This window comes from Bifidobacterium sp. (assembly GCF_022647885.1).
Classification (GTDB): domain Bacteria; phylum Actinomycetota; class Actinomycetes; order Actinomycetales; family Bifidobacteriaceae; genus Bombiscardovia.
The window spans coordinates 519044-576714 of sequence record NZ_JALCLM010000001.1 but is presented as its reverse complement, the minus strand read 5'-3'; the positions used below and the strand labels follow the sequence as shown (position 1 = coordinate 576714).

General features: G+C 49.7%; 50 protein-coding genes, 1 tRNA gene, 1 other RNA gene and 2 pseudogenes (1 of these 54 cut by a window edge). 11 read left to right on the top strand and 43 right to left on the bottom strand.

Translation table 11 applies throughout. The annotated features are described in order from the left end of the window. Window positions 1–41: 41 nt before the first annotated feature. Complete coding sequence (locus tag LKI20_RS02325) at window positions 42–1058, bottom strand: phosphatase PAP2 family protein (RefSeq protein ID WP_291769316.1); 1017 nt, start codon at window positions 1056–1058, stop codon at window positions 42–44. A 163-nt stretch (window positions 1059–1221) separates the two neighbouring features. Further along, an RNA gene (gene ffs / locus LKI20_RS02320) (signal recognition particle sRNA small type) lies at window positions 1222–1312 on the bottom strand. Window positions 1313–1486: 174 nt separating this feature from the next. Between ffs and glf the strand changes: the two genes are divergently transcribed. Continuing rightward, a complete protein-coding gene (gene glf, locus LKI20_RS02315) occupies window positions 1487–2641 on the top strand; it encodes a UDP-galactopyranose mutase (protein ID WP_291769313.1) in 1155 nt (384 codons plus the stop codon). Window positions 2642–2849: 208 nt separating this feature from the next. Here the strand turns inward: glf and LKI20_RS02310 are convergent, their stop codons facing one another. Beyond that, entirely contained in the window at window positions 2850–3992 is a 1143-nt protein-coding gene (locus LKI20_RS02310) for an inositol-3-phosphate synthase (protein WP_291769311.1), read from the bottom strand. 165 nt (window positions 3993–4157) lie between these two features. On the opposite strand from LKI20_RS02310, the gene LKI20_RS02305 reads away from it, so the two are divergent. Then, the gene (locus tag LKI20_RS02305) at window positions 4158–6500 is read left to right on the top strand and encodes a transglycosylase domain-containing protein (RefSeq protein ID WP_291769308.1); all 2343 of its coding nucleotides are present in this window, start codon (window positions 4158–4160) and stop codon (window positions 6498–6500) included. 216 nt (window positions 6501–6716) lie between these two features. On the opposite strand, the gene leuA is transcribed toward LKI20_RS02305, so the two are convergent. From leuA to LKI20_RS02235, 14 genes are all read right to left on the bottom strand, one after another. Continuing rightward, entirely contained in the window at window positions 6717–8624 is a 1908-nt protein-coding gene (gene leuA / locus LKI20_RS02300; protein WP_291769305.1) for a 2-isopropylmalate synthase, read from the bottom strand. Window positions 8625–8815: 191 nt separating this feature from the next. Then, on the bottom strand, window positions 8816–9436 hold the full coding sequence (locus tag LKI20_RS02295; RefSeq protein WP_291769301.1) for a DUF5701 family protein: 621 nt from the start codon (window positions 9434–9436) through the stop codon (window positions 8816–8818). A 174-nt stretch (window positions 9437–9610) separates the two neighbouring features. Beyond that, window positions 9611–10681, bottom strand: a complete 1071-nt coding sequence (locus LKI20_RS02290) for an aspartate-semialdehyde dehydrogenase (RefSeq protein WP_291769298.1) — start codon at window positions 10679–10681, stop codon at window positions 9611–9613. A gap of 1 nt (window position 10682) precedes the next feature. Next, entirely contained in the window at window positions 10683–11255 is a 573-nt protein-coding gene (locus LKI20_RS02285; protein WP_291769295.1) for an ACT domain-containing protein, read from the bottom strand. 71 nt (window positions 11256–11326) lie between these two features. After that, complete coding sequence (locus tag LKI20_RS02280) at window positions 11327–12091, bottom strand: aspartate kinase (protein WP_291769292.1); 765 nt, start codon at window positions 12089–12091, stop codon at window positions 11327–11329. 139 nt (window positions 12092–12230) lie between these two features. After that, window positions 12231–12833, bottom strand: coding sequence for a recombination mediator RecR (gene recR / locus LKI20_RS02275; RefSeq protein WP_291769289.1), 603 nt, complete (start codon window positions 12831–12833; stop codon window positions 12231–12233). Continuing rightward, window positions 12833–15595 carry a DNA polymerase III subunit gamma/tau gene (gene dnaX, locus LKI20_RS02270; RefSeq protein ID WP_291769286.1) on the bottom strand — a complete coding sequence of 921 codons (2763 nt, stop codon included), beginning with the start codon at window positions 15593–15595 and terminating at the stop codon, window positions 12833–12835. Before dnaX ends, recR begins: the two co-directional genes overlap by 1 nt. Before the next feature lie 159 nt (window positions 15596–15754). Next, entirely contained in the window at window positions 15755–16174 is a 420-nt protein-coding gene (locus LKI20_RS02265; protein WP_291769283.1) for an Rv3654c family TadE-like protein, read from the bottom strand. Next, window positions 16167–16532: a TadE family type IV pilus minor pilin gene (locus tag LKI20_RS02260; protein ID WP_291769280.1), complete on the bottom strand. Its 366-nt coding sequence runs from the start codon at window positions 16530–16532 to the stop codon at window positions 16167–16169. The genes LKI20_RS02265 and LKI20_RS02260 overlap by 8 nt, the downstream gene beginning before the upstream one ends. A gap of 12 nt (window positions 16533–16544) precedes the next feature. Continuing rightward, on the bottom strand, window positions 16545–16853 hold the full coding sequence (locus LKI20_RS02255; protein ID WP_291769276.1) for a DUF4244 domain-containing protein: 309 nt from the start codon (window positions 16851–16853) through the stop codon (window positions 16545–16547). A gap of 281 nt (window positions 16854–17134) precedes the next feature. Continuing rightward, window positions 17135–17554: a pilus assembly protein gene (locus LKI20_RS02250; protein WP_366936178.1), complete on the bottom strand. Its 420-nt coding sequence runs from the start codon at window positions 17552–17554 to the stop codon at window positions 17135–17137. Window positions 17555–17687: 133 nt separating this feature from the next. Then, complete coding sequence (locus LKI20_RS02245) at window positions 17688–18257, bottom strand: hypothetical protein (RefSeq protein ID WP_291769271.1); 570 nt, start codon at window positions 18255–18257, stop codon at window positions 17688–17690. Window positions 18258–18367: 110 nt separating this feature from the next. Beyond that, complete coding sequence (locus tag LKI20_RS02240) at window positions 18368–19435, bottom strand: CpaF family protein (RefSeq protein WP_291769267.1); 1068 nt, start codon at window positions 19433–19435, stop codon at window positions 18368–18370. Next, window positions 19435–20280 carry a hypothetical protein gene (locus LKI20_RS02235; RefSeq protein ID WP_291769265.1) on the bottom strand — a complete coding sequence of 282 codons (846 nt, stop codon included), beginning with the start codon at window positions 20278–20280 and terminating at the stop codon, window positions 19435–19437. The genes LKI20_RS02240 and LKI20_RS02235 overlap by 1 nt, the downstream gene beginning before the upstream one ends. Before the next feature lie 780 nt (window positions 20281–21060). Between LKI20_RS02235 and LKI20_RS02230 the strand changes: the two genes are divergently transcribed. The 4 genes from LKI20_RS02230 to upp all read left to right on the top strand — a co-directional run bounded on the left by LKI20_RS02230 (window position 21061) and on the right by upp (window position 26164). Beyond that, window positions 21061–23304, top strand: coding sequence for an RNA degradosome polyphosphate kinase (locus LKI20_RS02230; RefSeq protein WP_291769262.1), 2244 nt, complete (start codon window positions 21061–21063; stop codon window positions 23302–23304). A gap of 24 nt (window positions 23305–23328) precedes the next feature. Continuing rightward, on the top strand, window positions 23329–24411 hold the full coding sequence (locus LKI20_RS02225) for an NUDIX hydrolase (RefSeq protein WP_291769259.1): 1083 nt from the start codon (window positions 23329–23331) through the stop codon (window positions 24409–24411). Beyond that, a complete protein-coding gene (locus LKI20_RS02220; protein WP_434734900.1) occupies window positions 24401–25129 on the top strand; it encodes a thymidine phosphorylase in 729 nt (242 codons plus the stop codon). Before LKI20_RS02225 ends, LKI20_RS02220 begins: the two co-directional genes overlap by 11 nt. A 396-nt stretch (window positions 25130–25525) precedes the next feature. Then, window positions 25526–26164 carry a uracil phosphoribosyltransferase gene (gene upp / locus LKI20_RS02215; protein WP_291769256.1) on the top strand — a complete coding sequence of 213 codons (639 nt, stop codon included), beginning with the start codon at window positions 25526–25528 and terminating at the stop codon, window positions 26162–26164. A gap of 97 nt (window positions 26165–26261) precedes the next feature. Here the strand turns inward: upp and LKI20_RS02210 are convergent, their stop codons facing one another. From LKI20_RS02210 to dnaB, 9 genes are all read right to left on the bottom strand, one after another. Next, window positions 26262–27326 (bottom strand): glycerophosphodiester phosphodiesterase family protein, encoded by a 1065-nt coding sequence (locus LKI20_RS02210; RefSeq protein WP_291769252.1) that lies wholly within the window; start codon window positions 27324–27326, stop codon window positions 26262–26264. Between the two features lie 214 nt (window positions 27327–27540). Beyond that, window positions 27541–28359 carry an amino acid ABC transporter permease gene (locus LKI20_RS02205; RefSeq protein WP_291769249.1) on the bottom strand — a complete coding sequence of 273 codons (819 nt, stop codon included), beginning with the start codon at window positions 28357–28359 and terminating at the stop codon, window positions 27541–27543. Beyond that, the gene (locus LKI20_RS02200) at window positions 28350–29015 is read right to left on the bottom strand and encodes an amino acid ABC transporter permease (protein ID WP_291769248.1); all 666 of its coding nucleotides are present in this window, start codon (window positions 29013–29015) and stop codon (window positions 28350–28352) included. Before LKI20_RS02200 ends, LKI20_RS02205 begins: the two co-directional genes overlap by 10 nt. A gap of 94 nt (window positions 29016–29109) precedes the next feature. Further along, window positions 29110–30081 carry a glutamate ABC transporter substrate-binding protein gene (locus tag LKI20_RS02195; protein ID WP_291769245.1) on the bottom strand — a complete coding sequence of 324 codons (972 nt, stop codon included), beginning with the start codon at window positions 30079–30081 and terminating at the stop codon, window positions 29110–29112. Window positions 30082–30292: 211 nt separating this feature from the next. Next, the gene (locus LKI20_RS02190) at window positions 30293–31951 is read right to left on the bottom strand and encodes an ABC1 kinase family protein (protein WP_291773318.1); all 1659 of its coding nucleotides are present in this window, start codon (window positions 31949–31951) and stop codon (window positions 30293–30295) included. Between the two features lie 138 nt (window positions 31952–32089). Continuing rightward, window positions 32090–32317 carry a phasin family protein gene (locus tag LKI20_RS02185; RefSeq protein ID WP_291769243.1) on the bottom strand — a complete coding sequence of 76 codons (228 nt, stop codon included), beginning with the start codon at window positions 32315–32317 and terminating at the stop codon, window positions 32090–32092. A 185-nt stretch (window positions 32318–32502) separates the two neighbouring features. Further along, window positions 32503–33252, bottom strand: a complete 750-nt coding sequence (locus LKI20_RS02180) for a type 1 glutamine amidotransferase (protein WP_291769240.1) — start codon at window positions 33250–33252, stop codon at window positions 32503–32505. A 122-nt stretch (window positions 33253–33374) separates the two neighbouring features. Further along, window positions 33375–34880: a Mur ligase family protein gene (locus tag LKI20_RS02175; protein WP_291769237.1), complete on the bottom strand. Its 1506-nt coding sequence runs from the start codon at window positions 34878–34880 to the stop codon at window positions 33375–33377. Window positions 34881–34887: 7 nt separating this feature from the next. Next, the gene (dnaB, locus tag LKI20_RS02170) at window positions 34888–36339 is read right to left on the bottom strand and encodes a replicative DNA helicase (RefSeq protein ID WP_291769234.1); all 1452 of its coding nucleotides are present in this window, start codon (window positions 36337–36339) and stop codon (window positions 34888–34890) included. 398 nt (window positions 36340–36737) lie between these two features. Here dnaB and LKI20_RS02165 point away from each other — a divergent pair, with 398 nt between their 5' ends. After that, window positions 36738–38072 carry an MATE family efflux transporter gene (locus LKI20_RS02165; protein ID WP_291769231.1) on the top strand — a complete coding sequence of 445 codons (1335 nt, stop codon included), beginning with the start codon at window positions 36738–36740 and terminating at the stop codon, window positions 38070–38072. A 25-nt stretch (window positions 38073–38097) separates the two neighbouring features. On the opposite strand, the gene LKI20_RS02160 is transcribed toward LKI20_RS02165, so the two are convergent. The 5 genes from LKI20_RS02160 to LKI20_RS02140 all read right to left on the bottom strand — a co-directional run bounded on the left by LKI20_RS02160 (window position 38098) and on the right by LKI20_RS02140 (window position 43792). Then, on the bottom strand, window positions 38098–39912 hold the full coding sequence (locus tag LKI20_RS02160) for a nucleotidyltransferase domain-containing protein (protein WP_291769228.1): 1815 nt from the start codon (window positions 39910–39912) through the stop codon (window positions 38098–38100). Between the two features lie 183 nt (window positions 39913–40095). Beyond that, window positions 40096–40434 carry a P-II family nitrogen regulator gene (locus LKI20_RS02155; RefSeq protein ID WP_034250804.1) on the bottom strand — a complete coding sequence of 113 codons (339 nt, stop codon included), beginning with the start codon at window positions 40432–40434 and terminating at the stop codon, window positions 40096–40098. A 1-nt stretch (window position 40435) separates the two neighbouring features. Then, window positions 40436–41722, bottom strand: coding sequence for an ammonium transporter (locus tag LKI20_RS02150; RefSeq protein WP_291769224.1), 1287 nt, complete (start codon window positions 41720–41722; stop codon window positions 40436–40438). Between the two features lie 349 nt (window positions 41723–42071). Then, window positions 42072–43340, bottom strand: a complete 1269-nt coding sequence (gene ftsY / locus LKI20_RS02145; RefSeq protein ID WP_291769221.1) for a signal recognition particle-docking protein FtsY — start codon at window positions 43338–43340, stop codon at window positions 42072–42074. Between the two features lie 53 nt (window positions 43341–43393). Beyond that, window positions 43394–43792, bottom strand: a complete 399-nt coding sequence (locus LKI20_RS02140) for a hypothetical protein (protein ID WP_291769217.1) — start codon at window positions 43790–43792, stop codon at window positions 43394–43396. A gap of 252 nt (window positions 43793–44044) precedes the next feature. On the opposite strand from LKI20_RS02140, the gene LKI20_RS02135 reads away from it, so the two are divergent. Continuing rightward, window positions 44045–44848 carry a TetR/AcrR family transcriptional regulator gene (locus tag LKI20_RS02135; RefSeq protein WP_291773316.1) on the top strand — a complete coding sequence of 268 codons (804 nt, stop codon included), beginning with the start codon at window positions 44045–44047 and terminating at the stop codon, window positions 44846–44848. A 156-nt stretch (window positions 44849–45004) separates the two neighbouring features. Here LKI20_RS02135 and LKI20_RS02130 read toward each other — a convergent pair whose 3' ends face one another. The 6 genes and pseudogenes from LKI20_RS02130 to LKI20_RS02110 form a co-directional block, all read right to left on the bottom strand. Further along, window positions 45005–46270, bottom strand: coding sequence for a cysteine desulfurase family protein (locus LKI20_RS02130; RefSeq protein ID WP_291769214.1), 1266 nt, complete (start codon window positions 46268–46270; stop codon window positions 45005–45007). Window position 46271: 1 nt separating this feature from the next. Then, window positions 46272–47120 (bottom strand): carboxylating nicotinate-nucleotide diphosphorylase, encoded by an 849-nt coding sequence (gene nadC / locus LKI20_RS02125; protein ID WP_291769210.1) that lies wholly within the window; start codon window positions 47118–47120, stop codon window positions 46272–46274. A gap of 55 nt (window positions 47121–47175) precedes the next feature. Further along, entirely contained in the window at window positions 47176–47586 is a 411-nt protein-coding gene (locus LKI20_RS09865; RefSeq protein WP_434734930.1) for a hypothetical protein, read from the bottom strand. Window positions 47587–47670: 84 nt separating this feature from the next. Continuing rightward, window positions 47671–49008 (bottom strand): annotated as a pseudogene (locus tag LKI20_RS02120) (L-aspartate oxidase); the annotation flags it as partial. Next, window positions 49005–50270, bottom strand: a complete 1266-nt coding sequence (gene nadA, locus LKI20_RS02115; RefSeq protein WP_291769204.1) for a quinolinate synthase NadA — start codon at window positions 50268–50270, stop codon at window positions 49005–49007. The pseudogene LKI20_RS02120 and the gene nadA, both read right to left, overlap by 4 nt. A 4-nt stretch (window positions 50271–50274) precedes the next feature. Beyond that, entirely contained in the window at window positions 50275–51117 is an 843-nt protein-coding gene (locus LKI20_RS02110; protein WP_291769200.1) for an NUDIX hydrolase, read from the bottom strand. Between the two features lie 410 nt (window positions 51118–51527). Between LKI20_RS02110 and LKI20_RS02105 the strand changes: the two genes are divergently transcribed. The 3 genes and pseudogenes from LKI20_RS02105 to LKI20_RS02095 form a co-directional block, all read left to right on the top strand. Further along, on the top strand, window positions 51528–51806 hold the full coding sequence (locus tag LKI20_RS02105) for an Lrp/AsnC ligand binding domain-containing protein (RefSeq protein ID WP_291769197.1): 279 nt from the start codon (window positions 51528–51530) through the stop codon (window positions 51804–51806). A 233-nt stretch (window positions 51807–52039) separates the two neighbouring features. Then, window positions 52040–52115 (top strand) — tRNA-Lys (locus tag LKI20_RS02100). Window positions 52116–52480: 365 nt separating this feature from the next. Beyond that, window positions 52481–52642: pseudogene (locus tag LKI20_RS02095) on the top strand (IS256 family transposase); the annotation flags it as partial. Between the two features lie 59 nt (window positions 52643–52701). On the opposite strand, the gene LKI20_RS02090 reads toward LKI20_RS02095, so the two are convergent. From LKI20_RS02090 to LKI20_RS02065, 6 genes are all read right to left on the bottom strand, one after another. Then, window positions 52702–53394 carry an L-ribulose-5-phosphate 4-epimerase gene (locus tag LKI20_RS02090; RefSeq protein ID WP_291769194.1) on the bottom strand — a complete coding sequence of 231 codons (693 nt, stop codon included), beginning with the start codon at window positions 53392–53394 and terminating at the stop codon, window positions 52702–52704. 61 nt (window positions 53395–53455) lie between these two features. After that, the gene (locus tag LKI20_RS02085; protein ID WP_291769191.1) at window positions 53456–54082 is read right to left on the bottom strand and encodes an orotidine 5'-phosphate decarboxylase / HUMPS family protein; all 627 of its coding nucleotides are present in this window, start codon (window positions 54080–54082) and stop codon (window positions 53456–53458) included. A gap of 50 nt (window positions 54083–54132) precedes the next feature. Then, complete coding sequence (locus LKI20_RS02080; RefSeq protein ID WP_291769189.1) at window positions 54133–55002, bottom strand: L-ribulose-5-phosphate 3-epimerase; 870 nt, start codon at window positions 55000–55002, stop codon at window positions 54133–54135. Between the two features lie 2 nt (window positions 55003–55004). Continuing rightward, on the bottom strand, window positions 55005–56564 hold the full coding sequence (locus LKI20_RS02075; protein ID WP_291769187.1) for an FGGY-family carbohydrate kinase: 1560 nt from the start codon (window positions 56562–56564) through the stop codon (window positions 55005–55007). 3 nt (window positions 56565–56567) lie between these two features. After that, a complete protein-coding gene (locus LKI20_RS02070; RefSeq protein ID WP_291769184.1) occupies window positions 56568–57599 on the bottom strand; it encodes a hypothetical protein in 1032 nt (343 codons plus the stop codon). 60 nt (window positions 57600–57659) lie between these two features. After that, window positions 57660–57671, bottom strand: partial view of an NAD(P)-dependent oxidoreductase gene (locus LKI20_RS02065; protein ID WP_291769181.1) — the end only. 945 nt of this gene lie beyond the right edge of the window; 12 of the gene's 957 nt are visible here — the last part of the coding sequence; its start codon lies off the right edge, out of view — the gene reads right to left on this strand; its stop codon occupies window positions 57660–57662.

Here is a 57671-nt window from a genome sequence, read left to right as displayed (position 1 = left end):
AGACAGTACACATCGGTGTTCCGAACGCTGGATTACCAATCTTAGGCTGCTGTCTTCGGAGGTGCTGGAGGTGCTCCAACAAGACCGATTTTGCTCAGCGGCGACGCGGTCAGGTGACGCATTGCCAACAACAAACCGAACGTGAAGGACGTAAGGCCAAGTTGCACCACCATGAAAGAAATGTGAGCACCAGAACGTGCCCATTGTGCGCTGAACTGCAGACCAGGTTGTATCTGCCATGCCACATATGCACCATAAATGAGAGCCACTACACCAGCCGTAATCATCACGCTTGAAACTATTTGCACACTGGCGGATGAAGCCCGCGTCCCCGCAGCATCCATACCGGATTTTCGCGTGAATGCCAACATAATAAAGGCCACTCCTAATGCAATCAGCAGTGCCATAATGGTGTCAGTTGGCCGATGCCACTGCCCGTCTACCACGGAAAGCGCCACGAGAAATGACAACGCTGCCGCAAGTATCGCTGCAGCTGCACGCCAGACACGCGGTACTGAACACAGCAGTACGACACCAGCAGCACAGGCAATCATCGTGTGGCCTGAAGGCGCCGAATTACTCTGGCTAGCAAGCGAGTTGATGAGAACAGGTCTCGGCAATGTTGACTTCAGTACACCGGGCAGCACTGCGCATAAGGCAACCACAACCACCATCTGCCCAATAAGCCACCACCTTTTGCGCACCACCGCCACCACAAGAGCAATAATCGCGAGTACACCGACCACAACAGGTACGGCATACGTTGAAGTGAACAAGCTCATCGCTGGAGCCAACCATGCAGGAACTGCACTGTGGAAATGAGTCCAGACTAAATCGTCGTATTCCTGGCCGGTAACCGTACGAACGCCGAGCCACCAGACTAGTACCGCACAGCATAACAACAGCACACCAATCACAGCGCAAAGAATTCTCGACGATTGCCGCGGACGAATTGTCAATGGATCTGTCCGAGCCAGCTGCGAACCCAGATCCTCTACGGATTCCGCAGTTTCATCCTTCTGCTGCCCTGATACTGGTATTTGTGAAAAGTTGCTCATAGTTATGACTGTAAGGCTCTCGACCCCCAACTTGTTACACGACTACCAAATCCTGCACATCGTTCACAGGATTCAGCGCTGCATACCAGACTCCTAAGCGTTGCTGTACATCACACCAGAGCACGACCGGTACCAGCAGCTAAGAACAGCATCACTAGAAAATAGAAAACTCCTACGCACCCGTCAGAGGCCACTTACCCTTGCTGCATTCCTGCCCTGGGGGGATTGGGTGACATAACGCCACGTAGGAGCAACGACCATATTACCCGAAGACCTGACTATCGCAAATCTACATTCACAGCATTCACATACCGTAGCGCCGACCGACACGGTAGTTCGTGGAATGTACTATGAAAGTACTTCGCGTGGATGCGAACGATGGACAGATGAAGTAATACCGGCACAGTCGATATGAGCAAAGGGTATACATGAACGCTGATTTAGTCATTGTAGGCGCAGGATTATTTGGACTCACTATCGCGCAACAAGCAGTGGAACACACTGGCGCCACAGTGGAAATAATTGATATTCGCGACCATATTGGCGGCAACGCCTACAGCTATTTCGATGAAGAAACTGGCGCAGAAATTCACCAATACGGCGCACATCTCTTTCATACTTCCAATCAGCGTGTTTGGGATTATGTCAATCGCTTCACCAGTTTCACCAACTATGTGCACAGGGTTTATGCGACTCACGAGGGTGAAGTGTTCCCCTTGCCTATCAACCTCGGTACAATCAACCAGTTCTTTCACGCTCATTACACGCCTGCTGAGGCCAAAGCTTTGCTGGATGAGCAAGCAGGTGAGTTGGCAGGTACCGATCCAGAAAACCTCAACGACCAAGGAATCAGCCTGATTGGCCGTCCTTTGTATGAGGCCTTCATCAAAAACTACACTGCCAAGCAATGGCAGACCGACCCGAGCCATCTACCGGCATCGATTATCAAACGTTTACCGGTCCGATTCAACTACAACAATCGCTATTTCAAAGACACTTGGGAAGGGCTTCCCACAGACGGGTACACCGCATGGTTCAAGCGCATGATTGACGACGAGCGCATCCATGTGCATCTCAACACCGACTTCTTTGACAACAGCCAAGCACTCAATAAGGACGCGCTGGTTGGAAAGGTTCCTGTGGTGTACACCGGCCCTGTCGACCGCTATTTCGACTACTCATTAGGCGAACTGAAATGGCGTACCGTCGAGTTTACTGAACGCCGGTACGACGAAGGCGATCATTTCGGCTGCCCAGTCATGAATTATCCTGATGCAGATGTGCCATTCACACGAGCTATCGAATTTAAAAATTTCAACCCCGAACGCCGCGAACAACAGAATGCCAACAAAACAGTAGTGTGGGAAGAATATTCGCGATTTGCACAACGTGGAGATGAACCTTACTACCCCGTTAATACCGCCGAGGACCGTAATCTATACAACGCTTACAAGCAGCAAGCTGCCGCAGAGTCCAAAGTTGTTTTTGGGGGCAGACTTGGCACCTATGCGTATTACGACATGCATCAGGTTATTAATAGCGCTTTGACGTGCTTTGAGAAACAGATTTTGCCGCTTATCTGAAAAAATCCCTACACCAACAAGACCGCTGCGCAGATTGTTCGGCTGCCCTCACAGCATCTTTCTTATGGGAGTAAGGCTGCTACAGAGTACATCGCAGCCTGGCAGAAGTGCTCTCTCGTTTGTGTAGGGATCACAAGCAATACATTGGCCCTTAAACCCAATATCTCAGCGGGTTCAAGGGCCAAATGCAGTTAATGGCAGCTATGCGCTATGCGCGCCATACATCTTTGCCGGCAGCCTTCGCTGCTTCGACATCGGCATCAAGCTGATCTTCAGTGGACTCTACGCGGCCCTCAATGAATTCCTCCACCAAGCGACGTGCTTCATTATCCTCGTGCTGCACAGCTGGAGACTTCATAAAGTATGAGCTCGGAGCCAGAATTGGACCGCCGAGATGACGATCCATGGCAATCTTCGCTGCACGCACTGCATCGATGACGATACCTGCCGAGTTCGGCGAATCCCACACCTCAAGCTTGTATTCCAAGTTCAGAGGAACATCGCCGAAAGTGGTTCCTTCCAAACGGACAAAAGCAAACTTGCGATCGTCAAGCCAAGCTACATAATCTGAAGGTCCAATATGGACGTTGCGCTCTTCCAGCTCGTGTGGGACGACTGAGGTCACTGCACGAGTCTTGGAAATCTTCTTGGATTCAAGACGTGAACGCTGCAGCATATTCATGAAGTCCATGTTGCCGCCAACATTCAACTGGTAGGTGCGATCGAGACGCACACCACGATCCTCGAACAAACGAGCCATCACGCGGTGAGTGATAGTGGCACCGACTTGGGACTTAATATCGTCTCCAACAATCGGGACACCAGCATCGCGGAATTTCTGTGCCCACTCTGGGTCGGAAGCGATAAACACCGGGAGGCAATTCACAAACCCGCATCCGGCTTCCATGGCTGCTGTAGCGTAAGCCTTATCAGCCTCTTCTGAACCAACAGGCAGGTAGCTGACGAGAATGTCGACTTTCTTGTCCTTCAGGACTTTCACCACGTCAACTGGCTCGGCCTCAGACTCAGTAATCATCTGGCGGTAATACTCCCCCAGACCATCATTAGTCGGTCCTCGCAGAACCTCAACGCCGAGATTCGGGACTTCAGCAAACTTGTAGGTATTGTTCTGAGAAGCGCCGATAGCTTCGCTCAGATCTTTTCCAACTTTGAGGGTGTCAACATCAAAAGCGGTGACAAATTCGATGTCGCGGACCCGATATCCACCGAAGTTGGCGTGCATGATGCCCGGGATTTTTGCGCCGTCTTCGGCATCCTTGTAATATTCGACTCCCTGCACCAACGACGAGGCACAATTGCCTACGCCAGCAATAGCAACGCGGATACTCATAAAAAACTCCTCTTACCTGAAGATGTGGTACTTCAACCCTTAATCATACATATCCAAGCCTGTAACATGCAGTCAGGGAGAGTTGTTGGCTTGAGTTAATCTCATTTCAAGCACTTTTATGATAGAGCATTCGTTCGCAAAGAACGAACAAAACGTACAAGAATCATGGATATTTCGCCACTCAAAGCCCACTTCTCAAGAGCGCAGGTTAGCGTGGTGGGCATGTCATCTCAGACCCGAAGTGTCAGCTCGAAGGCGGGACGCTCTAAAACGCAGAGTCCACAGGCAAGTAATTCGAATAAGAATAAGGCCTCGCGCAACTCTGCGCCCCGTCGTTCGTCCAAACACAGCAAAGCCAAGAAACCCCACAGAATACTCAAGTGGATACTTGGTATTTTCGCGTTCTTATTGGTGTCAGGTGTAGCCGCATTTGCCTACCTCTACATCACTACCGACGTACCCGAACCTGGGGCCATGGCTCTGGCACAAAAAACGACTGTGTATTATGCGGATGGTAAAACACCAATTGGCTCATATGCAGAGCAGAATCGTGAAATTATCGACTGCTCAACACTGCCAAAATACGTAGGAAATGCCATTGTGGCTTCAGAAAATCGCAGCTTCTACCAAGACAATGGCTTAGATCTCAAAGGCATTGGTAGAGCTTTATTTAACAATGTCACACAGGGAACTCGCCAAGGCGGTTCGACCATAACCCAGCAGTATGCAGAACGTTATTATTTAGGTGAAACCACCAGCTATACCGGTAAATTGAGAGAAGCACTACTCGCGCTCAAGATTACTCAGACACAAGATAAAGACGCCATTCTGTGCAACTACATGAATACGATTTATCTCGGTCGTGGCGCTTATGGCATACAAGCGGCAGCACAAAATTACTTTGGTAAAAGCGCCAAAGACCTCACTATGCCAGAAGCAGCAATGCTTGCCGGAATAATTCCAGCTCCAAGCACGTGGGACCCTGCTGTGAATGCTAAAGAAGCCGAAATTAGATTTAAACGCGTGCTCAATATCATGGAGGAAGATCAGTACATCAGCGCCAAAGATCGCGCAGCTGCCACCATGCCAAGTACTATCAAGTACACGCAGGAAAATGTATATTCCGGCCCCAAGGGTTACCTGCTCAACATGGTGAAAAGTGAGCTCGTATCAAATAAGGCATTTACTGAGGAAGAATTGGAAACAGGCGGCTACTCGATTGTTACCACCATTGACAAATCAAAACAGGACTTGATGTATCAGGTGGCCAGCCCAACTGCCGACGATAAATCTTTGCCTGACGGTGTGCAAGTTGGTGGCATCAGTATCAATCCTAAAGATGGGTCAATTATCTCGCTGTATGCGGGTGACGATTATCTCAAACATCAGCTCAACAATGTTTCACAAGCAACCTTCCAAGTAGGTTCCACTATGAAAGCTTTCACGTTGCTGGGCGCCATTCAGGATGATGTAAGTTTGAGCACCACTTTTAATGGCAATTCTCCGCGCACCTTCTCTAGCGTCGGAAAATCCGTAGCCAACTCGGGCTATGTGAGTTATGGAACAGTAAATCTCTATTCAGCAGTTGCTCACTCAGTCAACACTGTGTTCATGGATCTCAATCAACATGTCACAGCAAAGAAAACCGCTGAGATTGCGCACAGTGCCGGCATCACTGGAAAAATTGATGACACCACAACCTTTAATGCACTCGGTGTTGACGCATTGAGTGCACTAGACCTCACCAGAGGATACGCAACAATCGCCAATGACGGTAACAAACCCACCTTGCACATTGTTAATACGGTTAATAGCTCTGCCAACAAAGAGTTGTATAAAGCATCGACGAAAACCGAACAAGTTTTTGATACCAACGACGTGGCGTTATTACAAAAAGCACTCACCGGCACCATCCGTTACGGCACCGGAAAAGCTGCAAATTCTATTAGTAATACTCTGGCTGGCAAGTCTGGAACCGCTAATGATGACACAGCTGCTAGCTTTGTTGGTTTTACACCTTCAGTGCTTACCACTTTTGGCATCTGGTATCCAGGGTCAGACGGCAGCGCGCAAAAGGTACCCACATTTAGCGGTTATCCTCACGGATCGGGGTACCCAGCCCACCTCTTTGCTCAATACATGTCTCAGGCCCTATCTGGGGTTGCTGACGAGGAATTCCCAACTGCCACTGACAACGGCAAAGTTGGGGGCCCTGACGGCACGTGGGGATATGGAAGGGCGAGTTCATCCTCCTCCTCGAGTGGATCTCAAAGCAGCCGTCAGCCGTCAGCTAGCAGCAGTAGCTCGTCAAGCGCTACCAGCTCTGCTTCACCGTCACCATCGACGTCGTCAACTTCCAGCTCTGCATCATCCTCGTCCACAACGAGCACGCAAAGCAGCGGCGGCACAAATAATGACGGCACAACAAATGGTAATTCAAATAACGATTCTGGCAATAACAACTCAAATAACCAGGGACAAGACACAGGAGCCGGTAACGGAGGATAATAATCATCTCACGGTTTCATTATTTGGTGCCCCAATTCTTTTACAGAATTGGGGCACCAAATAATTTCTTACCGTTACTACACACTGCCTGTTTCGAGCGCTGGTCAAGGAGTACCGCTGCATATACGAAAGTGTGCATATCAGCACGCGACGCGCAGATTGTGCGTTCGCTCACGTGCCGATATGCACACTTTCCTTGTATTTGAGTACTAGTCCTTAGCGCTCGAAACGATTGACCGCGGAGATAATCGCCTTCAACGTGCTAGTAATCACTGAGGAATCGATGCCCACACCCCAAATCACACGCTCTTGAGCGGGTTCTCCTACTTTGCACTCCACGTAGGAAGCTGCGAGCGCATCTGAACCAGAGGTCATAGCATGCTCCACATAATCTTCGACTGAGATAGTCAAGTCAAGAGCACTCAGAGCATTGAGGAAGGCGTCAAGGGGACCATTGCCTTTACCCTCTATCTGACGCTCCACCGGCTCATCAACTCCACTCAGACCGCGATCCAGAACGCTCGCCTTCAGCTCAGTATCGGAACCATCCTCACCCGAGCTCACGCTGACTTTCAGCAGCTTGAGACGACCCCACTGGCTCAGACTTGAATCCTCACTGTCAGCGACTGCACCCGCCACAGCTGTACTTCCTGATTCTTCAACAGGAAGATACTCATCCTTGAAGAGTCTCCAGATATCTTCGTCACGTACCTCACGCTTCGTTTCATCGGCAAAATGCTGGACGATGCGATCGAATTCAACTTGTAGACGCTTGGGAAGGTCAACATGGTGATTGGTCTTCAACAGGTACGCCATGCCGCCCTTGCCAGACTGCGAGTTGACACGAATGATGGCTTCATAACTACCGCCAACATCCTTAGGGTCGATAGGCAAATATGGAACAAGCCACAGATAGTTATCGATATCTGCATTATCTCGTAGAGCAGCTTGCTGCCTTGCTTCAAGACCTTTTTTGATTGCATCTTGATGCGAACCAGAGAAAGCAGTGAACACAAAGCTGCCGACATAAGGATGACGCTCTGAAATCTTAATCTGATTACAGTACTCAACCGTTCTGCGGATTTCTGGCATATCAGATAGGTCAAGCTGTGGATCTACACCTTGCACCAAGAGGTTCAAAGCAACCGTACACACATCAACATTGCCGGTCCTCTCACCATTACCTAGCAGACACCCTTCAACACGGTCAGCCCCAGCGAGCACACCCAGCTCAGTAGCAGCTACTGCCATACCTTCGTCATTGTGTGGATGCAAGGAAAGCACCACAGAATCGCGTTCATTAAGGTTGTTGGACATGAACTCGATTTCGTCTGCAAATACGTTAGGCGTAGTCATTTCCACGGTATTCGGCAGATTGATGATGATTGGATGTTCAGGGGTAGGTTTGATGACATCGATTACAGCATTACAAACTTCCAAAGAATATTCAGGCTCAGCACCCGAGAATGATTCAGGAGAATATTCGTAGAAGAGCTCAGTTCCCTCAGCATCAGCCTCCAAAGATTTGCAGAGTGTAGCTGCATCGGTGGCTAGCTTCTTGATAGAAGCTTTGTCCTTACGAAACACCACCTCACGTTGGAGCACAGATACTGAATTATAAAAATGTACGACAGCGCGTTTTACCCCGCGCAAAGCTTCGTATGTTTTGCGAATCAGATGCTCACGAGCTTGTGTAAGCACCACAATGGTCACATCGTCAGGAATCAGCTCACGCTCAATCAACAGACGAATAAAGTCATAATCAGTTGACGATGCCGAGGGAAATCCAACCTCAACTTCTTTGAACCCCATGCTCATCAGAAGATTCCAGAACCGCAATTTACGTTCAGGATCCATCGGATCGACCAGAGCTTGATTGCCATCGCGAAGATCCACAGAGCACCAGCGAGGAGCTCTTTTCAAAATCTTTCCAGGCCAAGTCCGATCAGGATAGTCGAAAGGCACTTGCTTGTTGTAAGCAAGATACTTGGCATATGGCATGTTGCTAGGCCGTTGAGGGGCGCCCACGAATCGCGCTGGGGGCAGCAGTCGGTCATTATTCCCTCCGTTGGAGCCCGCCGCAACTGCGGCTAAATCAAACACGGATGATTGATTCCGATCCATACTTCCTCCTTTGCTTTCTGAGATGAATTCACACCACAAACGTGACACTCTGTCACGCCACAAATGACCATCCTACAATCTAGACAAATTCAGCAGGCGCGGACGTTCACATTTCATTAAGGAATTTGAGCAATTACAACGCTCGACGGCGCTGCAACTGCTTGGTGTAATGAGTAGAAGTGTCTACGTTGTCAGTGGAAGAGACTGATTCCGCGGCGTGCCTGACAATAGGCGTTCCCCAGCCAAGTATGTTTGGAATTTGGCCACACCGATCCCAGGCGAGGAGCGTTCTGACTCATCCAGATACTCGGCACACGTCCATCTGCACTACGAGAACCAAGCAGATTAAAACCATTTTTCTCACGTAACCACTCAGGGTGTTGTGTTGCAATTGCCAGACCCTCCTCAAGAGTCAGAGGCAAACGGTTGTCGGAGTCTATGAGCTTACGCGCCACATCTGGCTCGCGGTTGACGTAGGCCGTGCCAGTGTGTGGTTCTATGACTAAATAGAAAGGGCCCTCTGGCGGTTCAAAACCGTCTTGAGGCAGAAAGCTGATGATGTCTCGCGGTGGCATGGTGGTGAAACCTGCCATGCGGTTAATGCTGGTACGCGAAATCAACGATTCAGGCGACACCAATTCTCGAGTCGGCACCAACAAAATCGACTCCCCTAAATCATGGCGTTCCAAGGCTTGAATTAGAGGTTGAGCTAGGGCACGAAACGATGCAGCACCAATATCCGCCACATCTGGGTACCCTAGCGCCACAATACGATCCAATTGACGTTGTGCTTCCTGCGACGCTTTCGACATATCCCCAGTATCTCACCATCGTGATGCAAACTTCATCTATAGTTTCCCGCACGGATGATGTTAGTACAGAGCTAGCATTCTCTAGGGCATACACAGCAGGGACATAAATCGCACCATGTGTACGATTTATGTCCCTGTCAACTTAGAAAACTGCTCAATTCTGAAAAATGATATTTAGAGTTGATCGGCAAAATGCTTGCGCACCAATACTTCAGCGATTTCAATGGCGTTGAGTGCTGCTCCTTTGCGCAGATTGTCATTGGCAACAAAGAGCGCTAAACCTTTATTGTCGTCAACAGCCTGATCCTGACGAATACGCCCGACAAAACTATTATCTTTGCCTGCGGCCTGCAAAGGGGTAGGAATATCACTGAGTTCAACGCCAGGTGCATTGGCCAGCAGCTCACGCGCTTGATCGGGAGTTACTGCTGAAGCAAATTCAGCATTCATGCTCATACCGTGCGCTGTAAATACCCCTACACGCACACATGTGCAGGAAGCAGCAAGATGAGGCAGATGAAGAATCTTGCGACTTTCATTACGTAACTTCTGCTCTTCGTCAGTTTCCTCACTCCCATCATCTACAATCGCGCCGATAAATGGCACGGCATCAAAAGCGATGGTCCGAGCAACTTTAGTTGGTTCTGGAAAATCGATGGAAGAACCATCGAATACCAACTTGTCTGCGCCTTGATCAAGCGCGGCCTGCGCCTCATTCTTCAGCTGCAGCACACCGGCACGCCCAGCACCTGAAACTGCCTGATATGACGAAACGATGAGTCTGGTGAGACCAAAGGCATCAGCTAAAGGTTTCAGCACAGGCATACATGCCATGGTTGTGCAATTAGGGTTAGCAATGATACGTCCGGGAACGTCATTCAAATCATCCGGATTCACTTCCGCAACTACCAGCGGTACGTCATCATGCATACGCCATTGAGAGGAATTGTCTACCACGTAGCTGCCTTCAGCAGCGAAACGAGGAGCCCACAACTTTGAGGTACCGCCGCCTGCGGAGAAAATAGCGATATCAATATCTCGCAAATCAGCTTGCTCGACATCCTCAACCGTGATGTCGTGACCTTCCCATCGCAGATTCTGTCCCGCGGAGTGGGATGAAGCCATAAAACGCAATTCTTTCACTGGAAATGCACGCTCAGCTAGAATGCTGCGCATCACCATACCAACTTGGCCAGTGGCACCTAGTACCGCAACATTCACACCGCGATCATTAATCCTTGCCATTTCAGCGTCCCGTCCCTCCGTAAACAACAGCTTCTATTTGTTCAGCATCAAGATTAAACGCTGTGTGAATTGCTCGCACTGCGTCATCCAAATCTTCCAATGGCACCATCGCTGAGATACGAATTTCTGACGTGGAAATCATCAACACATTAATATTCTTTGCGCTGAGTGCTTTAAAGAAGGTCGCTGTGATCCCAGAGTGAGTTTTCATGCCAACACCCACTAAAGTAACTTTGCCAACTTGGGTATTAACTTCAAGACTGTCATACCCCAACAGTCTCGCCTGCGATTCCATCAAAGTCTCAACTGCATCGGTTTGAGCCTGAGGCATGGTGAAGGATATATCAGCAGTGCCAGTGGCAGCACCAGCCTGAACAATCATATCGATGTTGATACCACCCTCTGCGAGGATGGTGAAGAGCTGAGCTGCAACTCCGGGAAGGTCCGGTACTGCACGAAGTGTTACCTGAGCCTCACTACGATCGTGTGCCACACCAGAAATAACCGGAGACTCGGGGCCATTGAGGTCTGGGAACAGCTCGCCCATTGATTTGTTCTCATCGTTATTATTCATGAATCCGCCTCATGTTTGCTGTGTTGTTCTGTTCTAATCTTCGGTGTGACATGTTGCATCTACCCGTACTATCACGAATAGTTTGGCACGATTTGTGGGTTCATACCCTGCGGCACAATCAATGTTCCAGAGCGATGGGAAAACGAGCTGCGCACATGGATTGGCATGTGAAAACGCTGAGCATACTCTACGCATCGCAACGCTAGAATCTTTGACCCTGAAGCTGCCATTTCCATCATCTCTTCGTAAGAAATAACTGGAATTCTGCGAGCTGTGGGAACAATTCGAGGATCGGCAGTAAACACACCATCCACATCTGTATATATTTCGCACACATCAGCATGCAGAGCCACTGCCAACGCCACGGCAGAAGTATCAGAGCCGCCCCGCCCGAGAGTGGTGGCATCACCATCTGGGTTCACGCCTTGGAATCCTGCAACTATGCCGACCTCACCATTGCTGAGCGCTTCAGCTACACGATGAGGATGCACAGCGCGGATATGCGCTGCTCCATATCGTGCATCAGTCATAAAGCCTGCCTGTGAGCCAGTAAATGAATGAGCTTTATCACCTTGCGCATGGATTGACATGGCTAGCAGGCTCATTGAGATACGTTCACCTGCAGTCATCAACATATCCATCTCACGAGCAGGAGGGTTGGAATCCATATCCAGCGCCTGATCGATAAGGTCATCAGTGGTATCACCCATTGCAGAAACCACTACAGCAACATCATTACCAGCCTTCTTGGTCGCAATGATGCGTTTCGCAACGCGTTTGATGGAATCTGAATCCGCGACGGATGATCCGCCGTATTTCTGAACGATAAGGGCCACTTCTATCCAATCTCGCAGCTGGTGTTGCACCGCTTCGCGACATTTTATGCAATTGGGACGATTATAGATGTCAGGGTACCCTCACCAAGGTTAACTCCCAACATATGAGCACCGACACCGCATGAATGCCAGTGTGTCATCAGACGCTGCGACGTCCGGCAAGAGCGCGACCAAGTGTGATTTCATCAGCGTATTCCAAATCACTACCCACGGGCAGCCCACTTGCCAAACGAGTAACTGTTAATTCCAACGGTCCAAGAAGTCTATTGAGATAAGTAGTTGTGGCTTCACCTTCGATGTTGGGATCAAGGGCAAGGATTACCTCGCTCACCTCATCATCTTTGAGTCGATTCAGCAGTTGCGCAATTCGTAGATCTGCAGGACCAACATTCGCCATTGGATTAATAGCACCACCAAGAACGTGATACAAACCTCTAAATTCGCGCGTGCGTTCAATGCTCATCACATCTTTGGGCTCCTCGACCACACAAATAACACTTCGGTCACGGCGTGGATCCTCACAAATTGGGCAAGGACTGCTCTCACACACGTTTCCACACACTTCACAGAATCGAACTTTCATCTTTACTGTAACGATTGCATCAGCAAGATCCTGAGCCTCTTGCATATCAGTTCCCAGCAAGTAAAAGGCAATTCGTTGAGCACCTTTAGGACCTATCCCCGGCAGCTTCGCAAAATCATCGATCAAATCTTGGATTGCACCGTCATATGCCAAAGCCATTACTCGTGTCCTTGCTGCTTGTGGTGTTCAACATTGATTGGGTTAAGAGGATCATCAGCCTCATACGTCTCAACCTGTTTAACGTCGAAGAGCCGTTTAATCTCTTCAATATCCAACACATTGCCACTGTTTAGACTTTTGTCTTGCAAAGTGTAAGTATCATCATCTGCGTCGACCTGCGGAGCAGATGGCAGCGCATCAACGGGACTCCCCGCACTATTTGTCAGACTCGAAAGATCGTTTTGTGCAACGTCAGAGTGCGAAGCAACGACTGAATTCTGCGATGCCTGATTATCTCCATCGGATGTTCGGACTCCAAGGAAATGCTGTCCGGCTTGCAAGGTTGCCTTTGAAGAAGCTGACGTCTCATCTGATGCTGCTGGGGCGTGTACCGCGGATTCCTGATCTGTCTGTGGTGAAGGATCAGTAGGATTCAGCCAGGGGTCATCATCATTTGATAAATCCGGCACAGCAACGACTTTTTTTTCATGCGTTGCTTGATGCTGCCCACCATCTGCCCGACCGTGTGGAATCGGCTCCTGTTTAGCAGCGCCGACAGTCCTATTGCCTTGTGCAGCAGGTGCCGGAAGCGCCCAAGGGTCGTCCTCTACACCTGAGGAACTTGCCTCAGCACCCTCTCGGTGATGTGATGAGTCGGATTCATGTCCAGCCTCATCGTGTTTTGCATCGGTGGATTGTCGAGAATTCTCATGCCCGCGTTGCGTCGATATCGAATCTTGTGATGCCGGTGATATGCCAGATTTTGTATTGAGGTTTGGTTCAGATTCTTGATGGACTGCGACGCCAAGTTGAGTTGCAGAAAGTCCGGCCTTCTCAAGGGCAATGCGGCGTTTAACATCAGCTAGCTGCTGAGGGGACATTTTGCGCGTCGATTCCACCCGTTTTCCATCAGCTGCGGTTGGAGACGGCGCGATAAAGGTGTCTGGCCCAAAGGAATGTTTGACCATCAGCAACACAATTTTTGGAATACTAGTCTCTCCTTCGACGCTTTCACTCGCCACTGCTAATGCAAAGGCGTGCTGGCTCAAAGGCGTATCAAAGGTCATACGCAGACGCTGCCGACCCGTATTCGCAACATCAAGTGCAACATCAGGAACTTTTGCTCTGACTACGTATGCCCTGACATCAGCCGGCAAGGATTTGACCACAGAATCCCACTGCTCATCAACACTTGAGAAGGTCTGCTTCTGTTGTGCTGTCACTTGTGCATCCGCTTGCGTAGTCTGTGCAGTCTGTGTAGTTTGCGCAGTCTCAGCAGCAGCTGCTGTTGCTTGTGACACCGGTACTGCCTGTGCTGCAGCAAGAGGTAAGGCATGCGGTTCTGCTTCAGCACCACTGCTAGTATCACCCGTTGTTGTGTGAATTGCCGTTAGCCTTGCCTCAGCATCATCTGTTGATTTCGGCAAATTGTCGACTGTGGAAGCATGCGCTGTTATAGCAGTCGTTACAGTGTCAGAATCCTGGCGAAGTTTGGCAGCATCATCATGCTGTTTTGCCATGTGCGAGTTTATATCTTCACTCTTGCTTCGGCGAGAACCAATGAACCCACCTCCCTGAGCTCGATGCGCAGGTGAGCTGTCTCGCTCTGATGCTGATTCATGAGCTACAGCAGGTGTAATAACACCATCTCGCTGAGCGAATCGATATGATAACAATCTGGCAGCCAGAAGCTCCAAACGCATACGCGGTGAGGTTGCGCCACTCATCGAGGCAAATGTTTCATTGATGATTTGCGCAATCTGAGTGAGAGAATCTAAACCAAGGCTCGAAGCTTGTCGCTGCAATTGTTCAATGTTTTCTGCTTCAGCCCCATCACTCAAGACGCTTTGAGCGTGAACTCCCCCGAGCGTGAGCACCAGTAAATCACGAACTCTGGCTAACATATCCTCTACGAAACGCCTAGGGTCAAAACCTCCCACGACGACTTTCTGCACCACTTCATACAGACTTTCACCATTGCACTCGATAATCGCGTCAATAGCGGCACCTATCAGCGTTTCTGGCGTGAATCCCAGTAAAGCGATCGCGGAATCCTGAGTAATCGTATTATCTTGCGCGCCAACCATCAATTGATCTAGGACTGAGAGCGTGTCACGCATAGACCCACCGCCGGCCCTCATCGCGAGTCGCAGCACACCAGATTCAGCTTCGATGCCCTCCTTAGAGCACACCTCTTGCAAGTATGGACCCATAACTTCGGGAGGAACCAGACGGAAAGGGTAATGGTGTGTACGCGAACGAATGGTTCCAATGACTTTTTCAGGCTCAGTAGTAGCAAAGATAAACATCACATGCTCAGGAGGTTCCTCAACAATCTTGAGCATAGCGTTGAAACCCTGTTGAGTCACCATATGCGCTTCGTCAAGGATAAATATCTTGTAACGATCACGAGCGGGGGCAAAGCCTGCGCGTTCGCGCAACTCCCTAGCATCATCGACACCATTATGGCTCGCGGCATCAATCTCCACTACGTCGATGGAACCCGGACCTCCAGTTGCCAGATCCTTACAACTGTCACATTCACCACATGGGTGACTGCTTGGCCCTTTTTCACAGTTCACGCATCTCGCGAGAATTCGAGCACAACTAGTTTTTCCGCAACCTCTGGGGCCTGAAAATAGGTAGGCATGCGTTAATTTTCCTTGATCCAATGCACGCCCAAGCGGCACTGTCACTTGATTCTGTCCGATTACTCCGTCGAAAGAATCAGGACGGTAACGTCTATATAATGCAAGAGCCATATTTCTAATCTACCGTTCCTCTTCCACATCCCAATTTGCGAGCGCTAAGAACAAGCCCTTAGCGTGCGAGCGCTATCAACCTTACAAGTATCATCCACATGCTGCTACGCCTCGAGGTAAATGCGCTTATGGTCTATAAAAGAACAACTCAGCTGTTATTCACGGAATATTGTCGTCACAATCTTCTGGGCCCGCGCGAGAACGCTGCTGAACATACGGCAGGAATTCGAGCATAGTGCTTTTCGACACATCCACTACTGCATCTTCACCATCAATCTGGCATTCAAGCACATGCGCACCTACCATCTGGACGCTTTCGAAGCCAGCGGCACAAGGATCAATCTCACCACTTCTGTATGCTGCGGCGACAGCCAATGCAGCCATATCTGCTGCAGATCTCGCTTGCGAAAGACAGACAAGAGCATTTCCTACTACGGCAAGAAGAGTTAAGGCTACAGCTATACACAAAATCAACAACGCACCTGCCATAGAGCCCGAACCATCATCACCAATCCCTTTGAATGCGCGTTTACACCGGTGCAGCCCTCTGCAACGAATCACTGTTCTTGACCTAGTCATCGATCAGTCCCGCAGCTCTACCATTAACTGAAAGCGGTAACCAACCTTCAGTATCTGGAACAATTGGGCATGTTGTGGTGATTACCACCTGTTTCCCGCTGTGTTGGATTTTCATAATGGTGTCCTTACCAGCGGCGAGCAATGCCGCATCACGAGCCTGTTGAACATCTTCTGAAATCACTAACTGTCTGATAGCAGCGCTCGCAGCATCTTGACAATCCAGGTGAGCAGTAACCGCTGATACAAGAGCCAGCAATAGCGCCACCAGTGCCATCACTGCTGGCAGTATCATGGCAAATTCAGCAGTTACTGTTCCTGTGTCGGATATGGACTTCTGCCCTGCGAAACTGTTTCTCATCGGCACTCTGGCTTATCCGATGTTGAGAGCCTGTTTGACGATACTCATCAACAATTCTCTAACATCGCCCGATTTAAGAATGGCAACAAGTAGGCCGGCGAAGCCTGTGGCAGCTATAAGCACTACAGCATATTCTGCCGTTGCCATTCCAGACTCTGGTTCTGCCATTGCAGTACGCATTCGAGCATCTAACAGACAACATTGGGATGATATTTTTTCAACGATATCGTTCAACAAGCTCCGTATTCGCCCGCTGGTGGTGTCTTCACTATCTGGCGCATTCGCAGCCGGTTGTGGTGGTAAGAGATGATGTTGTCGCATAGCGATTTCCTTTCAATCAAGCACGGCACCTTTATGACGTATTGGAATTCGACCATGTAAACAAATAACGATGGGAGTAGTACCTTTTGGCTGTCCTTGTATGACTGTCGAATTTCTACGGTGCCTTCGTGTATCACCACTATGGCTGAGAACAGAACGCAGCAACTGTTCTGCATGACTGTGTGGTTAAAGGTGAAGCAGCGCTGCTCACTGTGGATATCTATCCGTATCTATCTAGGTAGTTATATGCACTATTGCATTACTGCATGCAATTGCTACCGCTACGCAAAAATACCCTGCGCAAAAGCGGCGATACAAGGTATAACTCCAAGAAGGACGAATGCAGGAAGAAAACATAAAGCTGTAGGGAGTAAGAGTCTCACAGTAAGGCGAGCTGCATCGGATTCAATGTGATTACGCTCCTGTGCATCCAGTTGAGCTACAACCGCTTCAATTCGAGGCAGCGGAGATGCTCCCAACCGCCAAGACGCTTCCAATGAATCCCTTAAAATCATGCATGATATGCCTGTAACCGTGTGCTTGTTGCACACCGTCACCCAAGCTTGTGACCATCCAACACCTCGATGCAAAGCTGCTGTCACTGTGTTGACAGATACACTGAGTTCTTCGTCAATCACAGCAGCTACGCTTTCGAGCGCATGAGTTATGGACGCTCCTTGACGAATAGCCACAGCCAGCATTTCCAAAACGAGCACGATGTGTAGCCGAGACGACGGTTTAACTGCCCCATAACTACTATGCCGAGCATCTGTGCGCCCGTAAGAGCAGCACTGCGCCAGCGATAGCTAGGGAAGCAACAACCGCTTCCACGCTTCACACACCCAACCTTTGCAGAGCATTGACGCTGTCTGTATGATCCGCCTGCGCTAAAGCATGCATCCACAGCACTCCCAATATGTAACATAGGCTTCCCAACGTAAGACATATCAGGCCTGGCATAGTGGAAAAGAGGAAGGAGAGCGCTCTAACACCTATTAGCTCCGCAACAGCCATAGCAGCGATGGGCAAGGCTGATAGCAATTTTACCGTGGCTTTGGGCATCGAAAACGCTTTGTTTCTGAGCTCATCCACTTGATGAGCACGTCTACAAGCTGCAGCAGCCGCATCAATACAGCGAGCAGCTTCGCAGCCTAATTCTTCACTGAGCCTATAGGCCGCACTCAACGACATAGCAACCATGCGAATTTGCTCCGGATTTTCATCTCTGCTGTGACATTTCCACATCACCTCGTAACACCTATTCAATGTCAATGTTCTTGTTGCGAATGATCGTCCGGTCAGCACTTCGACACTTTCCACAAGGTTGCCGCCACAACGCAACATCGAAGAGAGCGTTGCCAGCCCAGCAATAGTTCCAGCACCGGAACCTTGATTATCACGCAAGTGCTCGTGCACCCGCAAGCGTCTAGGGTGTTGTAGAGACCGCTTGGGCCACAATAGAATCAATAATCCTATATAGAAAGCTACATTCACGGATTCATGTTGTATGAGCATCAGCTTTTACCTCTTGTATGCGATGAAGCTGATAGCCACTCCGGATTCCATCGTTCAAGAAATTGACACCACAAATCATTGCCGAGTACTTGCTTCTCACCGTGCCATGAAGACATCACCACGCCTGATAATTCGCCATGCCGTCGAAACTCAAGACAACCAATTTGTGTAATCCTACGTACCCCAGAAATCCTTTGTACATGTACCAGTGCATCAAATGCGCCGTCGAGCAACAACGCCGTCGCCATGGCATCAAGCCCAGCAAGCATGCCGAGTGAAATGAGTCTTGTAGGAACTCTGGTAACACCATCGGCGTGAATTGTAGCCATTCCACCTTTATGACCAGCATTGAGCGCACGAAGCAGATGCACAATTTCAGCTCCTCGGCATTCACCCAGAATCACACGATCAGGGCGCATTCTGAGAGTAGCCCTCATCAATTCCTCAAGACCAATTTCACCAGCCCCTTCAACATTGGCCTCTCGAGTAGCCAAGGACACATGGTTCGGTGCCGCTAGCTGTCCCAGCTCGCGAGTCTCTTCAACGGTAACTATCCGATCATTAGCATCACACTCAGCAAGCAAAGCCTTCAGCAATGTTGTCTTACCCGCTGCTGTGGCTCCCGTGAGCAAAATTGACGCTCTACGTCGCACTAAGGCACGCAATGTAGATGCCCAAATTTCGGGCATCATTCCCACGGCGCTTAACTGCTCGAGCCTGGGAGCCACACGATTGGGGAAACGTATCGAAATAGCAGCACCTCTTGAGACCAGAGGCGCAATTACCACATTGATACGAATACCTTCTGGTGTCGAAACATCAGCAATAGGGCAGGAATCATCTAACCTATGACCTAACTGCGAACAGAGTCGAACAGCGAATTCTCGAACAATCTCAGGACTGTGAAAGCGTAGTCGTGTAGTGCGCTCACGCATACCATCACCTGCATCCACCCACACCCTGCCATCTTCAGTGACAGCTATATCGCTTACCTTCGCTTCACGAACAAATTCATCCAGTGGGCCAAACATCAAACCGCTCTCAGTATTATCTATATGCATAGCCATCACTCCTCATTCCGTGCACGCTCGACGTCGAGAGATGATGACTGTTTGCGCCCATCCTTGGCCAATGCCCCTTCGCTACGCGATTGCTCAATCACGTGCAAGGAATTTTCCCCTTGATGGTTAAGCACAGCATCGGCAAGCACATCAAGTAGAGGAAGATACTGCTTGGGTATCCGAGGTATTCCGAAACCAGACAGCATGGAGTCACTCAATCGTTTACACCAAGACATCACTCCTATTAATTCCACGCCAAGATAATCTTGAGCTTCATCAAGACTTAGCGGTGTCATCTGCCGTGGCATGCTGCGAGGATGTATCCCAACGAGAAGCGGCTGCACCGAATTATCCCTCGAATTATCAGACTTCAGCAGTGCTTTCGTCCGCGCTAATCCAAGAACACTGAGTTCAGTGAGTAACACAGTTTGTACGGTGGGCGGTAATGCCAGTTCACCAAGATGAACACCAAGTCCAGCGTCAATAACCAACACATCGTTGACCTCTTGCAATGCTGTAATCGCAGCCTGTTGCTCCCACCAATCAGGACATGCGGCATTCCAGGGGTTAACGCTGAGCACCCCTATACGCTCCCACGATGGCAGTTCATGATATAAGGCAGTACCATCTAGCTGTCCCAGAGGTGCCGAAATATCGCCAAAACGCATGCCGCTTTCAGCTTCTATACCAAGCAGCACATCCAATCCGCCTCCAGTGATATCGGTATCAACAATGGTGCACCGTAACCTTCTACGAACAAAGGTCCAGGCAAGTAGCGAAGCCAAAGTGCTTAAGCCTAGTCCTCCACTTACTCCCACGAATGCAATAATCTGGCAACCGGCATGCTGCATTCGAACAGCAGAATGCTGGCTTGAATCACTCGTACGGAGATGTACATTGCGTGACGCACTTTTAGAGCCTCGCAAGGAGTCTTTATGTGTTTTTCTAGCATTCATTGTCATGAGGTAATTCAATACAGAGCAGTATCTGTATCCAAAAGAACAACCCCTTGTGGTCGAATGTGCAAGTCTGCACTGATCTCAGTGAGTAACTGTGCAGTTGCGTTTATCTACCTACTTATCTACCCACTTATCTACCCACTCGACACGCCCACGAAAGCCACTAATCTCATCAATGAACACAAGCGCACACAATCCAGTTGAGAAGGAACGCAAAAGTAACTTCCTAGCCTTTATGGCAACCATTTTTTACCACTTTCGATAAGAAGATGACATTCCTTGATTTGGACTTGCATACACACGTTTAAAGAGCATAATTGTCAGTACAAGGACAACAGAACAGAGCAGAAGCCCACAAAGGTAGATGGTCACGATGACCGGTACGTTGGACGGGCAATGGATAGACTTACCGTTGCAACGATGATGTTGTGCAGAGATTCTGCTGAGTTGGACTTGTATAGGAGACCTCCCAAACGGGGGGTCTCCTTTTTTGTTCAGTTTTTTATTCACATACGCAACATCGCACGATTGCGTGCTTTTCGAGCGAAAAGGGTAGTAGGCACCGTCACCCTCGAATGCCAAACCGTTGTCAATAACTCCACAATGTGAATTCATATTGAATTCTCACAAACTCGACATGAAGTGTTATACCCCTGCATCTAGGATGGTGCTATGGTTCAGATTTTTGATGCCCCGTCAAAGGCGGTCCTGCGTAGTCAAATCGCAGAGCACATTGCAGAAACCGACAAAAGTGACCGCCGAGCAGACGGTTTAGGCTCGGATGTTGCTGCCCTGCCCGAAGATCGTTTTTTCGACAGAGAAATCAGTTGGCTTAAGTTCAATAAGCGCGTACTAGAACTTGCCGAGGATGAAACTCAGCCAATGTTGGAGCGTGCAAATTTCGCAGCAATATTTGCCAACAATCTGGATGAGTTCTTCATGGTCCGCGTCGCTGGACTCAAGCGTCGTATTGATAGCGGTATCGCAGTAACAGCCGCGAGCGGACTGAGCCCAAGGCAACAGCTTCGAGCAATTTCCGATCATGCACATCGTTTACAAGATGAACATGCACACTATGTCAACGAACATATTCTTCCTGAATTAGCCAAGGAACACATTGTTCTCTTACGTTGGAATCAGCTCAACGCTAACGAGCAGGAACGTCTCTCCCGAATCTTTCGGCGCCAAGTATTCCCTGTGTTAACTCCACTCGCAGTGGATCCTGCGCACCCCTTCCCTTATATCTCTGGCAATTCTCTGAATCTTGCCGTTATCGTAGAAAATCCTGCTTCAGGGAAATCACATTTCGCACGCATAAAAATCCCTGACAATATGCCTCGTTTAGTAGCAGTAGAAGATCTCACCGACGAAGAGGGCCGCGAAGAGCGCTATGGCTTCATCACTATGGAGAATCTGCTGATTGCCCATTTGGAAGCCCTATTCCCTGGCATGATTATCAAAGAGGCGCGCTCTTTCCGTGTTACGCGAAACGAAGATATCGATGTCGAGGAAGACGATGCTGAAAACCTGTTGAACGCCATGGAGAAAGAGCTCCTCCGTAGGCGCTTCGGGCCGCCAATCAGACTAGAAATTTCTGATACTACCTCACCGTTCTTATCTCAGTTACTTGCCGACAAGCTTGGTGTCAACGAGGACGAGGTGTATCGTCTGCCCTCCCCCCTGGACTTCACTGTGCTCTTTGAGTTACAGTCAATCGACCGTGCAGATCTGAAGTATCAGCCTTTTATTCCTGCTACAAATAGACAGATTGCAGAAGTCGAATCCAGCAGGGCTCAAGACATCTTCGCTGCAATACGCGAACGTGACGTGCTGTTGCATCATCCTTATGATTCGTTCTCGACATCTGTACAGGCTTTTCTAGCGCAAGCGGCTGCTGACCCGAAAGTACTCGCTATCAAACAAACGCTGTACCGCACTTCGGGAAACTCGCCGATTATTGATGCACTAGTCGATGCTGCGCATGCGGGCAAACAGGTTCTAGCGCTTGTCGAAATCAAGGCTCGATTTGATGAAGAAGCCAATATCGCTTGGGCTCGCAAACTTGAGCGAGCTGGAGTTCACGTGGTGTATGGCATTGTCGGCTTAAAAACACATTGCAAATTGTCACTGGTCATTCGACAAGAACAAGAAGGCCTACGCCGGTATTGCCACGTTGGCACGGGAAATTACAACCCGAAAACCGCTCGTATCTATACTGATTTAGGTCTGTTGACTTGTGACCCTGTTGTGGGCCAAGACCTCACCAGACTGTTTAATCAGCTTTCCGGTTATGCACCTAAGTCCAGCTTCCATAGATTGCTTGTCGCGCCGCGTACTGTGCGCACTGGCCTTATCCAGCGCATACAGCGTGAAGAAGCTGCAGCGCGTCAAGGCAAAGATGCATGGATCAAGATTAAAGTCAATTCTCTGGTGGATGAGAAAACTATCGATGCCTTGTACCGTGCAAGCCAGGCAGGTGTCAACATCGATATTGTTGAACGAGGCATCTGCGCACTCAAGCCAGGAGTTCCAGGGCTCAGCGAGACTATTCGTGTCCGTTCCGTGCTCGGACGTTTCCTTGAGCACAGCAGAATTTTCGCTTTTGCAAATTCGGAAGGACCTCAGATTGGTGAAGGGCCAATCTCTGGTCCGGAAGTGTGGATTGGTTCCGCTGATTTAATGCATCGCAATCTCGATCGGCGCGTTGAAGCATTAGTGCGTATCACCGCTCCCGATGAGATAGATGAGCTCATCAAATACGTCGATTTACAAATGGCAGATACCACCAGCTCTTGGCATATGCAGGCCGATGGATCCTACATTCGACACTCACGAGATGAGCAGGGGCAACCGCTAATCGATTGCCAAGAGTACCTCATCAAAAAACACACCCGTGGACCGCAGCTCCCCCGTTAGTGCGGAAGAGCTCAAGGACTTACCATGTCTAAGACCGTTGAGGCAGCCGGAGCGATTCTCATAAGAATACGTTCCGGAAAACAGCTACCTATTAGTGTGTCATCGGGTGACGTGCTCAGTGATGAAGACTTCCATGCTCTTAGCGACTGCGTCGAAGTTTGCTTAGTACATCGTCCCAAATACGACGATTGGAGTTGGCCGAAAGGCAAGCAGGAACAGAATGAGTCTTTGTTTCGGACCGCTGTTCGCGAGGTTGGCGAAGAAACAGGTACCCCTGCAAGTCTTGGACCATTCCTTACAACATTGGAATATCCGCTCAATGAAGAGGGCGGACGAAAGCGTAAAGGCGTCTCGGGCTCAACCACCAAAAGGGTCTCATATTGGATGGCAACACCACTGGACGCCCTACAGGAACAACAGCGACACGTTGCCTTTGGCCCTGTCCACGAAGCAGATATTTCTGAAATCAACGATGTGCGTTGGACATCAATATCAGAAGCACGCCATATGCTGACACATTCCACGGATCGTACAGTGCTTGACGCTTGCGTCACACGACTGCGTGAATCTGCTTTAGATGCGATTTCTTTCACCATTGTGCGCCATGGCAAAGCAGAACCACGAAAATCTTGGATAGGAACTGATGCTGTGCGGCCTCTCACTCCACTTGGTGCTGCTGCTTCATTTGCTCTCTCTCGGGAGCTTGCATGCTTCGCGCCAGCGCGTATTGTCAGCTCTTCGTGGACCAGATGCGCAGATACAGTGCTCCCGTATGCGCTTCAAAGTGGCATCCCTCTCGAACGCAATGACGACTTCACCGAAGATGCTTATAAGACGCATCATCAGACTGTGCTCGATGCCTTAGAAAGTTGTATTCAGACCGCTCTACAAGAAAAACGCAATACCCTCTTGTGCACTCATCGTCCACTGTTCGAAGGAATTTTTGAGAATTTGCGCGGTATGTGTCTGGGAACATCCCTCGCGAAACGACTACCAAAGATTTCGCCCTTCATGCAAACAGCTCACGCGTTGAATCTAAGTGTAGTAAATTCTGCTCATGGACCGATTATCATCGATATCCAGAAAGTAGCACCTATTGTCTATTGATTCTTTCGCTTCAGGCTCTGTTCACTCATCATCCCACTCGTTCTCATCTGCACGCCTTGGGTCAAATCGACCCGCACGCCCTGCCCAGCTTGATCAAGCTGTTGCAGACCACCTTGCAGGTGGAGTGGACCCTCAGCAAATCAGTGAACTTAGCCATACATCAGCTGCCTCACTCCTTGATCGCGTACACCATAGCGAAGATCCACAAGTTGTTCAGCGCGTACTCTCACTGATAGATCATGAGGGCATCGACGTCGTAGCCGAACTGTGGAGCAGATCCGAAGCTGATTCCTTACCTGGAATCCTTTGGCGCCTCTACACACTTCGCACATGGATGCATCGTAACCGCGAGTCCATCAGTTTGCTATGGCGATCAGGTGAACCTTTTGATACAGCCGCTTCTGCGATTGTCGGCATCGACCAAGCCCCTGTTGCATCTGATATTGCTAAAACAGCAGATTCAATTCTTTCGGGTGCTTTTACTGGGGATTTCGCAGTGGCACTCGAACGCGCATGTGTATTCTGCGAGGTCATTGCTAGCGGACTGTCCCGTGAAGCCGACCGCCGTGGCAAGGAAAGTATCAGCCAAGAAGCTCTAGGCGTAGACAGCGGCGATCCCAAAGTTGCTTCTATGTTGAAAACTTCTCGAAACTTATCGGGCACAGCCAAGGATTTCAAGCACGGAGCATCATTGTGGCGTAGAGGCAAACTGGAATAACTCCGTCGCTCCTTAACGCTTGTCATTTGTGTAGGGATATTAGATTATCAGCAGTGCGATTTTGCTCAGAAATGGCTACATTGCAAGGCACGCATCCATCGCATACTTGAGATTACGTCAAAAATCCCTACACAAACGGTAATACGAAGGATTGTTACGCCGCAAACCTTAGATATATTCCTCGAAGAGCACAACACCCTGCTTGAGTAGTCCTCCAGTGCCGTAGAATGATTACCGCGTCGGGCCGTGCTAAAGCCCCGGGCTCCATTTGTTGCCGCTGCGAGCGGCGTTTGCGCCGACAGGCGCTTTCACGGTTCGGCGCATTTCTCTTCACTTTTCTGACTTTGTCACCTGAAACTCACTCTTCATGCAATATTGGGGTTTACCCTTAAGAGTATGGAATTAAACGTATTGCAACATCCTCTGGTTGAGCACAAGCTCACCGTCCTGCGAAATAAGAACACTCCTTCTAATACCTTCCGCGAGCTGGTAAGCGAGCTGGTCATGTTGGAAGCATACGAAGCGACCCGTAATCTCGACATCACTGACTATCCTATCGAAACCCCCGTGGCTTCAATGGTCGGCAAGAAACTGAGCACGCCACGACCAATGGTGGTTCCAGTACTGCGTGCAGGTCTGGGCATGCTCGACGGCATGACACGTCTGCTCCCCACAGCTGAAGTCGGATTCTTAGGAATGAAGCGAGATGAGAATACACTCGACATCATCACCTATGCGAACAGGCTGCCCGAAGATCTTTCAGGGCGTCAGTGCTTTCTGCTTGACCCAATGCTCGCAACTGGTGGCACCCTAATCGCCGCTACACATTATTTGGCTGAACGCGGCGCCAAAGATGTAACTGCTATCAACATCATTGCTGCGCCTGAAGGTCTTGATAGACTCCGCGAAGAAATCGACCCCAGCATCGATTTCAAAGTGGTCGTGTGCGCGGTTGACGAGAAGCTGAACGAAAAATCATACATCGTCCCAGGTCTGGGTGATGCAGGTGATCGTTTGTATGGAGTTATCGACTAGTCACTCATCATAACTTCCGACGAGATATCTATTTATTATTACGGCGCTCTCATAGCAACCTATGAGAGCGCCGTTCTATAGTTCAGCCAGTTGCAAGTTAGGCTAAAGGCACGAATGATTCGAAAATCATGTAATCGAAATAGGGACTCGAAGCCTCTTGCTCTGCACCGCTACGAACCGTCCATGAGACAGTAATCGCGCCTAAAGAGCGTGCTGTGCGCAGTGGGAAATTGTCGCCGCCGTGCCAGTCATAAGCAATAAAATCTGGACGCCCCAACCAATTGAATAGCAAATTACCCGCTAAGGACTGCTTAACTTCCTGAGAGTTGGTGAACGAGAAGGATTTCGGCTCGGACAACTGGCCTCTGCAGACATCTGGCCGATGAATACGATACCAGTTCACTGCCATAGGGTGAAAAGATTCTATAACGTAAGGGCCTTGATAACCACGAAGAATAATATCTCCACGCTTCATCAATTCTTCGTCAAAACTATCGCCCATCTTGTATTCCACGATTAGCGGGACGCGACCATCAACGACGTTGAGCACCTCCGTCAGTAGCGGAACGTATTGCGCGTACTGTTGGTCATCCTGACTGTCCGGAATCTGGTCAGTCAAACCCTCTACGTGATCGTCACCTGCTTTGGCAGGGCTAGGGAACAAAGGAATTCTGCACAACTGTGCATAGGTTAAATCGGATATTCTGCGGTTAACTCCTGCCACTCTGAGCAGGTTATCGTCATGGATCACAACGACGTGGCCATCCTTGGTTAATTGAATATCTAGCTCGATACCAAACCCAGCTTCACAGGCTGCTGCAAATGAGGCAAGAGAATTCTCTGGTGCAATCGGACCGTTGAATCCTATGCCATATCCGGCCTTCTGAGCCATTTCACGGGCCAACGTGACATAGTCAACACTCTCAGGCAGATAGCCGGCTGTGAGCCCTGAACCAGTGTCGTGCAACCCGCGGTGAGCAAAATAGACATCAGGAATTGGGCTATCTTCATATATTTCTTGGCCAGGTACTCCGTTAGGAGTGGCGCTAACCCGCGAATTAGCTCTTCCTCTTGGGCCTCTTGGAGCCAAAGCCCAGGTGCCAATACCTGCTGCCGCAACTCCAGATAGTGCAAGTCTACGAACATTTTTTGCGAAGCCCATCGTCAATACCCCTTCGTTGTTCCGTCGTTACACAGCGAATAAGCAGATATCCCCTACTCGCACTGCTACTTCGTATCATAACGATTTCTTCGGATTATGACGTGCGAAAGGTCGCTAACGGCACTAATAGGTCGCGTTCCTATCGTGCAAAACTCAGCACAGCACGAGTACAAGAGGCCAAACCTTCAGCACATGAGTTGAACTCATGTGCGAATTACACCAAAATATCGATGCTGTTTCTATGCGAAAGCCAGTTAGCACACTGTGAAATAGCATAGTTAATTAACACATAGATAATTGCCACCACAAGATATACAGGTACCAAACTGCTGAAGTTGGCAATCACTACCTTCGCGTTCACCATCAACTCTGGATATGTCACTACATATCCGAAAGTTGTGTCCTTCACGACAACAACTAACTGGGCTACCAAAGTCGGTGTAACTATTCGCAGCATCTGAGGCATGACAATAAATCGGAAATTTTGTGAGTCAGAAAGACCAAGAGATATTCCTGCTTCTTTCTGTCCACTAGGCACCGCAGCCACACCAGCTCTGTAGACCTCTGCCAGCACAGCAGACGCATATGCAGAAGTTGGAATGACAACCATCCAATAGGTGCTCATATGCACACCAAACTGTGCAGGGACTAAGAACAAAAAGTAAATGAACAACAGCGTTGGCGTACCACGAAGAAACTCAATAAGTGTGGTGGCTATCCAAGACAATGGTTTGATGCTTGAAGTCCGGCAAAGCATCAGGAACATACCAACAACCAACGCTATGGCTCCGGCTCCTAGGGCTGCACGCATGGTACCCAACAGGCCAGCACCAAGAAATGCTAATACATTGCTTTGCGCAAAAAAATACCAATAGCGATAATCGAGCTGACCCTTCTCATAAAAACGATATATAACCCATGCAAGAAGTACCGCCAAGAGGACAGCGCTGATAATCGTGCCGATCAGAATACGCCGACGTGTTTTCGGTCCGCCAATTTCGAACAGCGCCCGCTCAGTACGTGTCATCGCCATATCGCTAGTCTCCTTTCGACTTTACGTCCGAAGAAAGCAATTACTAGCCCTGTACACACATATAGCAAAGAAGCAATGAGGAAGGTGAGAATGCCCAAGGCCTCGTGGTTGTTAATTTCAGCAACCAGACCAGTCAACTCCTTATGCGCCAAAGGAACCAGAGAACCTGCAGAGGAGCTTATAACAACCGATATAAACAACGTGACCATAGGCTGTATGACACTACGGAAAGCCTGAGGTAGCACGATTGAACTCACAATCGGGCCAAACCCCATTCCTAATGCACGAGCCGCCTCAATCTGGCCTGCGTCTATGGTGTTAATACCAGTGCGCAAATTATCACAGGCAAAGGCAGAAGACACCAAAATGAGCGCGATAATAACGCTCGGCTCGTAATCAATAACCACACCTAAATCAGGCAAGGCATACACAATAAAAATTAACACGCAAAGCACCGGTGCATTACGGAAAGTCTCGACATACACATTTACAGCCCCACGTAGAGGTGGGATTGGGCTCACTCTGGCAACCGTCAATAATGTACCCAACAGAAACCCGCCAGCAAAGGCAAGCAAGGCAATACGCAGAGAAACCCAATAACTACTTAAGAACTGCGTACCATATGCATTTAGCAGGTGGCTGAGATCAGCTCCCATGGCACCTCCTTAATCGTGTCGGAATTGAACAGCATTCGACCGCCACCACTTGAAGCGGTGAAACGGCCGAATGTCTCACGAAACGCGAGATGCGTTATTCCTCAATGGTCGGAGGTGTGGGAACCTCGCTTACCCCTGTACGATCTCCTATGGTAACCTTCCAAAGTTTCGCCCAAGTACCATCGGATTCAATCTTCTTCAGCCACGCATTGACGAACTCCGCAGCATCAGAACCCTTTGGTAGACCGATACCATAAGGATCCTTATCTCCAAATGGTTCTCCAACAATTTTGAAATCATTTGGATTCTTAACAACATCACCAAGCAACAAGGTCTGATCAACAACATAGGCATCAATACGACCCTGACGCAGTGCCTGAGTAATCTCGTCATCTGTCTGGAACTCCTGAACGGTAGCCTTAGGAGCATTCTCTTTAACTACATCCGGACCTGTTGAACCAGCCTGAACACCGACCTTCTTACCGTCAAGGTCTTTGACACTGGAAATGTCGCTATTTGACTTCTTTACCAATATGGCCTGTTGCGAAACGTAGTAAGGTCCAGCAAAATCAATCTTCTGCTTACGCTCACTGGTGATCGAGTACGTAGCAAATACTGAATTCACAGTACCATTCTGCAAAACACTCTCTCGCGTTGAAGAATCAACCACAGTCAGCTCTGTATTTGATTTACCGATGATGTACTGCGCTAAGAGTTGTGAAAGCCCTGCATCGAAACCGCGAACCTTGTTATCACTGGTGGATTGCAAAGAGAACAGTGTGGAAGTTTTCGTACCACCAACTTTTAGAACACCTGCATCCTTGACGGATTTAGCCCATGAATTGGCCTCTACGGTAGCTGAATCAGCGGTGTCGCCACCGTCAATAATCTTGGTGTACGCTGCGGTATCCAAATCAGGATTTACTGTGCTGTTGGTGCTGGAGGCCGAGGGCGCAGGTGCCTCGCCACATGCGGAAACGACAGCCAAACCCGTAACCACGAAAACAGCAGCGGCTGTGGTTGCCACTTTCTTGGACAATCTGGTACCCAAAGCAAACATAGACATCTATCCTCTCCTAGTTACCTCGCATCTCAATGCTGTGCGCGGCAATCCCCTCCCTTGCATCCAAGGGATACGTCACCAATGTATGCGACGATTGCACCATAACTGTAACGAAGAATTGCAAAATTCACCTTTAGCGTTATCGAAGTAAGGTATCGCAATTATTTTGAACGTGCTAACAATGCTTCACATTCCAAGCCTTCGCATACTGTGTTCAACGACGTTTTATCGCCCTGTTTTTTCGCATGATGTCAATCACAATCCAAACTGAGAGAATGAATGCCACCACGTACCCCATAAGTCCGATAACAGGAATGCCAAATATAACAGGTTTAATACCTGCAAAATACACGATGGACGAGCCCACATATAAGCCCACCACAATCAGCGCCATTGTTATACGGTTAACCATATCTGAAAGCTGCTGCAAAGGCTGTTCAGAACCTACCAACTCGATATTGAGTTTCATCTGGCCTCTGGTGAGCATTCTAGATGCAGTTTTTGTTTCTCCCAATGCACCTAGCAATCCATGGAGAGCTTGATTCCCTTGGTCGAGTAGTGAACGTGTCTCCTCTATGACTCGTTCCCCAGTACTTTTCGAAGCAATAATATGTTGCGAAATAATAGCAATCATATTGGTCGATGGAAGGAACTCATCTAACGTCCCTTCTAAGGTCACCAATCCCCTAGCAACAGTGGTCACAGAGCTTGGCACCTCAATTGAATGTTTACGTGCTAGCTGCATCAGCGCAGTGAAGAACTCACCTATATTGAGTTCAGCCAAAGCCACCGTGCCAAATTGTTCGATAACTGCATCCAAATCATTGAGTAATGAAGCATAGTCATCAGCACGCTGTTCCTGCGACCCAGTGAAGCGCAACAGAGCATTCGCTAATGAAGGTGAGTCGTGCCTTGCCACTGCATAGAGCATGTCGCGTAAAGCCGAACGGTTGCTCGAATCCAACCTTCCAGTCATGCCCAAATCAATAAATACAATCCGACCTTCATCAATGAGGATATTTCCAGGATGAGGGTCGGCGTGGAAGAATCCCACATCAAGGACTTGAGTGGCATAGTTATCGACCAGCTTCATCCCAATTTCTTCAAGATCGTAACCTGCTCTCAATAGCTGTTTAGGGTGAGATACAGAAATACCATCAACGTAGTCCATCACCACCACATGCTGTGTGCATAACTTCATATAAGGCCGTGGACAGTCAATGTATGCATAGTCTTTACAGAAGTTACGGAAGTCCTCTAAATTACGAGCCTCCATCAAGAAATCTGTTTCAGTTTGAAATGTTTCCCACAGTTCTTCAACCACGCCTTTGAGGTCTAGAATCTGCGCACTACGAGCAAAACGTGTGGCCATATTTGCAAATGACCGCATAATATCAATGTCTTGCGCCATGATTTCGCGCACACCTGGCCGCTGAACTTTAATGGCCACATCCTCACCAGAGATTAGCTTGGCTCTGTGGACCTGTGCCAATGAGGCAGAACCCAGTGGCGTTGGATCGATGCGCTCAAAAATTTGTTCTACCGGACGGCCGTATTCCTGTGCTAGAGCATTAACCACGGTCTGGTAGGGCATCGGATCAGCGTTGGCCCTAAGCCGAGAAAGCTCCTTACAAAAAGCATCTGGAAGAATTTCAGATCTCATGGAGAGAATTTGCCCAACCTTTACGAATGTGGGTCCCAAAGCCTCCAACATCAAACGCATAGTTACTGGGGTTAGTCCACGAACTGCATCGAAATGAGTCGCGATTCGAGCTATCTGCCATAAACGACGGAACTTGCCTCGAGCTGTCAGGTGGTAAGCCCCCGGACTGGATTGCTGAGTTTTACTGCCGAACAACCCAATCGTTTGCATATGTCGAGTATCGTCTTGCCCAATAGCATCGACGGAAACTCCGCTAGGCTCAGCAAAGCCCGACGAGTGTTCCCCGTGGTTTTGCTGTCCAGTCTGATGTTGACCAGATGTCATAAAGTCTGAACGCTCCCACCTGGCCTATGCTTCTGGCTCGTTCTCATCCTTAGCCGACTGAGCCTCAGACTTATGCTGTTGCGCTTTGCGCTTGAGTTCTGTATTGAGCTCTTTTCCTTGCTCAACAGTAATTTCACCTTTTTTGACCAGATCGTCAATGATTTCTTGGCTCTTCTCCACGCCGGTAGCAAGAGCACCTACGCCAGCGAGAAATACTTTACGCAGCCCTTCACCAAAATCGAAATCTGCCATGATTACCTCCTCGTATTCGCTTGCCTATAGCTAGTCACATCCCAATAGCGATGGTGCGCACCATCGTATCGGTGTTTCAACTCTACCCCAGTAATTATTCGAGCGACATGAGGGAACTACTCACGAACGAGGAATATGCCAAAGGCAGCACCACTAACATAATCTCCAGTCAGATTGTATAGATACTAGCGGGGACGCTGCATAGCTACCGCTCTTGCTCGTTCGGCAAAATCGTTGAGCCGAGTGAGTTCTTGCTGCTGCTCAACTGTGCTCTGTGGGTCAAGAGCACCGTAACGACGCTCACATGCTTTACGGATAAGAAAATCGGTAATCGCAGGATTCTTTGGTAACAACGATCCATGCATATACGTTCCGATGACATTGTGGATGCGGGCGCCCTCAGTACCATCGGAACCGTTATTACCAGTACCCTGAGCATCCACTGTACCGAGAGCTTGTGTGCCCTCATGCAAAAAGGTTTTCCCTGAATGGTTCTCATATCCAACGATGTCACCAAACTCTTGGGAATGTTCAACCAAATTGCCTATCAAACGCTCCTCTTGGCCAATAGTATGTAAGCCCAGAACACCTATTCCTGGTAGTCGGTCACCTTCCAAAGTCTCGAAATAATCACCGAACAACTGATACATACCGCATATCATCAGCATCGGGGTGCCCTCGTGTGCCAAAGCACGAATACTGTCAGCACGCTTAAACAGATCACGAATTATTTTTCGCTGTCCTTGGTCCTGACCTCCACCACCCAGAATGAGATCGATATGCTCAGGCCAATCGCCATCTTGGTTGTACGCATGCACTTGAACCTGATATCCAAGGAGCTCAAGGCGACGACGCACAGAGAGCACATTGCCCGAATCCCCATAGATATTCATATCCTTCGGATACAGCGACAACACATCAATGTTTCTATCCATGAAGTCCTCCTTACATACCTATCAGCTCAGCACTATATGTGATCACGTTGATGAAATACCTGTGTTTCATCTTCTCTTCACTAGTGATCCTAGATACATCCAAGTGAGCATCGCGCCCCTTGTCACACGCCAGCATCAGCAACTGTAGTGAGGTGAGAGAGGCTGGAACGAATTTTAAGCATGGCGGTATAGGTGCAATATATTCTTTTCGGACGAGCAGGCCCGCCATTTGCAGACCCAGAATCGACAGAGTGCTGAAGGAATAGGTCAAGAGCATGCGAAGGCTGAGTATCAACTGCAGTGACTGGAACTTGGTCATATTCCAAGCGCAGAGCCATATCCCAGGCACGAACTCCGGAGACCACAGCAACACCCTCTGCTTTGAGTGAAGAGAAATCAACGTCCCAGAGCCAACTCATATCGCGCCCATCAGCGAATTCGTCGTTAATCACAATCATGGTGTCGTATCCCATAGGGTCGAATGATTGGAGTGCAAGTCTAAAGCCCATAGGGTTCTTCACCAGAACAAGCTCCACGGAGGTCCCATGGAAATCAATGATTTCGCCCCTGCCAAATGCGGGAGTCACTGATGAGAGCGAATTGAGTAGATTTTTATTATCAATATCACGCTGTGTATCAGAAGAACGCTGTACTGCACGAACCACAGTAAGTGCGGCTGCTGCGTTGAACAGATTATATAATCCTTCAAGCTTGACCGAAGTTCCGCTTGTTACACCGTCCATCTCAAACTGTGCATATTGTTTGCCTACAGCCACCAAGGTCACGTCTGCGACCGGAGTCCCCATAGGGAGCATCAATTCCTCGCCAGAGACATCAATCCTTTGTCCAGACTGCTCCGATCCATCTGCCTGCGCAGAGGTCTTGTAATCGGGTGTCTTCAACTCAGCAGTAGTACTTTCATTCACTGAACTTCTGTGATCTTCGGAATCTGAACTGGCTTTTGTATCGGAGTGCATGTCGTCATCCGAGGGGAACGCACTCTTCAAATCATCACTCAGTCCGAAATAGCGCACAGCGGTATCTTCAGGTACGCATTGTAATAAGTCTGCAATACGCCTGTCTTCACGGTTCAGTATCACAGTTCCGGTCGTAGCTGCGGCAACATGGCTGAGTAAACGAGCAGTATTGTCTATTTCTCCAAAACGATCCAGCTGATCTCGCATAACATTCAGCAGCAATGAAAATCGCGGCTTCACTTGTTTAACAAAATGCACGGCATAGGCTTCGTCGAGTTCCAATACAGCGATGTCCGCATCTAAGTGACCTGTTGCACTTACCTCTCCTAAGAGTGCGGAAACCACCCCTCTGGTGAAATTTGATCCGGTGGGATTGGTGAAAACACGAAAACCCTGATCAGTGAGCATCGAAGCGATCATGCGAGTTGTGGTGGTCTTGCCATTAGTACCTGAAACCAGAACCACTCCCAGTGGGAGTTGTGCAAGTGAACGTGCCAGGAAATCAGGATCCAGTGATTCGACGATTTTCCCAGGAAAGGCACTTCCTCCGTGTCGTGTAAGACGTGACAGCAGCCGTATACCTTTGCCAAGCAGAGGAATCGAGGATGAGTACCAAGGTTTGGCACTTGCTGAATTTTCTTGTTGTTCCATATGGCAGTCACACCCCCGCTTGCTGATAATCCTGCGGCATATCTTTGAATTTTGAGTTTGCCCCCAAGAATGCCAGATGGAAGGTTTCTGTAGGCCCGTTACGATGCTTGGCCATGATGATATCAGCCTCTCCAGGGCGATCTTCCTTATCGTAGAAGTCTGGCCTATGTACCAACATCACCACATCAGCATCCTGCTCGATAGATCCAGATTCACGCAAATCTGAAAGCATAGGTTTGCGGTCGTTGCGCATTTCAGGTCCACGATTCAACTGGCTCAAAGCTACAACCGGCAGCTCTAACTCTTTCGCCAATAACTTCAGGGCTCGAGAGAACTCGGAAACCTCTTGCTGGCGCGACTCAATCTGCTTACCGGAACTCATCAGCTGCAGATAGTCAATTACCACGAGTTTCAGATCATCAGTCTGCTTAAGCCGGCGACATTTCGCACGAATTTCCATCAGACTCATATTAGGGGAATCATCGATAAACAACGGAGCATCATCGAGCTTATTCCAGAAATTGTTGAGAGTATTCCACCGCTCAGGCGTGATGTCATCGGCCTTGCGCAAAGCCACTAAAGGAATATTCGTTTCAGCCGAGATAATGCGCTGTGCGAGTTCTGTTTTACTCATCTCCAAGGAGAACACCACAGCTGCATCATGATGATGCAAAGCGGCGGAACGCGCGAAATCAATACCTAAGGTTGACTTACCCATTGCAGGGCGTCCGGCAACAACAATCATCTGTCCTGGCTGCAAACCCTGGGTAACATCATCAATATCTTTGAAACCTGTTGGTACGCCCCGCTCGAGATCTCCATTTTGGAGTTTGTCTAACTGATCTAAGGCATCATGAACCACAGGACCGATAGCTTGATAATCCTGCCGGACTTTCCCTGAACTGACTTCATAGATTTCTGCCTGTGCGAGATTAACAACATCCTCTGCTTGAGACCCTTCAGCAGAATATCCCAATTGTGCGATTTTCGTTCCAGCAGCAATCACATTGCGCAAAATAGCTCGCTGATGAACGATATCCGCATAATACGTAGCATTTGCTGCAGTCGGGACTGATGCTACAAGAGAATGCAGGTAATCAGTTCCACCCACTTTCTCTAAATCGCCGTCCTTGAGCAAAGCATTGGCGACCAAAACAGCATCAACAGGTTGGGAGGCTGAGAACAGCGTAATCACTGCATCATAAATCGTTTGATTCTTAGGTTGATAAAAATCAGATACATCGATCAGCTGGCTGACTTCACCGATGGCATCTTTACTCATCAACATTCCGCCCAATACTGCCATCTCTGCTTCATCGTCGTGAGGCGGAACACGATCGAAGAGCACATCCGAAGACAAAGCCCTTGCGTTGTCTGATGAGCGGCCTTGTCGCGAGCCTTGTGTGCGGCTGCCTGTTTGACTGGAGCGCGAGAAATCAGGGAAATCATCAGAATTCATGGTTTAGATTCTACGTTCGCCCCTTGTCAGCAGATGACGAGCGTAATTCGGTATCAATGTGGACGAAAAATAAAGTTATCCACATCACAGGCGTGTTCAGGGGGATAATCCCCAGAGTTATCCACACGATGAGGATAACTCTGTGTATAGCTTGGGGATAGAGCCTTTTGAACATTTGTACGATTTCCAAAAGATGATTCATGTGCTATTAGCTTCGCTGTTATGATCTGTTAACTTTTCGTTCATTACCGTTCAAGCGTGACTTCTTTCACACATCAATAGCAAATCATCCACACCTCGAACCTGCCACTTCAGGCTTAACTCAACTGTTGATAGCCTGTACCCGCAAAGTTCAAAGCGGCCCAACGAACCGCGCGCGGCCACAATAGAGGGGTGCCATGAGCGATAAACGCGAAATCAGACATTCGATACTGTCATTGGCAATCCCTACTTTCGGACAACTCATAGCGGAGCCCACCTTCATCTTGATCGATACAGCCGTAGTCGGTCATATTGGTGACGCTTCATTAGCAGGTCTTTCTATCGGCTCCACAATCCTGCTCACCACCGTCGGATTGTGTGTGTTCCTCGCCTACAACACAACTTCACAAGTCGCCTCACTGATGGGAGCAGGCCATAAACGCCAAGGCATTGAAGCTGGCGTAGATGGCATGTGGCTAGCATTGATTATCGGATTACTTGCTTCTGTGCTGCTCTTCTTCTTCGGTGGCAGACTCTGTGAGCTCATGGGGGCACGCGGGCAGGTGCTCATCCAGGCTGAGCTATATTTGCAAGCGATTATTTTCGGCCTCCCCGGCATGCTACTGGTATATGCTGCCAACGGCATATTCAGAGGCATGCGAAAAGTTCGTATCACGCTCATAGCTGCCATTGCCGGTGCTGTGGTTAACACCATTTTGGAATTACTCTTTGTGTTGGTATTCCACTGGAGCATTGTTGGTTCAGGTGCAGCCACGCTGATAGCTCAATGGTTCATGGGCATTATGCTCACTGTGCCTGCACTAATTTGGGCTAGAAAATTCGGTGCCAGCTGGAAGCCGCGTCTGGAAGGTATAGCCTCAAGTGCAGGTGATGGATTCCCCCTGTTTATTCGTACTCTCGCGCTACGCCTCTCGTTGGTGATGACTGTCGTTTTAGCTACCCACATGGGGGAACAGGTTTTAGCCGCGTACCAAGCGGTAAACTCAACCTGGAATTTCGCACTGAATATGCTTGATGCCATAGGTATAGCAGGTCAGGCACTTGTTGCCACAGCAATAGGAGCACGTGACCGCGAAGCATCGCGCCACATGACGCGAGAAGCAGCGCGTGCTGGATTACTCACAGGCGTTGCTATCGGCATAGTGATGGTGATTCTCGGAATTATTGCATCTCCGTTGTTCAGCCCGTCCGCGAATATTCAACTGCTAATTACTGTTGGCATGATTGTGCAAGCCATATTCCTCCCCCTTGCAGGGTGGATGTGGGCGCTTGACGGCATTCTCATTGGCGCCGAAGATTACCGATTCTTAGCGTTCTCATGCACCTTGACAGCTGCCGTGTACCTGTTGACGCTGTGGGGCGCAAATGCCGTGCCCTGGCCAAATGACATCTGGAGTACTGCTCTGTTGTGGTCGCTTATCAGTGTGGTGTTCATAGGCATTCGCGCTGTATGCAATGGACTACGTGTGCGCAGCAATATATGGATTGACCGTGCAATTGACAGAATGTAATGTTGTACGCCAGTGCTTTAGTGCTTTAGTGCTTCAACATATAGGCCCGAGTAGCGGCATACATTGCCGTAACAAGTTGCTCGCGCCACTTTGACCAGCCGTAGCGCTTCGTAATAGCTTCAGCAGATGTAGCACCCAATGAGGAACCATCAGCCTTCGTCAGGTCGAAAAGCATATCCAGAAGCAGCACATCCCCTTCTAAGCGTTCACTAAGCGACGCTGCTACTGCCGGATCGTATGGATCTTTCCCTGTTGCATAATCTGACAGCGTTAGGTGTTCTCGCACCAGAACCGTAGCCATCTTCACTACTTCTTCGTGATATCCCATTCTGCGAAGGATTACCGGTACGTGGCGAGCTCCTTCGAGAGCGTGATCCTGCACACCTGGTCGCTTACCTATATCGTGAAGAATTCCCGCGAGCAGTAAGGCTTGCATATGCGCATCATCATAGCGTGCACCGCCTGGTGACCGTTCGCCAAGCCGTGCAGTAACCTCAACCATGTGTCGGTCGATGGTGTATCTATGAGCTGCTGATGCGCTCGGACGGTTACGCACCCCCAGCCACTCAGGGATCCATCTACCTGGAATATCAACATAATCGATTTCTTCCCACACTCGCGTGAGCTCACTTCTGCAAGCCAGAAGACGGATAAACAATGCACGAGATTCCTCATCCCACACATAATCGCGAATTGGAGATTTGCTGAGATTGATCAATGTCGAGTTGGCAATCGGCAAGCCAAATTCACCAGATGCAACGGCCACACGCAGAGGAAGATATTGCTCCTGCGCTGGATTAATACCTGGAGCCAACACAACTTCCCTCTCATGCTGAGCCACTCCCTGTGCTATGACATCGAAGCGAGGGGCCTCTCGCTTGCCCTGAAAGAATGCGAAACGGGGACGTTCATGAGTTAGCGAATGCTGAGCGCGCGAAGTAGTTGAATCCAGAGCAAACGCTATACGTCTACCCAAAGTGGCCAATAACGTTTGTAAGTCATCGATTGACCGAGCCTGACGCTCGCCCTCAGGTAAGGTTGGATCCGCTAAACCCAACATCGTCGACACTTCTGCTTGATATTGAGGCAACAGCAAGTTCGTATCTTTTCTGCTTGCCAGATGGATGCAGTCGCGCACATCCAATAAGCGATTGACTGCGGAGTCGTATTGACCGTGAGGACGATCAGATAACCACGATGCCGCTAGAGAGGCAATCAAGGTTGAATCTCTGAGTCCCCCTCGAGCTTCTTTAATATCGGGCTGATTGATATATGGCAGCCTGCCAAATTGTTTCAGTCTCGACATTGCCGACTCCGTCAACTCTGGCAGGCGCTTTCTAGCCGCTTTGCGCCAGCGTTCAAGAATCGAAGTTGCCGTTTGCTGGATGAGCTCAACATCACCAGCTATAGGTTGAACATCGAGCCAGCCCATAGCTGCAGGGAGGTCGTGATCAGTAACCGATTCACATTGTGATCGAGTTCTCACTGAGTGATCTAAATCAAGTCCAGAATCCCACAATGGATACCACAATTTATCGGCAAATTGGGCGAGCTGCTCCTGCTTGAGTGTCCTATCCTCAACCATCAGCACTAAATCAAGATCAGAATTTGGCCCCATCTGCCCGCGAGCAAGTGATCCCACAGCAGCGAGCCCCACACCTGTGGAAGGAACTTGAAAATTCACTGAGGATACAGCCTCGTCCCACAGCTGCTTCAATGAATCATTTACCACCTGGCTACGTTCAGCACGCTTACGAGCGCCATCACGATACACACCATCAACGTCGACATTGCTTATCGCCAGCAAATGATTATGCAACTCTCCTACGGCTTGAACCATAACCGAAGTCTCCATCTGTTAGGTATTACACAGCTCGGTTTTACGACATCACAGCTAACGCTGCTGACACCACATTGGACAATTCCTGCATACCTGTGGTGTAGCAATTCATCACTAATATGAGGAAGGCCCCACAACGACGTGTGGGGCCTTCCTGAAATTCATAGCACTGCTGCAGATATATCAGATTGCGGCTGAGCCAGTCTCACCTGTGCGAACACGGGTAACAGTATCCAGCGGAGCAACCCAAACCTTGCCATCTCCGATGGTTCCGGTTCCCGAGGACTTCACAATAACATCCACAAGAGTTTCGGCATCAGCATCGTCAGACAACACCTCAACACGAATCTTTGGGATGAGGTCAACGGTGTACTCAGCGCCACGGTAAACCTCAGTGTGTCCACGCTGACGTCCATAACCATTGGCTTCGGAAACAGTCAAACCATGTACTCCGGCAGCCGACAGGGCTTCCTTCACGTCATCGAGCTTATGTGGCTGAATGATTGCAGTTATAAGCTTCATCTCACTTCACCTCCTTGATGATTGAGCTAGCTGTACCAGCAAAATCGTAGGCGCGCTCGCCTTGATCCGAAAGATCCACACCAGTGATCTCCTGAGCTTCGGTCACTCTCCAACCAATCGTCTTCTCAAGTGCGAAAGCAATGATGAAAGTGATTACCGCGGAGAACGCGATTGCGACAAGCGCAATCAGCACCTGCACCAGCAGCTGCTTGCCATTGCCACCTGCGAACAAGCCTGTACCCTCGCCAAAGAAACCGATGAGCACTGTGCCGACGAGACCGCCAACACCATGTACGCCTACAACATCAAGAGAGTCGTCATATCCCAGTTTGAACTTCAAACCGCATGCGAAGCAGCAGAGGATACCAGCGATTAATCCGAGAATCATGGCCCAGAATGGGGACACAACATCGGCGGCAGGAGTAATAGCGACAAGTCCGGCAACCATACCGGATGCAGCACCCATTGCCGTGTAGTGACCGGAACGAATCTTTTCAGTGAAGAGCCAGCCGAGAACAGCCGCTGAAGTTGCTGCTGTTGTAGAGACCCAGGCATAGCCGGCGGTGCCATTGGCGCCGAAAGCTGAACCAGCATTGAATCCGAACCATCCGAACCACAGCAAGAATGCTCCAAGCATCACGAAAGGAACATTATGAGGGCGGAACGGCTCTTTGGCGAAGCCCTTGCGCTTGCCAATAATGAGCACAATAATCAGCGCAGCAACTGCCGCGTTGATATGCACGACCGTACCTCCTGCGAAATCGTGGGCTGCGGCTCCTACGGCTTGCGAGATTGCACCGTCAGGAGAAAGCAATCCACCATTCCACACCATATGAGCCATCGGTGCGTAATCAAAAGTAATCCACAGTGCAACGAAAATCATCCAGGTACTGAACTTAATACGTTCTGCAAGAGCGCCTGAAATCAGTGCAACTGTAATCATGGCAAAGGTGACTTGGAAGGCCACGTCAATGCTGTGCGGATATGCCGCATCCTTAACATCTACAGACCCGAATACACCATCGGTGGCGACCATCGTGTCTTTGAGGAGAAAACCTGTGGCAGGATCGCCAAAGATTCCACCAATATCTGTGCCTGCATATGCAATTGACCAGCCCCAAAGCGTCCAAACGACGCCAGTGACAGCCAAAGCACCTACCGACAACATCAACATGTTCAGCACCGCTTTGGCGCGAACCATGCCTCCATAGAAAAACGCCACTCCAGGCGTCATGAGGAACACAAAGGACGCGGATGTTAACATCCATGCTGCATTGCCAGTGTCCATGTCTACCTCCCTCTCTGTTCGTAAACGAGCGATTCAATCTTCAGAATCCCAGGTCATTCTCAAAACCATCGGCGGGGATCCGACGGACTTCTCACATGGTGTCCCGATAAGGAAACCAACAGCAGTAATACAACGTCCGCAGGGTTACCATGACCGTTCCAGTGTGTTACGAATGTGTTAATTGCCTACTCCCACAAGCTATCTTAGCCAACCACATGATGGTTCGTACAGTGCACAGCGTGCAAACGAGAATCGATATCGCTCTTCAGTGATTCAAAAATGCGCATAACATAAGCGAAATATCGGCACCATCAGGGCATCATGTAGGGCCTATCAGGCACATGGTGTATTAGTTCTGAGCAAGGATTCCGTCAACAAAAGATTCTGGATCAAATGGTGCCAAATCATCAGGGCCTTCCCCAAGGCCAACGAGCTTAACAGGCACACCGAGCTCTTGCTGCACTGAAATCACAATCCCACCTTTTGCGGAACCATCCATTTTACTAAGCACAATACCTGTGATCCCGATAGCTTCAGCGAACACCTTGGCCTGAGCCATGCCATTCTGCCCAGTGGTGGCATCCAGCACGAGCAATACTTCGTCAACAGCCACAGTTTTTTCGGTTACTCGACGAATCTTGCCTAACTCATCCATCAAGTTTGCCTTATTTTGCAAACGCCCTGCTGTATCAATAATCAGCACATCCGCTTTATCTGTCACAGCACGTTGAGCAGCTTCGAAAGCCACCGAAGCGGGGTCGGCACCATCCTTGTCACTACGAACAACAGGAACGGAAACATTATTGCCCCAAGTTTGCAATTGATCTGCAGCCGCAGCACGGAAAGTGTCAGCTGCTCCCATAACCACGGTTTTTGATTCTGCGACGAACAGACGAGCAAGCTTGCCTGCGGTGGTGGTTTTGCCGGTGCCGTTAACGCCAACCATCATAATTACCGACGGTGTAACTGCCGCAGCTCGATTTGCTTTAAGCGTCCTATCTTGCTTGATATCCACTAAATCGAGCAGTTTGGAACGCAAGAGATCGCGTATTGCCTCAGGGTCCTTCTGACCAGTCACACGGACGTCAGAGCGCAATTCATCAACAAGCTGGCTACTGGCCTGAGCACCTACATCAGCTAAGAGCAGGGTGTCTTCGACTTCCTCCCAATCTGACTCCGTGAGGTTATCTTTAGTCAAAATTGTGAAAAGAACCTTGCCAAAAGGGTTAGCACTTTTTGAAAGCCGTGAGCGTAGACGAACCAAACGAGAAGCGGATGATTCAGGTTTGCGTGTCTTTTGTCGTGCAGCTGGGGATGCCATCTGCGCAAGTGAATTATCCGTATTCGTTGCACTGGCTGAATCGTGCGATGAAGCCAAATCAACGGCGGCTGTAGGATCAAGAATCTGTGCCGATACCGGTTCGAGACGAGGGCCTGGATCGCTGACATCAGTATGTTCAGCGCCTGCACTCCCAGAACTCTGTAGCGGAGGATTCGGGGCTTCAGCACTTCCGAAATCATGCCGGCGGCGAACTCTCTTAACCGTAATAACCGCGACAACAATTGCCAGAATAATTACTGCGGCAACGATAATACCCACAATCAGCTTTGTATCCATACTCCAACACTAAAAACGGAGTGGGACAGCGCTACATATCGCATGCCAACGTTTTAGCGCTGTGGATGTAGCGAACCCGAATCGGGACTCTGTGCGTGCGCGATAAGCTTATCGTTTGCCTGTTCACTTTCCCTCTCATCAGGTTTGAACAAGGCTCGAACTTCAACAACTGACGCATTGTTGACGTACACGGGATTTTCCATTGTGGAATCGAGAGTGTCATCACTCCTGTATTCGGGACGCGGATGACCAGTGGGTTGGAACGAGGGCGCAGTACCAGCAACACGCGGGCTCCTCATCTCGCGAGCCTCACGTTCGTTAGCCAATAAATCATCTACAGGCTCATAGGAACCGCCTTTGTGCGACTCGCCCCTCGCCAGGCGCAGCACTACCACGACTAGTGCTATGACCACAGCCAACCATATGAGAATCGCCCAAACCATGACACTCATTGTGCCAGCTGCCAGGACATTCGTCATCGTAGAAGCCGAACCCCCGCGCGTTCTCCACACGCTATCTCGCACGTGACGCCATAATTGCCATAATTCCTCGCCAAATCCTCTGTAAGGTCATAATGACACTCAGCCAATAACCTCATAAGCTGTTCATGTCAATTGCTTAATGGGAATACTTCATGGGAATATAACCCGCCGCATAAGATTCAAAAATTGTGGGAAACTGTGTACATGAGCGGATCTTCACGAATGACATCATTTCAACGGCGCGAACAGCTGATTGAAGTCGGGCGCTCCCTCTTTGCTTCAAAAGGTTTCGAAGCAGTTAGTGTTGAAGAAATCGCAGCAAACGCGAAGGTTAGCAAACCAATTGTGTACGAACACTTTGGTGGAAAAGAAGGACTATACGCGGTTGTTGTCGACCGAGAAATGCTATCTCTCACCACAGCCTTAAACCAAGCACTTAGCAAAAGCAGCGATCACCCTAGACGAATTGTGGAGCGCACAGCACTGGCCCTACTAGGTTTTATTGAGGAGCATACTGAGGGCTTCCAGATTCTCGTTCGTGACTCCCCTTCGACTGACCCATCAAGCTCCTTCAATTCGTTACTTGGTGATGTCAGTTTGCGCGTCGAGGGAATCTTAGAAGAATCCTTTAAGCAGCAAAAACTCTCAACCCGAGGAGTACCGTATTACGCTCAAATGCTTGTGGGCCTTACTGTATTTACAGGTCAATACTGGGCTGACCGTCGTAAAGCCAGCAAGGAGCAACTTGCTGCATATATCGTCAACCTTGCGTGGAACGGACTCTCTCGTCTAGAAGCAAAACCAACATTACGATTCGAAGGCAAGCACCCCACATCAAAATCTGAAGCAAAGCGTATTAATAACAACTCTGGCAAAACAGGCGATAAGGCATCGAAGCACGATAACGAGGGTCATAACTCGGAACAACTGGAAGAAGCAATCTCCGACAAAGACAACAACACTGTCTCGGATGTTGAAAATCACGCAAATACCGCAGCAAACACCCCAACTATTGCTCAGCAATAACTTTCAGAGCTGCACAGCGATTTTTGTGTAGGGATTTTTCAAATAAATATGTCTCTTGAGAAATGAGATTTGCATTATTCCGCCATTCTTAAATCTTAAGAACGCTTCTTTACGAAGTAAATCCCTACACAAACGACAATTGAGATAAACAGCTGTCTATTCATGCATTACGTGATGGCGTTTTGGAGTCAGCGCAGACAACGATGCCTGCAGAATCTCGACAATCCACTTGATTTGTGCAGGGGTGAGTGGGCGGCGAAAAGTCAGTCGCAAGGAATTCTTCGATGAAACCCGATCGAAGCCCATTGCTATCAAGGTTTGCGAAGATTCCATATGCCCAACAGCACAAGCTGACCCGCTTGAACAACTAATACCGCGCACATCCAATTCCACCAACAGCGCCTCAGCAGAAACATCTGAAAACACCATCGATACATGACCCGGCAAACGATTTTCCCAATCGCCAGTCAATTGAACGTTCGGCACTGACTGCTTCACAGCATCAGCCAGAGCTCGAGCAGAGTTAGCTAAATCCCGAGATTGCGAAACCATATGTCGACATGACTTACGCAAACCCACAGCCATAGCAACCGCAGCCGCAACATTCTGAGTGCCAGAGCGCACTCCTCGTTCCTGTCCCCCACCCGAGATTAACGCTTCGTATGGCAGCGAAGAACGCAACAGCAGCACACCAATACCTTTTGGTGTGCCGAATTTATGCCCAGAAATACTCAGGGCATCGACACCGAGAGCTGCCACATCAATAGGAATGAGTCCTGCAGCTTGCACTGCATCGGTGTGCATTACCGCGCCACAAGAGTGAGCGATATCTGATATCTGTCGTATCGGTTGTATTGTTCCAACCTCATTGTTGGCCAACATCACCGACACCAGAACGGTACGATGATTCACCATCGTCTTCAATGCTGTTAGGCTGACTCGGCCCACAGCATCCACCGGTACCGTCAGAACTCGAAAACCGCAGTTGCGCTCGAGCCAGTATGCAGATTCTTTTACTGCGGGATGTTCCACGGCTGATATAACTATTTCGTTACGTGCTTGAGCAGCCAGACTGGATTCTGAGTCATTAGACACAGACATATTCCGCTCCCTAGCTGCCATCCCCATAGCAATTCCTTTAATGGCAAGGTTGTCGGATTCTGTACCTCCCGAAGTAAATATCACATTTACAGTCCTGGCTCCAAGGTGTCGGGCTACTTCTTCTCGAGCTTGGTGCAATGTTGCAGCAGCTAATTTCCCTTGCGTATGCACACTCGCCGGATTGCCGAATTCTTGAAGCATGTATGGCACCATAGCTTTGACAACATCGGGGTCAGCTGCTTCTGTCGCTGCAGAATCTAGATACAGATTGTTTGCTGCCAAATACGATGGGCTTGGGACTCTACTATCCGATTGGGCCATATCAACCCAGCCAATCTAGACCGAGATCAATGCTGCGCACACTATGAGTCAACGCTCCGACCGAAATCAGATCAACACCGGTATGAGCCACCTCAGGTACTCGACTTAGAGACATATTGCCACTGGCTTCGACCAAGGTGCGGCCTGCCACACGACGAACACCTCTTGCGAGATCTTCAGTGCTGAAATTATCAAACATTATGGTGTCTGGCTCGCCACGAAGCACTTCTTCAAGTTGATCAAGCCGGTCAATCTCAACCTCGATATGCGTGGTATGCCCGATACGCGAGCGAATGTGCTTGATTGCTTGCGTTATGCTCTGGCCATTGGAGCTAAGAGCTGCAAGATGATTATCTTTCAGCATGACTGCGTCAGAGAGTCCCTGACGATGGTTAAATCCGCCTCCACAGGTAACAGCGTATTTTTCAAAGTCGCGTAACCCTGGCGTGGTCTTGCGTGTATCAACAATATGGGCGGGATATGGGCCTACGGCTGCAACAAATGCTGCGGTTAATGTAGCGATACCAGACATTCTTTGTATGAAATTTAGCGCCACTCGCTCAGCGGTCAGTATATCGCCGACAGCCCCACTTACTTGTGCGAGTACCTGTCCGGCAGCAAAGGCTCCGCCATCAACGAAATGTTCAGAGACTTCAATCTGAGGATTTTCGAGTTTGAAAGCTGCTTCAAATACAGCCATGCCACTCATCACGCCTGCTTCTCTTGCTACCAGTTGAGCAGCTCCCTGCATATTCGCATCTATCACATAAGCGCAGCTTATGTCCCCTGTGGGAGCATCTTCTTGAAGTGCTGCTTCAACTACTTGGCGAATACGTGATGTCGTTAGCATGGTTATCTACTTTCTTACACGAAGTTTGCTGAAGGGATCCGCGTTGTATCGGTATTCATGAATACTTGGCATAACGCATCGAAACACCAACTTCGCTCCTATTCGGGAAATCAGTACGGGCATGTGCACCTCGCGACTCTTGGCGCTGCAAGGCTGCAACAGCACTGAGATATCCGACTGTGAGTAAATTACGATTCTCCAACTGTTGCACCGCACAATCAGCTGCAAGATTTTGTGGACGAATATCTCGGTTTGCAACAACCGATTCTGCTTCTGCGAGCGCAGAGCCCAAATGAGCTATGGCAGCCGTGAGCCCTTGTCTATCACGAAGTACTCCAACATGATTCCAAAGCTCTTGCTGAATGCCCTCCCTTGTATCGGATGCCTCGAATCGCGGTAAATCGCTATTAGCAACATCAGCGCTGTGTAGACCTCGCTCGGGATGATTGACGCTAGGTATCTGCAACAATCTGAGTCGTTGATGTGCTGCATGCTGCGGTTGAGTTTGCCAGACTTGAAGTGTAGCCTGAGGTGAATTGATGAAATTCTTTGCTGCAATACCCGCCCTGTGACCAAACACGAGACCTTCCAGCAAGGAATTGGAAGCTAATCTATTTGCCCCATGCACACCGCTTCGCGCACACTCACCTGCGGCATATAAGCCAGGTACACTCGTCCGTCCGAAAACATCAGTGCAAATACCGCCCATTGAATAGTGCGCTGCAGGAGCTACTGGCAGTGCCTGATCACACCAATCAAAACCGAGTGAGCGTGTGGTGGCATCAATTGTCGGAAAGCGGCGATGCAGAAAGGCTCGTAGCAGTTCTTTATGCGAGCTTCGAACTGTTGGTCTGGCATTGCTTAGCGCATCTGAAATAACGGAATCTGGCAGTGATATCTGTGACACATCGAGATACACTGGCCGTCCCGACTGTTTCTGCATCACAGCAAAATTCGCCCTGGCAACCACATCACGAGGGGCAAGTTCGGCATGTTTATCTACTTGAAGCATGTAGCGGACTCCCTGTTCATCAAGCAAATGAGCCCCTTCACCTCTTACTGCTTCAGAGATTAAAAAGTGTTCACCGACTGCCAAAGCTGTTGGATGAAACTGATAGAACTCCAAATCTGCTAGCTGTGCTCCAGCTCGCCAAGCAGCAGCGACACCGTCGCCAGTAGCAATCTGCGGGTTAGTGGTATATGGATATAGCTGTCCAGAACCTCCAGTGGCAAGGATGACTGCCTGAGCTCTGACATCGACCATATGGTTGCTTGCAGTACTTGCTTGATTCAGCACATAATCGCTTATGCTATTGGGGTATTGTTGCGCTACTGGCTGCGCGCTCGTGTCAATTAAGAGTGTGACACCAGCAACTCGATTGTCAGTAATAATGAGATCTTTCAGCATCGCATGTTCAATTACATGAACTTTGGGATTGGCAAGCACCATCGCAGCAACATCCTGCTCCAATATCTTGCCCGTTGCATCACCGCCGGCATGGATTACGCGCGCTTTACCATGAGCCGCCTCAAGCCCACGTGACAAATTTCCATCCGGCTGACGGTCGAAATGTACGCCTGCTTCAACCAGTTCACGCACCCTTTGGACTCCCTCGCGGGTGAGCACATCAACAGCCGTAGGGTCACAAAGACCAGCACCAGCTGCTAGGGTATCGGCCTTGTGCAGACTCGGATCATCATCTTGGAATAGGGCTACCGCGATACCGCCTTGCGCGTGCAAAGTGTTAGATTCTAAAATCGGGCCTTTAGTGACCAGTAGCACATCAGGATGTGCCTCAGATGAGGCTGTGCCGTGTTCTCCAACGGTCTGCGTGATTGCTAATGCAGCAGAAAGCCCTGCAATCCCCGATCCAACGACAACAATCATGGATGCACCCTCAACATTCGCTCTAAAGCAACTCTGGCATGTCCTGCGGTTTGAGCATCAACGGTGATGCGATTTACCACTTCGCCCTCCAACAGCTGATCAAGCGACCACGCTAAATATGCGGGATGAATGCGGAACATTGTGGAACAAGGACAAACAACTGGGTCAAGACAAAACACCGTTTTATCGGGATATTGAGCTGCCAAACGATTCACCAGATTGATCTCTGTACCGACCGCAATCGCTGACCCCGCAGGAGCTTGTTCAATCTGCTTAACAATATATGCGGTGGAACCAGTGCCATCTGCTGCATTAACTACCTCCATCGAGCACTCTGGATGAACAATAACTTTGACATCCGGATACGCTGCACGAGCTCGCTTGATCTGCTCAACAGTGAAGCGCTGGTGCACTGAGCAGAATCCTTTCCACAGAATCATTTGCGCCTGCTGATATTGCTCTGGGGTTCCACCTCCTAAGGGTTTATAGGGGTTCCATAACGGCATACGATTAAGATCCATACCCATCGCTAGTGCGGTGTTGCGGCCTAGATGCTGATCCGGGAAAAAGAGCACTCGTTGCCCTCTGGCAAAGGACCATTGCAAAACAGCACGAGCATTAGAAGATGTGCAGACGATACCACCGTGCTTGCCGCAGAAAGCCTTGAGCGCAGCAGAAGAATTCATATACGTAACCGGAATAATAGGAGCCAGACCATCTAGAGTCTTATCAGACCCGCAAATTTCATCAAGCTGATCCCAACATTCCTCGACCTGATCGATATCCGCCATGTCCGCCATTGAGCATCCTGCCGACAAGTTTGGCAAGGTGACACTTTGCTCCGGCATAGAAAGAATATCTGCTGTTTCAGCCATAAAATGAACCCCACAAAACACGATATGTTTGGCGTCAGGCCGCTCTGTTGCATTCTTTGCTAATTGGAAAGAGTCACCAAGGAAATCAGCATGTTCGACAATTTCGTCGCGCTGGTAGAAATGGCCGAGAATCAGCACAGCATCACCCAACTGTGCTTTTGCCTCAATTATTCGTGCGCGAAGCTCAGCATTAGATGCTTGACGATACTTCTCCGGTAGTGGTTGTTGACGCGGAGCCATATGGGGTATGCGATCTGCGATTGAAGCACCAGGACCATATGAATTAGGTACGTGTGGGTCGTCAAAGGCCCAAGGGTCGAGTGCGAGATCGGTGTCGCAGGTGTTCTGCGCATCAAGTCGAGCAATAATCTCATCAACAGCGCTCATGATGTTACTCCTTTAACAGTGGGGTCATAGATGTATGTGGACTGTTATCCGTAGATTCTGAAATATTCGTCGTTTGTGCATTTACGTTGAGCGACGCTTCAGGTCTGAATACTGCCTGCTCATTAGCTCTATAGCGGTAAATAACTGCCGGTCGGCTGCGTCCTTGCACTACGGTGGAGCCTGTATCTTCCAATTCGTTGGAGCTCAGCATCCGACGTCGAAAATTCGCAGGATCCAGAGGATGCCCCAGAACCGCTTCATGCACGCTACGCAATTGAGCTAATGTGAATTGCTCTCCCACTAAACGTGCAGCTATGGTCGAATACTCAATTCGATTGCGCAGTCGCCACAATGCATATTCAACAATGTTGTTGTGGTCAAAAGCGAGCTTCGGCAGGGCGTCAACGGGAAACCACTGAACGTTGTCCGCCTCCTGATACTGCTTAGTTTCAGTAGCACCGACTAGAGCCCAATACACAATAGATACCATTGGTAAACCGCCGCTTGAGCGACTTGGATCACCAAATGTATAAAGTTGTTCCAAATAGCGTGGATGCATATCAGTAGTTGAATCGAGTGCCGAAAAAGCTGCCTGTTCAAGAGAAATTCCGCATTGCAGTTTGCCTCCAGGCAGCGCCCACTCACCGAAAAATGGTTGCTTCACACGCTTAACCAGTGGTATCCAGAGTTGTCCAGTGCCCGAATTCGACTGGTGAGCTTCACCGTGGCAATTTGGCTGGTCGAGCGCTGAGACTTCACCGTCTGGATCACCCAGAGCAAGAATCACCACTGAAATACCCACATCGGGCGGCAGTTGTTGTCGCTCGCTAACATTTCCTATTGGCATGCGATTCTCCTTGCTGCGTCTGTTGCTGATTATGCGGATTCAATTACCCGAGCTCAATTGCTTAAATCCTGGTAGCGTCAATGTTCGTGAGATCTACGGTGTATCGATGGTGTTGTTGATGCTGTTTAGCAGTCTACTCCACTTATAGTCAAAATGACTTTTAATGGTATGTCTTAGTTTCTTACTGCGCTGCGATGCAAGCCGTTCTGCACATCTCCTCGCCGTGAATCATAGTGATGGAGTACCCGAATCTATTGAATAACGGAGGATCCTCGTATTCCTCGAATCATGACCAGCGCGTATAGATATATGAATCTATACTGGGCAACAGGTAGAGATGTCGTTCAACGGATAAGTCTGAGCACGGATAACGAAAGCTCTGAAGGAACAAGCTTGCGAAAGGAACACTCATGGTTGATGCAATCGTGATGATTAATGCAGAATCCAATAAAATCAATGAGGCAGCTCAATCAATTGTCGAAATCGATGGCGTAAAAGACGTATATTCAGTTGCTGGTGATATCGATCTCGTTGCTGTGGTCTCCACAAAAGCCTTCGAAGATCTCACTTCCATCATTCCAGGAGGAATTGCGAAAGTTGACGGGGTTATCAACACCCAAACCTTAATGGCGTTTAAAACGTATTCTGACAAAGAACTCAGCGCAGCTTTCGACCTAGGTCTTGACTGAGCTTCATATATACAAGGTCTCGGCCTTGGTGCCTCGTAGCTTAAGTGCCTTGTAATTGCGATACCACTATTTTCCTTGTTTTCCAACGCTTCTGAGGCTCATTCTCAACTGCGCAATCGACATCATGAGCGGTGCTGAAAACTCTTTAGTAGCAGCGAATATGCAACAAAGCCACACCAATTGCTCAGCGGAGTGGCGTCTTTGCGAATTCAGTTGTAAGATGTACTGCTGTTGCCCCTCTGGCTCAATGGTTAGAGCAGCGTCCTTTTAAGTCGTGGGTTCTCGGTTCGAATCCGAGGGGGGGCACCAGCTGTTCGTTGTTCAAACTTGCGACGAACTGAGTTTGATTTCCCGTCTCGCTCTCCGCCTTGTGGCAGAGAGCGAGTTTTTGTATATCGAGGTCCGTGAGGATATCGAAGGGCTCACCGTTGCGGCCTTCGACATGATTGTCGTCCTGGGCGCAGAGCTTGGCAAAGAGCGTCTGGTTGGCGATGCGGCGCATCGAGTCATCCAGGCTCATGTACGGCTGGGGGTTTGCTATAGGTTTGGTTGACTGTTTCCCTTTGTTTGTGTTATGCCGCTAGCTGGTTGCTGTAGGCAAATATAGAGAGAAGAACGATTCCATGGCCGCGTTCTCGGCGCGACCATCCCGGGTCTTCTGGCGACTCTCACGGCCCATGCCCCGTCGCGTGATATACACGACGAATTCGATCGAATCGTTGAATTTTCAGCTACGGAAAATCATCAATAATCGAGGCCAAATCACCACCAACTGGCAACAAACCCTCGCACAACTCGCCCTGGCATACCCAGAACGAATCAACCCCTACATTTAAAAACCAAATACACCCTTACACACAACACTTGGCAAGCTCTTTCAGTGTTGTTGGAAGTTTTAATGCTGTCCATAGATGTTTTGGTAGCGATCATTGAGGCTGTCGATATCATGCTGAGCAATCTCAACCGCACCACCCAACTGCTCCGCCGCCCACACCGTACGAGCCACCTCCTCCGTCATTGCCGCTGCCTTCACCGCCGACTCCGCATCAACACCCACCGCAAACGGCCCATGATTACGCATCAAAACCGCCGGCGACTTCGGAAAACGAGCCAGCGTCTCCACCACACCCTCTCCGATGGCCTCCGAACCAATCAACTTGAACGGACCAACCGGCACACGGCCACCGAACTCATCACCCATCATCGTCAACGCACACGGAATATCCCTACCGGCAGCAGCCCACGCCGTCGCATACGTCGAGTGTGTATGCACCACGCCAAACACCTCGGGCATATGCCGATAGATATATGCGTGCGACGCTGTATCAGACGATGGCGCCTGCTCACCATCGACCACATTACCCTCCAGATCCGTCACCACCATCGACTGCGGTGTCAAAAACTCATACCTGACACCCGAAGGCTTGATCACCATCAAATCAGCCGAACGCAAACGCTGCGACACATTACCCGCCGTCCACACCACCAGATTCCACTTCAACAACTGCCCATGTAACCCAGACACCACCTCGCGCACCTGCTTCACCTCAGCACGCACCACATCCGAATAATCAGCTAACGACACCATTGTTGTTCCTTTCCTTTAAAAAACGATTCACTTCTCATAGCACATTGTTTACTGCCACACCTCAGCGCCATCTAGCCATTACAGATCGGCAGGCTGCCTTCGGGTCCGCCGCGGCATTGATGGTCGGCCCCATGATCAGAATCTCGACCCCCTCGCGCGAAAGATCACCTATTTCTTCAAGATTCCCATCAGCAGAGATAGCAATATGTCTCACGGAAGGGAAGTCGCGCTTGAAGGCACGTATCTCCTGGAGTGGGCTGGGAGGCTGCGGCGCATCAATTGACGTGTGCAGATAGAAGATGGCATCGGAGAACTCCGACAACATGGTGACGCGTTCCTCATCGCACCCGATCAGATCGATCATCATCCGCCTGCCGTGCCGTGCCGTGGACTCGTAACAGGTCCGCACGGTCTCGATTGATGCAGCTCCCATAACCGTGAGGTATGAAAATCCGCATGAGAACCCTGTATCGAATTCGTATGCGCCTTCATCACAGGTCTTGATATCACCCAGCATCGGAGTGTCCCCCGCCAAACTCACCAGCGGAGCCAGACTACGCACTCCAAACTCCATCGTCAGCGAAGTGCCCATTTCTATGATGTCAGCCTCGCCCCTCAGCTCACGAACGAATTCTTCGGCCTTGGCCAGATCCACACGATCGATGGCAACCTGTAATTTCATCATCATCCCTTCCTTCCCACCGGGCCGCGAAAGCTGCGGCGCTCTATTGGCATTGCTTAACGCAGCGTTTCCTGCTCAATGCCGACATTCTTGAATATCTCAGCAAAATACGCTTTTGCCTTACGAACGGCCGAGATGGGATCCGGGGCCTGCTGGGTCCACATCTCGATGGTGAAGGCACCTGTGTATCCGAGCCGGTGCAATGTTCTGAGACATCCCTCGAAGTCGACCGTTCCATCGCCGAACGGAACGTCCCTGAATTCACCTGGCTCGGTGGCGGTCACAGGCTTAGTGTCTTTGAGGTGTATGGAGACGATATTGTCGATTCCCGACTCAAGCTCGGCGCCGACATTGTTATCGGGCCAGGCGGTGAGATTTCCCAGATCCGGATACACCTGAAGCCATGGGCTGTGGATCTGCGTCTTAAGGGCCTTGATCTTGCGTACAGAGTTCAGGAAAGGATCATCCATGGTCTCGATATCCAACATGACCTGACGGGATGCGGCGTATTCCACGCCCTTTTTCAGGTTCTCGATGAACCATTCCCTGGATTCCACAGTTTTGGGTTCATAGTACACGTCATAACCCGCCATCTGAATATTGCGGATATCCAAGTCGTAAGCCAGATCGATGGCCTGGTACAGCATGGTGAGGCTCTTCTCCCTGGTCACAGGATCGGCAGAGCCTAGAGGAAACCTTCTATGCCCGCTGAGCATCAGGGTATGCACCCGTACACCGGAATGCCAGGCGGCATCTCTGAACAATTCGCGCTGCGAACGAGTCCATTCAAGACGCGCCAATCTTTCGTCACTCTCGTCAACCGAGAACTCCAGGAAATTGAATCCCAGGTCACGCACCGTCGCGAAGCACTCCTGCCAAGATTCCACCTTCGGCAGGGCTTTCTCGTATATTCCTAGTGAATTCATCGTTACACCTCGTTTTCCGTTGTTGCTTTGGTGCCGACGGCACCGTTGCGCCCATCCCAATGACCGGAAAGAGCGCCGAGCATATCCTGATATGTGTCATATTTCTCCGCGTATCGCGCAGCAGAGACCTCGTCGGGTTCATAAGCATGGGCGACCTCCACCATGTGCCGCACCGCCTGGATCAATGAGGGGTATCTGCCTGTCGCAACCGCTGATACGATGGCGCCACCTAATCCTGAACTCTCCTTCTGCCGCAGTGTTTCTATACGAATCTTCAATACGTCGGCGAACAGCTGCATCCAGGCCGCAGAATTTGCCGCTCCTCCAGAAACGCGCGCCACGGGCGGCATGCCCGCACAGACTGCACGCAGCTGGTCGATATGCTGCCGATGTGCGAAGACGATTCCCTCGTAAACCGCCATAATCAGATGTTCACGAGTAGTCGTGCTATCGATACCCAGAAAACCTGCCGACGCGTAGGGATCACTGTTGCTGCCATACAAGAAGGGGAAATACACCACCGGCGACGGCTCCCCGCGCGAGGCATTCAATACACGCTCAAGCTCGTCATAGATTGCTGTGCCTGTTGTTTGCGCAAGCTGCAAACGATCCGGCATAAGAAGCCTGAGTATAATATCCAGATTCCCCGCGGAGGTCGGACTTGATGCTTCGGTCAGTATCTGCCGTGCGGCAAACAGGGAGTTCATGATTCCCGGTTTGCAAGCGCACGGCTCTGCAACCGGATACACATTGATATTCCATGTGCCGGCGATAATTCCGAAACGGCTTGTATCAAGGACCCCCATGCCCAGAGTCCCCGCATCGATGTCAAACAGCCCACCGGTGATTGGGGTTCCTTCGGTCAATCCCGTTTGCGCAGCCGCCGTCGAGTCAACCGAGCTAACCAAGGATTCCGCTTCCACCAGAGGAGGCATCCAGTCAAGTGCTTCGTCGATGCCAAAGAATTCGAACAGTCTGGGGTCATACTCCCTGGTGTGCAGATTCACCAGATTGTTGCCCGATGCGTCGGCAATCTCCTGGTGAATGTCCCCAGATAACAGAAAACGAACGAAGTCCTTGGCGGAGAATACCGTGCCTATGTCGCTGTAGACGTCCGGACTGTGTTCCTTCAACCAACGCAACAGCACCGGTGCCTGACTCGGCATCACGTGTTGAGAGCTTATCGGATAGATCGTCTCCACGCGCCGCTCAAATTCGGTGGTCAATGCCTTGGCCCGATTGTCCGTGGACAAAATCCCGCGGTGACGTACCCTCCCGGTTTTGTCAAGCGTGTACAGTCCTTTGCCATGCCCCACGCAGGTAATGCAGTCCACTTCAGATCCGCTGATTCCCGCATTCGAGAGAACAGTTCGAATGACTGAAAATATGGAATCTTTGAGCGTATGCAGATCAATCTCTCTCATGCTTGGCTGGGGCTGTATCCAATCCGTTGCAAAGGAGCTCTTCGCCAACATCCTGCCTTCGTCATCGAACAGCAGCGCTTTGGTATTGGTTCCCCCATTGTCAAGGGTCAGGTATCTTCGTGGTGAGTGCGGTTCCATAATCTACTCCGCATCCATGTTGCCGGGCGCTGTGCTGGATATACGGTAGATGGCCACCTCGTTCTTCTCGCGATTGGCGCTCAGCAGATAATCCTTACCTGCCTTGCGATACACGAGCACATTGCTGGGGCCGACGCCGGAATCTATGACGGTCTCCTTCAATGTCCCATCGTCGAGCGTCACGAGTTCCAGCTCCTGTTTGCCGTCGCGATATCCGAAGAGGAAGAAGGTCTCCCCCGACACCGTCACACCATCGATCGCGTGTCCGAACGGCGTTTGTCTATTTGAGACAGCGATAGTGTTGAAATGATCGTCGTACAAACGCAGATGACATCCGTGGAATCCTTGAATCGCCAGATATTCCTTCCTACCATCACCGTCGACGTCAACTCCGGCCATGTCACTCGTCTCGTTGTCTGCCACTCGTTCAATGCGCCATCCAGCTCCGTCAGCCGGATACAGCAGTTTGAAGATCCCTTCAGCTCCGGTGATGAATGAGTATGTCCCGTCGCCTCTGCGGTATCCATGATTCTTGGTGATTCGCACGTCCAGGGGATGTACGTCTTGCAGAATATTCTTCTGCTCGTCGTACATACCCACGAATACCTTCCCAGGATCGGACCAGTCATCCGTATCCTGTTTGGAATTGGCGATGGAACACCCAATAAAGCGGAAGCCGCCATCATGTTCGATGATGTCGAAACGATGAATATAGGGCATCTGCGCCACTTCGGAGAGGTCCCAGTCCACACCATTGAAATGTGCGCGGACGATCCGGCATGCGGCGGAATTGAACCCCGGATAGAAGCGCTGCGTGGCAAGAAAATCAAGCGTACCGGGGATCTGCACCATGGTCATGGTGCCACCGACATCATTCCACACTGTGATTCTGCGGTAATGGTTGTCCAAATCATAGGCGTAGCAAGGTTTATTCTCCTCGGATGCGATCAGGACGAAATCTCTGCCCTGCTCATGCAGCCGCATCACCGCATATCCATGATCCAACTCATCTGCAAATATTTTTTGGAATTCCATACACACTCCCAACCGAAAAGCGTCTGGCACATCAGCGATCGGCGATCTCAGACACGTGGCTTACTTGTTGAC

Bases quoted from the DNA above. Each gene is read 5' to 3' on its own strand.
- nadA (WP_291769204.1), bottom strand. From the start codon at position 50,270: ATGAGCGCTGTTGATGAGATTATTGCTCGACTTGATGCGCAGAACACC.
- LKI20_RS02140 (WP_291769217.1), bottom strand. From the start codon at position 43,792: ATGAGTGTCATGGTTTGGGCGATTCTCATATGGTTGGCTGTGGTCATA.
- LKI20_RS02085 (WP_291769191.1), bottom strand. From the start codon at position 54,082: ATGATGATGAAATTACAGGTTGCCATCGATCGTGTGGATCTGGCCAAG.
- LKI20_RS02265 (WP_291769283.1), bottom strand. From the start codon at position 16,174: ATGACTAGGTCAAGAACAGTGATTCGTTGCAGAGGGCTGCACCGGTGT.
- LKI20_RS02285 (WP_291769295.1), bottom strand. From the start codon at position 11,255: ATGAATAATAACGATGAGAACAAATCAATGGGCGAGCTGTTCCCAGAC.
- nadC (WP_291769210.1), bottom strand. From the start codon at position 47,120: ATGCTAACGACATCACGTATTCGCCAAGTAGTTGAAGCAGCACTTCAA.
- upp (WP_291769256.1), top strand. From the start codon at position 25,526: ATGGAATTAAACGTATTGCAACATCCTCTGGTTGAGCACAAGCTCACC.
- LKI20_RS02205 (WP_291769249.1), bottom strand. From the start codon at position 28,359: ATGGCGATGACACGTACTGAGCGGGCGCTGTTCGAAATTGGCGGACCG.
- LKI20_RS02235 (WP_291769265.1), bottom strand. From the start codon at position 20,280: ATGCAGCATGCCGGTTGCCAGATTATTGCATTCGTGGGAGTAAGTGGA.
- LKI20_RS02210 (WP_291769252.1), bottom strand. From the start codon at position 27,326: ATGGGCTTCGCAAAAAATGTTCGTAGACTTGCACTATCTGGAGTTGCG.
- LKI20_RS02310 (WP_291769311.1), bottom strand. From the start codon at position 3,992: ATGAGTATCCGCGTTGCTATTGCTGGCGTAGGCAATTGTGCCTCGTCG.
- LKI20_RS02260 (WP_291769280.1), bottom strand. From the start codon at position 16,532: ATGAGAAACAGTTTCGCAGGGCAGAAGTCCATATCCGACACAGGAACA.
- LKI20_RS02175 (WP_291769237.1), bottom strand. From the start codon at position 34,880: ATGGAACAACAAGAAAATTCAGCAAGTGCCAAACCTTGGTACTCATCC.
- dnaX (WP_291769286.1), bottom strand. From the start codon at position 15,595: ATGGCTCTTGCATTATATAGACGTTACCGTCCTGATTCTTTCGACGGA.
- LKI20_RS02250 (WP_366936178.1), bottom strand. From the start codon at position 17,554: ATGCTGGCTGTGGCTATTCGTCAAGGAGCGTCCATAACTCATGCGCTC.
- LKI20_RS02105 (WP_291769197.1), top strand. From the start codon at position 51,528: ATGGTTGATGCAATCGTGATGATTAATGCAGAATCCAATAAAATCAAT.
- LKI20_RS02255 (WP_291769276.1), bottom strand. From the start codon at position 16,853: ATGCGACAACATCATCTCTTACCACCACAACCGGCTGCGAATGCGCCA.
- dnaB (WP_291769234.1), bottom strand. From the start codon at position 36,339: ATGAATTCTGATGATTTCCCTGATTTCTCGCGCTCCAGTCAAACAGGC.
- LKI20_RS02185 (WP_291769243.1), bottom strand. From the start codon at position 32,317: ATGGCAGATTTCGATTTTGGTGAAGGGCTGCGTAAAGTATTTCTCGCT.
- LKI20_RS02110 (WP_291769200.1), bottom strand. From the start codon at position 51,117: ATGCCAATAGGAAATGTTAGCGAGCGACAACAACTGCCGCCCGATGTG.
- LKI20_RS02070 (WP_291769184.1), bottom strand. From the start codon at position 57,599: ATGGAATTCCAAAAAATATTTGCAGATGAGTTGGATCATGGATATGCG.
- LKI20_RS02305 (WP_291769308.1), top strand. From the start codon at position 4,158: ATGGATATTTCGCCACTCAAAGCCCACTTCTCAAGAGCGCAGGTTAGC.
- LKI20_RS02080 (WP_291769189.1), bottom strand. From the start codon at position 55,002: ATGAATTCACTAGGAATATACGAGAAAGCCCTGCCGAAGGTGGAATCT.
- ftsY (WP_291769221.1), bottom strand. From the start codon at position 43,340: ATGGATACAAAGCTGATTGTGGGTATTATCGTTGCCGCAGTAATTATT.
- LKI20_RS02180 (WP_291769240.1), bottom strand. From the start codon at position 33,252: ATGGATAGAAACATTGATGTGTTGTCGCTGTATCCGAAGGATATGAAT.
- LKI20_RS02130 (WP_291769214.1), bottom strand. From the start codon at position 46,270: ATGGCCCAATCGGATAGTAGAGTCCCAAGCCCATCGTATTTGGCAGCA.
- LKI20_RS02155 (WP_034250804.1), bottom strand. From the start codon at position 40,434: ATGAAGCTTATAACTGCAATCATTCAGCCACATAAGCTCGATGACGTG.
- recR (WP_291769289.1), bottom strand. From the start codon at position 12,833: ATGGCTTTGGCATATGACGGTGCAATCCAAGATTTGATCGATGATTTT.
- LKI20_RS02090 (WP_291769194.1), bottom strand. From the start codon at position 53,394: ATGGTGTCGTTAGCTGATTATTCGGATGTGGTGCGTGCTGAGGTGAAG.
- LKI20_RS02290 (WP_291769298.1), bottom strand. From the start codon at position 10,681: ATGGCAAGGATTAATGATCGCGGTGTGAATGTTGCGGTACTAGGTGCC.
- LKI20_RS02240 (WP_291769267.1), bottom strand. From the start codon at position 19,435: ATGGCTATGCATATAGATAATACTGAGAGCGGTTTGATGTTTGGCCCA.
- glf (WP_291769313.1), top strand. From the start codon at position 1,487: ATGAACGCTGATTTAGTCATTGTAGGCGCAGGATTATTTGGACTCACT.
- LKI20_RS02150 (WP_291769224.1), bottom strand. From the start codon at position 41,722: ATGGACACTGGCAATGCAGCATGGATGTTAACATCCGCGTCCTTTGTG.
- LKI20_RS02325 (WP_291769316.1), bottom strand. From the start codon at position 1,058: ATGAGCAACTTTTCACAAATACCAGTATCAGGGCAGCAGAAGGATGAA.
- LKI20_RS02165 (WP_291769231.1), top strand. From the start codon at position 36,738: ATGAGCGATAAACGCGAAATCAGACATTCGATACTGTCATTGGCAATC.
- leuA (WP_291769305.1), bottom strand. From the start codon at position 8,624: ATGGATCGGAATCAATCATCCGTGTTTGATTTAGCCGCAGTTGCGGCG.
- LKI20_RS02075 (WP_291769187.1), bottom strand. From the start codon at position 56,564: ATGGAACCGCACTCACCACGAAGATACCTGACCCTTGACAATGGGGGA.
- LKI20_RS02295 (WP_291769301.1), bottom strand. From the start codon at position 9,436: ATGTCGAAAGCGTCGCAGGAAGCACAACGTCAATTGGATCGTATTGTG.
- LKI20_RS02160 (WP_291769228.1), bottom strand. From the start codon at position 39,912: ATGGTTCAAGCCGTAGGAGAGTTGCATAATCATTTGCTGGCGATAAGC.
- LKI20_RS02230 (WP_291769262.1), top strand. From the start codon at position 21,061: ATGGTTCAGATTTTTGATGCCCCGTCAAAGGCGGTCCTGCGTAGTCAA.
- LKI20_RS02135 (WP_291773316.1), top strand. From the start codon at position 44,045: ATGACATCATTTCAACGGCGCGAACAGCTGATTGAAGTCGGGCGCTCC.
- LKI20_RS02195 (WP_291769245.1), bottom strand. From the start codon at position 30,081: ATGTCTATGTTTGCTTTGGGTACCAGATTGTCCAAGAAAGTGGCAACC.
- LKI20_RS02225 (WP_291769259.1), top strand. From the start codon at position 23,329: ATGTCTAAGACCGTTGAGGCAGCCGGAGCGATTCTCATAAGAATACGT.
- LKI20_RS02200 (WP_291769248.1), bottom strand. From the start codon at position 29,015: ATGGGAGCTGATCTCAGCCACCTGCTAAATGCATATGGTACGCAGTTC.
- LKI20_RS02190 (WP_291773318.1), bottom strand. From the start codon at position 31,951: ATGCAAACGATTGGGTTGTTCGGCAGTAAAACTCAGCAATCCAGTCCG.